The organism is Streptomyces sp. RLA012, from assembly GCF_056270325.1.
The window spans coordinates 11,279,479-11,337,149 of the sequence record NZ_JBWDPA010000002.1 but is presented as its reverse complement, the minus strand read 5'-3'; the positions used below and the strand labels follow the sequence as shown (position 1 = coordinate 11,337,149).

At 69.4% G+C, this 57,671-nt stretch carries 49 protein-coding genes and 2 pseudogenes (1 of these 51 running past the window's edge); 36 read left to right on the top strand and 15 right to left on the bottom strand.

Annotated features, from left to right (window positions below):
* Nucleotides 1-91: 91 nt before the first annotated feature.
* From RV986_RS51520 to RV986_RS51490, 7 genes are all read left to right on the top strand, one after another.
* Nucleotides 92-1,873 carry a vWA domain-containing protein gene (locus RV986_RS51520; RefSeq protein ID WP_475924020.1) on the top strand — a complete coding sequence of 594 codons (1,782 nt, stop codon included), beginning with the start codon at nt 92-94 and terminating at the stop codon, nt 1,871-1,873.
* 32 nt (nt 1,874-1,905) lie between these two features.
* On the top strand, nt 1,906-2,739 hold the full coding sequence (locus tag RV986_RS51515) for a hypothetical protein (protein ID WP_475924019.1): 834 nt from the start codon (nt 1,906-1,908) through the stop codon (nt 2,737-2,739).
* A 40-nt stretch (nt 2,740-2,779) separates the two neighbouring features.
* Nucleotides 2,780-3,175: a hypothetical protein gene (locus tag RV986_RS51510; RefSeq protein ID WP_475924018.1), complete on the top strand. Its 396-nt coding sequence runs from the start codon at nt 2,780-2,782 to the stop codon at nt 3,173-3,175.
* Nucleotides 3,176-3,731: 556 nt separating this feature from the next.
* Nucleotides 3,732-4,088 carry a PRC-barrel domain-containing protein gene (locus tag RV986_RS51505; RefSeq protein ID WP_475924017.1) on the top strand — a complete coding sequence of 119 codons (357 nt, stop codon included), beginning with the start codon at nt 3,732-3,734 and terminating at the stop codon, nt 4,086-4,088.
* Nucleotides 4,089-4,121: 33 nt separating this feature from the next.
* Nucleotides 4,122-4,292 carry a hypothetical protein gene (locus RV986_RS51500; protein WP_475924016.1) on the top strand — a complete coding sequence of 57 codons (171 nt, stop codon included), beginning with the start codon at nt 4,122-4,124 and terminating at the stop codon, nt 4,290-4,292.
* 152 nt (nt 4,293-4,444) lie between these two features.
* A complete protein-coding gene (locus RV986_RS51495; protein ID WP_475924015.1) occupies nt 4,445-5,050 on the top strand; it encodes a DUF5994 family protein in 606 nt (201 codons plus the stop codon).
* An 844-nt stretch (nt 5,051-5,894) separates the two neighbouring features.
* Entirely contained in the window at nt 5,895-6,602 is a 708-nt protein-coding gene (locus RV986_RS51490) for a restriction endonuclease (protein ID WP_475924014.1), read from the top strand.
* 476 nt (nt 6,603-7,078) lie between these two features.
* Here the strand turns inward: RV986_RS51490 and RV986_RS51485 are convergent, their stop codons facing one another.
* The 5 genes from RV986_RS51485 to RV986_RS51465 all read right to left on the bottom strand — a co-directional run bounded on the left by RV986_RS51485 (nt 7,079) and on the right by RV986_RS51465 (nt 9,591).
* A complete protein-coding gene (locus tag RV986_RS51485) occupies nt 7,079-7,432 on the bottom strand; it encodes an STAS domain-containing protein (protein ID WP_475924013.1) in 354 nt (117 codons plus the stop codon).
* Nucleotides 7,433-7,713: 281 nt separating this feature from the next.
* The gene (locus tag RV986_RS51480; RefSeq protein WP_475924012.1) at nt 7,714-8,001 is read right to left on the bottom strand and encodes a hypothetical protein; all 288 of its coding nucleotides are present in this window, start codon (nt 7,999-8,001) and stop codon (nt 7,714-7,716) included.
* A gap of 470 nt (nt 8,002-8,471) precedes the next feature.
* Complete coding sequence (locus tag RV986_RS51475) at nt 8,472-8,828, bottom strand: PRC-barrel domain-containing protein (protein WP_475924011.1); 357 nt, start codon at nt 8,826-8,828, stop codon at nt 8,472-8,474.
* Complete coding sequence (locus RV986_RS51470; RefSeq protein ID WP_475924010.1) at nt 8,825-9,229, bottom strand: ANTAR domain-containing protein; 405 nt, start codon at nt 9,227-9,229, stop codon at nt 8,825-8,827. Before RV986_RS51470 ends, RV986_RS51475 begins: the two co-directional genes overlap by 4 nt.
* Nucleotides 9,230-9,312: 83 nt before the next feature.
* Nucleotides 9,313-9,591: a hypothetical protein gene (locus RV986_RS51465; protein WP_475924009.1), complete on the bottom strand. Its 279-nt coding sequence runs from the start codon at nt 9,589-9,591 to the stop codon at nt 9,313-9,315.
* A 389-nt stretch (nt 9,592-9,980) separates the two neighbouring features.
* On the opposite strand from RV986_RS51465, the gene RV986_RS51460 reads away from it, so the two are divergent.
* From RV986_RS51460 to RV986_RS51445, 4 genes are all read left to right on the top strand, one after another.
* Nucleotides 9,981-10,187, top strand: a complete 207-nt coding sequence (locus RV986_RS51460; RefSeq protein WP_475924008.1) for a hypothetical protein — start codon at nt 9,981-9,983, stop codon at nt 10,185-10,187.
* Nucleotides 10,188-10,568: 381 nt separating this feature from the next.
* Entirely contained in the window at nt 10,569-10,742 is a 174-nt protein-coding gene (locus tag RV986_RS51455) for a CsbD family protein (protein WP_475924007.1), read from the top strand.
* Nucleotides 10,743-10,872: 130 nt separating this feature from the next.
* Nucleotides 10,873-11,496 (top strand): hypothetical protein, encoded by a 624-nt coding sequence (locus tag RV986_RS51450; protein WP_475924006.1) that lies wholly within the window; start codon nt 10,873-10,875, stop codon nt 11,494-11,496.
* Nucleotides 11,496-11,933, top strand: coding sequence for a hypothetical protein (locus tag RV986_RS51445; RefSeq protein ID WP_475924005.1), 438 nt, complete (start codon nt 11,496-11,498; stop codon nt 11,931-11,933). Before RV986_RS51450 ends, RV986_RS51445 begins: the two co-directional genes overlap by 1 nt.
* Before the next feature lie 467 nt (nt 11,934-12,400).
* On the opposite strand, the gene RV986_RS51440 is transcribed toward RV986_RS51445, so the two are convergent.
* Complete coding sequence (locus RV986_RS51440; protein ID WP_475924004.1) at nt 12,401-13,198, bottom strand: hypothetical protein; 798 nt, start codon at nt 13,196-13,198, stop codon at nt 12,401-12,403.
* Between the two features lie 535 nt (nt 13,199-13,733).
* On the opposite strand from RV986_RS51440, the gene RV986_RS51435 reads away from it, so the two are divergent.
* From RV986_RS51435 to RV986_RS51415, 5 genes are all read left to right on the top strand, one after another.
* Nucleotides 13,734-14,159 (top strand): STAS domain-containing protein, encoded by a 426-nt coding sequence (locus tag RV986_RS51435; protein ID WP_475924003.1) that lies wholly within the window; start codon nt 13,734-13,736, stop codon nt 14,157-14,159.
* A gap of 232 nt (nt 14,160-14,391) precedes the next feature.
* Nucleotides 14,392-14,838 carry a hypothetical protein gene (locus RV986_RS51430; RefSeq protein WP_475924002.1) on the top strand — a complete coding sequence of 149 codons (447 nt, stop codon included), beginning with the start codon at nt 14,392-14,394 and terminating at the stop codon, nt 14,836-14,838.
* A complete protein-coding gene (locus RV986_RS51425) occupies nt 14,835-15,683 on the top strand; it encodes a GAF and ANTAR domain-containing protein (protein WP_475924710.1) in 849 nt (282 codons plus the stop codon). The genes RV986_RS51430 and RV986_RS51425 overlap by 4 nt, the downstream gene beginning before the upstream one ends.
* A 31-nt stretch (nt 15,684-15,714) precedes the next feature.
* Entirely contained in the window at nt 15,715-16,440 is a 726-nt protein-coding gene (locus tag RV986_RS51420) for an ANTAR domain-containing protein (RefSeq protein ID WP_475924001.1), read from the top strand.
* Between the two features lie 26 nt (nt 16,441-16,466).
* Nucleotides 16,467-18,911, top strand: a complete 2,445-nt coding sequence (locus RV986_RS51415) for a phosphoketolase family protein (RefSeq protein WP_475924000.1) — start codon at nt 16,467-16,469, stop codon at nt 18,909-18,911.
* 710 nt (nt 18,912-19,621) lie between these two features.
* Here RV986_RS51415 and RV986_RS51410 read toward each other — a convergent pair.
* Nucleotides 19,622-20,170: a GNAT family N-acetyltransferase gene (locus RV986_RS51410; protein WP_475923999.1), complete on the bottom strand. Its 549-nt coding sequence runs from the start codon at nt 20,168-20,170 to the stop codon at nt 19,622-19,624.
* Between the two features lie 189 nt (nt 20,171-20,359).
* Here RV986_RS51410 and RV986_RS51405 point away from each other — a divergent pair, with 189 nt between their 5' ends.
* On the top strand, nt 20,360-20,560 hold the full coding sequence (locus RV986_RS51405) for a hypothetical protein (RefSeq protein ID WP_475923998.1): 201 nt from the start codon (nt 20,360-20,362) through the stop codon (nt 20,558-20,560).
* Nucleotides 20,530-22,668 (top strand): FxsB family cyclophane-forming radical SAM/SPASM peptide maturase, encoded by a 2,139-nt coding sequence (locus RV986_RS51400; protein ID WP_475923997.1) that lies wholly within the window; start codon nt 20,530-20,532, stop codon nt 22,666-22,668. The genes RV986_RS51405 and RV986_RS51400 overlap by 31 nt, the downstream gene beginning before the upstream one ends.
* Here the strand turns inward: RV986_RS51400 and RV986_RS51395 are convergent.
* Together RV986_RS51395 and RV986_RS51390 are read right to left on the bottom strand one after the other, a co-directional pair.
* Nucleotides 22,663-23,667 carry an IS3 family transposase gene (locus RV986_RS51395; protein WP_475916208.1) on the bottom strand — a complete coding sequence of 335 codons (1,005 nt, stop codon included), beginning with the start codon at nt 23,665-23,667 and terminating at the stop codon, nt 22,663-22,665. The genes RV986_RS51400 and RV986_RS51395 overlap by 6 nt on opposite strands.
* Before the next feature lie 20 nt (nt 23,668-23,687).
* Complete coding sequence (locus RV986_RS51390; protein WP_475916209.1) at nt 23,688-24,071, bottom strand: transposase; 384 nt, start codon at nt 24,069-24,071, stop codon at nt 23,688-23,690.
* Between the two features lie 529 nt (nt 24,072-24,600).
* Between RV986_RS51390 and RV986_RS51385 the strand changes: the two genes are divergently transcribed.
* From RV986_RS51385 to RV986_RS51345, 9 genes and pseudogenes are all read left to right on the top strand, one after another.
* Complete coding sequence (locus RV986_RS51385; protein ID WP_475923996.1) at nt 24,601-26,547, top strand: tetratricopeptide repeat protein; 1,947 nt, start codon at nt 24,601-24,603, stop codon at nt 26,545-26,547.
* 544 nt (nt 26,548-27,091) lie between these two features.
* A pseudogene (locus RV986_RS51380) lies at nt 27,092-27,445 on the top strand (histidine kinase); the annotation flags it as partial.
* A 99-nt stretch (nt 27,446-27,544) separates the two neighbouring features.
* Nucleotides 27,545-30,150, top strand: a pseudogene (locus tag RV986_RS51375) (glycosyl hydrolase family 65 domain-containing protein).
* A gap of 66 nt (nt 30,151-30,216) precedes the next feature.
* Entirely contained in the window at nt 30,217-31,917 is a 1,701-nt protein-coding gene (locus RV986_RS51370; RefSeq protein WP_475923995.1) for a trypsin-like peptidase domain-containing protein, read from the top strand.
* Between the two features lie 9 nt (nt 31,918-31,926).
* Nucleotides 31,927-34,071 (top strand): tetratricopeptide repeat protein, encoded by a 2,145-nt coding sequence (locus RV986_RS51365; RefSeq protein WP_475923994.1) that lies wholly within the window; start codon nt 31,927-31,929, stop codon nt 34,069-34,071.
* A 97-nt stretch (nt 34,072-34,168) separates the two neighbouring features.
* Nucleotides 34,169-35,605, top strand: a complete 1,437-nt coding sequence (locus RV986_RS51360) for a VWA domain-containing protein (protein WP_475923993.1) — start codon at nt 34,169-34,171, stop codon at nt 35,603-35,605.
* Nucleotides 35,602-36,450 carry a hypothetical protein gene (locus RV986_RS51355; RefSeq protein ID WP_475923992.1) on the top strand — a complete coding sequence of 283 codons (849 nt, stop codon included), beginning with the start codon at nt 35,602-35,604 and terminating at the stop codon, nt 36,448-36,450. Before RV986_RS51360 ends, RV986_RS51355 begins: the two co-directional genes overlap by 4 nt.
* Complete coding sequence (locus RV986_RS51350) at nt 36,447-37,664, top strand: ABC transporter substrate-binding protein (RefSeq protein ID WP_475923991.1); 1,218 nt, start codon at nt 36,447-36,449, stop codon at nt 37,662-37,664. The genes RV986_RS51355 and RV986_RS51350 overlap by 4 nt, the downstream gene beginning before the upstream one ends.
* Nucleotides 37,665-37,714: 50 nt before the next feature.
* On the top strand, nt 37,715-38,041 hold the full coding sequence (locus RV986_RS51345) for a CU044_2847 family protein (protein WP_475923990.1): 327 nt from the start codon (nt 37,715-37,717) through the stop codon (nt 38,039-38,041).
* Between the two features lie 114 nt (nt 38,042-38,155).
* Here RV986_RS51345 and RV986_RS51340 read toward each other — a convergent pair whose 3' ends face one another.
* Together RV986_RS51340 and RV986_RS51335 are read right to left on the bottom strand one after the other, a co-directional pair.
* Nucleotides 38,156-39,151, bottom strand: coding sequence for an NAD(P)-dependent alcohol dehydrogenase (locus RV986_RS51340; protein WP_475923989.1), 996 nt, complete (start codon nt 39,149-39,151; stop codon nt 38,156-38,158).
* A 227-nt stretch (nt 39,152-39,378) separates the two neighbouring features.
* Nucleotides 39,379-40,083, bottom strand: coding sequence for a TetR/AcrR family transcriptional regulator C-terminal domain-containing protein (locus RV986_RS51335; protein WP_475924709.1), 705 nt, complete (start codon nt 40,081-40,083; stop codon nt 39,379-39,381).
* Nucleotides 40,084-40,906: 823 nt separating this feature from the next.
* Here RV986_RS51335 and RV986_RS51330 point away from each other — a divergent pair.
* From RV986_RS51330 to RV986_RS51310, 5 genes are all read left to right on the top strand, one after another.
* Nucleotides 40,907-41,626 carry a hypothetical protein gene (locus RV986_RS51330; protein ID WP_475923988.1) on the top strand — a complete coding sequence of 240 codons (720 nt, stop codon included), beginning with the start codon at nt 40,907-40,909 and terminating at the stop codon, nt 41,624-41,626.
* A gap of 164 nt (nt 41,627-41,790) precedes the next feature.
* Complete coding sequence (locus tag RV986_RS51325) at nt 41,791-43,407, top strand: LodA/GoxA family CTQ-dependent oxidase (protein ID WP_475923987.1); 1,617 nt, start codon at nt 41,791-41,793, stop codon at nt 43,405-43,407.
* Nucleotides 43,408-43,432: 25 nt separating this feature from the next.
* Nucleotides 43,433-44,542, top strand: a complete 1,110-nt coding sequence (locus RV986_RS51320) for an NAD(P)/FAD-dependent oxidoreductase (protein WP_475923986.1) — start codon at nt 43,433-43,435, stop codon at nt 44,540-44,542.
* Between the two features lie 156 nt (nt 44,543-44,698).
* Nucleotides 44,699-46,534, top strand: coding sequence for a M6 family metalloprotease domain-containing protein (locus tag RV986_RS51315; RefSeq protein ID WP_475923985.1), 1,836 nt, complete (start codon nt 44,699-44,701; stop codon nt 46,532-46,534).
* A 9-nt stretch (nt 46,535-46,543) separates the two neighbouring features.
* The gene (locus RV986_RS51310) at nt 46,544-46,849 is read left to right on the top strand and encodes a hypothetical protein (protein ID WP_475923984.1); all 306 of its coding nucleotides are present in this window, start codon (nt 46,544-46,546) and stop codon (nt 46,847-46,849) included.
* Nucleotides 46,850-47,010: 161 nt separating this feature from the next.
* Here the strand turns inward: RV986_RS51310 and RV986_RS51305 are convergent, their stop codons facing one another.
* Nucleotides 47,011-47,670, bottom strand: coding sequence for a DUF1707 SHOCT-like domain-containing protein (locus RV986_RS51305; protein ID WP_475924708.1), 660 nt, complete (start codon nt 47,668-47,670; stop codon nt 47,011-47,013).
* Between the two features lie 100 nt (nt 47,671-47,770).
* Nucleotides 47,771-48,820, bottom strand: a complete 1,050-nt coding sequence (locus RV986_RS51300; protein ID WP_475923983.1) for a TIGR04222 domain-containing membrane protein — start codon at nt 48,818-48,820, stop codon at nt 47,771-47,773.
* Between the two features lie 746 nt (nt 48,821-49,566).
* On the opposite strand from RV986_RS51300, the gene RV986_RS51295 reads away from it, so the two are divergent.
* The 3 genes from RV986_RS51295 (at nt 49,567) to RV986_RS51285 (ending at nt 54,137) form a co-directional block, all read left to right on the top strand.
* Nucleotides 49,567-51,168, top strand: a complete 1,602-nt coding sequence (locus RV986_RS51295) for a DUF6345 domain-containing protein (protein WP_475923982.1) — start codon at nt 49,567-49,569, stop codon at nt 51,166-51,168.
* Nucleotides 51,169-52,201: 1,033 nt separating this feature from the next.
* A complete protein-coding gene (locus RV986_RS51290; RefSeq protein WP_475923981.1) occupies nt 52,202-53,755 on the top strand; it encodes a hypothetical protein in 1,554 nt (517 codons plus the stop codon).
* Between the two features lie 4 nt (nt 53,756-53,759).
* Nucleotides 53,760-54,137, top strand: a complete 378-nt coding sequence (locus tag RV986_RS51285; RefSeq protein ID WP_475923980.1) for a hypothetical protein — start codon at nt 53,760-53,762, stop codon at nt 54,135-54,137.
* Nucleotides 54,138-54,647: 510 nt separating this feature from the next.
* On the opposite strand, the gene RV986_RS51280 is transcribed toward RV986_RS51285, so the two are convergent.
* Nucleotides 54,648-55,394 carry an SDR family NAD(P)-dependent oxidoreductase gene (locus RV986_RS51280; RefSeq protein ID WP_475923979.1) on the bottom strand — a complete coding sequence of 249 codons (747 nt, stop codon included), beginning with the start codon at nt 55,392-55,394 and terminating at the stop codon, nt 54,648-54,650.
* A gap of 135 nt (nt 55,395-55,529) precedes the next feature.
* Here RV986_RS51280 and RV986_RS51275 point away from each other — a divergent pair, with 135 nt between their 5' ends.
* Nucleotides 55,530-56,123 (top strand): TetR/AcrR family transcriptional regulator, encoded by a 594-nt coding sequence (locus tag RV986_RS51275; RefSeq protein ID WP_475923978.1) that lies wholly within the window; start codon nt 55,530-55,532, stop codon nt 56,121-56,123.
* 801 nt (nt 56,124-56,924) lie between these two features.
* Here RV986_RS51275 and RV986_RS51270 read toward each other — a convergent pair.
* Nucleotides 56,925-57,671: the 3' portion of an NmrA family NAD(P)-binding protein gene (locus tag RV986_RS51270; protein WP_475923977.1), read on the bottom strand. It continues 186 nt past the right edge of the window; 747 of the gene's 933 nt are visible here — the last part of the coding sequence; its start codon lies beyond the right edge, outside the window — the gene reads right to left on this strand; the stop codon is at nt 56,925-56,927.

Genomic DNA, 57,671 nt, shown 5'->3' with positions numbered 1-57,671 from the left:
CCGTACATCACCCACCGCAACTGGCTGGACAGCCTCGATCCGGCGATCCGAGAAGAGCCCGCCTCGGGCGAGGCATGGACACGGGGGTGTCATGAGGAACGTACGCAGGTTGCCACTGGTGGTGGCGGTCGTGGTGGGGCTGGCGCTGCTCGCGGCCGTCGGCGTGGTGGTGAGCGCGTCCGTCGGCGGTTCGGGCGGCGACTGCAAGGTACGACTGGAGGTGAACTCCTCGACGGAGAAGGGCGATCTGCTCGCCGAACTGGCCGAGGAGTACAACGACTCCGGGCGGGAGCTCGCGGGCGGGGAGTGCGCCCGGGTGACGGTGTCGGAGACGAGTTCCGGCGTCGCCAAGGACGCCCTGGCCCAGGGGTGGGACGAGCGGCGCGACGGCGCGCCCGAACCGCAGGTGTGGACGCCGTCCTCCTCGCTGTGGCTGACACTGCTCCAGCGCGACGCGACCGCCGCCGACCGCACGCTGCTCACCGACGAGAAGCCGCAGTCGCTCGCCACCAGCCCGCTGGCGATCGCCATGCCCCGGCCCATGGCGGAGGCACTCGGCTGGCCGAAGAAACGGATCGGCTGGCGGGACGTGCTGTCGCTGACGCAGAAGGGCTGGGCGTCGGTCGGCCGGCCCGAGTGGGGCCGCTTCAACCTGGGCAAGGACAACCCGCACACCTCCACCTCGGGCCTGGCCGCGACCCTGGCCACCTTCTACGCCGCCACCGGCCGCTCCAGCGACCTGACCGTGGACGAGGTCAAGGACGCAAAGACCCGGCGGTTTGTGGCGGGGGTCGAGGCGGGCGTCCTGCACTACGCCTCCGACGCAACCGCGTACATGGCCAACCTCGCCAAGGCGGACGCCGACGGGCAGGCCTTGTCGTACGCCAGTGCCATCGCCGTACAGGAGCAGTTGATCTACCTGTACAACCAGGGCAGCCCCACCGGCGAGACCGACCGGATCGGCAAGGGGAAGAAGCCGCAGGTGCCTCTGGTGGCCGTGCACCCGGCCGACGGCACGCTGATGTTCGACCACCCCTTCGTGGTGCTGCCCACGGCCTCCAAGCAACAGCGGGCCGCGGCCGCCGACTTCCGCGCCTTCCTGTTGGAAGACGCCCAGCAGCGCCGTTTCCAGCAGACCGGATTCCGTGACCACGAGGGCAACGCCGGCAGCGAACTCGCCCGCTCGATCAGCCTGTCCGAGCAGAGCGAACGGAACCTGTCGCTGATCGACCCGCCCGCGCCCGAGGTGCTGGCAGCGGTTCTGGACAGCTGGGACGAACTGCGCAAGAAGGCCCGGGTGTTGCTCGTCATGGACGTCTCCGGGTCGATGAACCAGTCCGCGGGCGGCGGACAGAGCCGGCTGGAGGCGGCCAAGAAGGCCGCCGTCAACACACTCGGCCTCTACCACCCCGACGACGAGGTCGGCCTGTGGGCGTTCTCCACCGAGACCGACGACCACCCCGAGCCGTACCGGCAGATCGTGCCGCCGGCCCCTCTCCGCGACAACAAACAGCGGCTCGCCGAAGCCGTCAACGGGCTCAACGCCGAAGGCGGCACCGCCCTCTACGCGACCGTGCGCGCCGCCCACCAGAAGATGCTGGCCGACCTCGACACCGACCGCATCAACGCCGTCGTCGTACTGACCGATGGCAGGAACGAGTACCCGGCGGACAACGACCTCGACGCACTTCTGCGCGACCTCGACGCCAGCCACCTGGAGCGCTCCGTACGCGTCTTCACCGTCGCTTTCAGCGGCCAGGCCGACTTCGGCACGCTCACGAAGATCGCCACCGCCACCAAGGCCACCTCCTACGACGCCCGCGACCCGGCGGTCATCGACAAGGTGATGGTCTCCGTCATCAGCAACTTCTGACCCGCCGCCACCTGAGGACGGATTCGGACCCGATGGGCAGTGCCGACAGAGAGGACACGATGGGCAGCCGCCGCCATCCCGCCGCCGCGGTCACGCTGTTCGCCGTCGCAGGCGGCGTCACGGCCCTCCTCGCCGGCGCCCCGACCGCCACCGCGCTGCCCGTCGGCGCGGGCGTCGGCGGCCTCGTGTGGGCGGCGCACGCCATCACCGGCCGCCTCACCCGCCCCGCACCACCGGCATCCGCGAGGCCCGCGACCGGCCGGACCGACACCCCGGACGCGGACCGGCCGCCGGACGCACCGCCCGCCGACGCCGCCCGATGGCTCACCCGCGCGGCAGCGGCCGCCGACCGGCTGCAGCACCAGTGCCAACAGAGCCCCAACGCCTCGCTCCAGCCCGCGCTGGCGACAGCGGCGACATCCGTACGGGCCGCAGCCGACCGGCTGTCGGCAGCGGCCGAGGCGGTCCGCGTCATCGACACCAGCGGCGCATCCGCCGACCACCGCGTCCTGTACCGCGAGCAGGAACGCCTGGAGGAAGAGGCCCGAGCCCTCCCCGACGGCCCGCTGCGGCGGGCCAAACAGGACGCCGCCCGCGCCACGGGCGAACGCGCCGCGACCCTGAAGCGCCTGACCGAACTGCGCGAACTCCTGATCACCACCATGGAGGCCACCGCCCTGCGCCTGGAAGCCGCAGCGGAGCGTGGCGCCATGCTGCTGTCCCTCCAGGCCGCGACGGACGCCTCCGCCGTCCCGACGGATCTCACCGCCCTCGACCACGAGCTCGAGGCCGTACAGGCCGGACTCGACACTCTCGACGAGATCACCCGCTCACTGCACGGCACAGCCGACGAACGGCCGGAGTGAGGAGACGGCGCATGCTCGGAAGAGGCCGCCTCGCAGCCTCATGGTGCGGCAGGTCCGCCCGCCCTCGCTCTCTGGGCCCCTCAAGGAACCTGCGATATCCACAACTGCCGTACCAGTCACGCCCTTTGAGTCGCTCGAAGACCACACGGAACTGCTCGGCGGGGAGCTCGACCGGATCCGTGCCGAGCTCGTCGCGGCGCGCGGCGCGGAGGACGCCCGCTGCATCCGTACGGTGATCGCCGCGCAGCGCGGCCTGGAGACCGGCGGCCGCGCCGCCCTCGCCGTATCCCTCGTACCGCCCGCCTGGCCCGCGGGCACCGCGATGCCGGCCACCGCCAAGATCCTGGAGAACATGGAGCTGGGCCACCACATCCTGCACCACACACCCTCGTCGTCGGCCTCGACCGGAACCGCGGCCGCACGATCCTGCGCATGAGCCCGGACCAGCCCTGGCATCCGGTCCGCCTCCTCCAGCCGCTGTACACCGCGCTGCTCGCCCCCGTCTTCGAGTGGGGCATCGCGTGCGGGCCTTCCTCGGCAACCTGACCGGCCTGGCCTGCGAGGCCGCGCGCCAGGCGGCCAAGGACCATGTCCTCTTGGGCGCACACCGTGATCGATCTTCTGCGGCCACTCCCCGGGCGACGTCCAGACCTTCCCGTACGAGGAGGGACGGAATCACGTACATGAGCGGACCGCTGTGGCGCCAGTACGCGTCCATGTGGGGCCGTCCCGCGTCACTCGGCGCCGGACGGATCACGGAAGCCGTAGCAGAGCGTGGTTGATGCGACGCCCGGGAAAGCTGCGAGCCGCACCGGCCGCAGTACCATGGATCGTGGGTTGGCTCACTCTCACGTGCAGCCGCCCGGAAGGGCGACTCCGGCGTGTTTGCGCCGGAGTCGTTGTCACAGCCGCACTGACGGTTCCGGCCGGGCCGCGACCTTCCAAGGGACGCGGCCCGCATCGACGGGTGTCCCAGTCAGGAGGGACAGCGCATGATCCAGGCAGCCGACATCCGCGAGTGGCGCACCCATGACGTCGTCGACCCGAAGGGGCACAAGATCGGCGTGCTCGAAGCGGTCTATGTGGACACCACCACCGACGAACCAGCCGTGGTCACCGTACGGACCGGGCTCCCGACTCGCCGGCGCCTGGTCTTCGTTCCCCTCGACGACGCACTCGTGGGGCCGGGCTACGTAAAGGTCTCCTACACCGGGAGCCTGGTGAGGAAGGCTCCTTCGATCGGCACGGACGACATCCTGCCCGCCGAGCAGGAGGAAGCGATCTTCCAGCACTACGGCATGGCATACCGGCCGGGCGCGAACGGCGAACGAAAGCTCGCACGTCGCTGAGCGGCGGCACAGTCCAAGGGAGGTGTCCGAGTGGTGGCGTTCTTCCTCCTGCTCGTCCTCGTTGCCGTCGTCCTGGGAATCATCGGCGCGACAGCCGGAGGTCTGGGCTATCTGCTGATCATCGGCATCGTGGTTCTCGTGGCCGATGTCTCCGTAGCCGCCGTGCGGCTGTCCCGGCGCGCTCGGCGGCGTCCTCTCCGCTGACGACGACGGATGGCAGCGGAGTACCACGCCCCTGGCCGGGAGTACTCTGGAATTACCGAGAACACTCCGTACATGGGCTTTCCCGCTCGTGTCGCTCTCGGCGAGTCACAACGCTGGGCCGGTGCAGATCGGCCCGGAGCAGGGTCCGCGTCATGATCGCATCCATGTTCCACAAGCCTGCGGTCGAAGACCGGATCCCCTCTTCCGCTTCCCCGCTCCTGCGGCTCCGGCTGGCGCCGACCGGCAGTGCCCCTGCCTTGATCGACGGCGCATGGTGGCCACGCTCCCACGATCTGGCGGCTGAACTTCCGGCACTCGTCGCGGTGTTGGACCCGATGTGGGGGCGGATCACACATGTCACCGTGAACCCCACGTTCTGGCCGGTCATCCCCCGTAGGGTCACCGTCCACGGGCATGTGGTGAAGGTCGGCTGGTTCAGGGCCGAGCAGGACCCGCACAAACTGCTGCTCTTCTCCTACACCGTCGGCCGCTGGGACCTCCTGGTGATCCCGCCCGGGACCAGTGCCGTCACAGCCGCCCGGCTGATGACCACAGCCACGGATCCCTCGTGGAGTCTCACCGCGAGCGGCCTGATCCAGGAGGCGGAGTTCTTCCGGACCGCGGCCGAGGCCGACTGGGACTCGGCCCGGGAGCGGGTCTGGGACTCCGAAGGCGGGCAGGGCACCCGTCGTACGGCCTCTCGCAGTCCCGCGGCGGTCGGCCTCGGCCGCGTGCCGATTCCGGCGGAGGGAATGTGACAGGCATGGAGACCTTCGTGACCGTCATCATGCTCCTGGCGATGATCTCTGTGGGCGCACTCGCGATTCAGCTGTTCGCCACGAGCCACAGCGTTCGCCTCACGACTCCGCCGTCCGGCCGGTCCAGGTCGCCGGGAAGGGGTTCGGGGCGGACCGCAGCAGGCACGGCGAGGAGCGGACTGCGACGGTTCCGGCCGTGGCGTCGTACCGGAAAAGAGTGACGGCTCCGGCCGGCGCCGGGCATCGTTGGTCCGCCCGGAATGCACGGTCACGCGCGCTTCTCGGCCGACTTCGGCTGTCTCCTCGCGGGCGGAGTTTCCGACTCCCCCCGATCAGCACAACTGCATCAACAGCATCTCGCTGGGGCTGACGTCCGACGAGAGCTGCGGCGGAACGTCATCCGACCGCCGTCCGAGTCCCGCTTGGATTCACACCCCCCGTCGAGGGCCCACCCGATGGGAACGCGTGTGCCCTGGGGGCACGCGACGGGCGGGGTGCGAGTGTTCGGCGCGGCCGAAAAGGGCGCTCGCTCTCAGCGGGCCGGGAAATTTGACCTAGTGTCAAGAATGTCCGCGACGATGCCTGTTGTCCGGTCGCAGCGGCCGCGCAGGAGCGCCGAGGAGGACACGGTGCCTTGGACCGATCCGTACGTGAGGAACGACGGAACACAAGTCCGGGGGGCCGGTCGCTGTGCTCCGGGAGCGTGGCACGAGCTGACGATTTTGCCGTCGGCGGGCCTGGTGATCCGAGGCTTCGGCAGCGGACGGGTCACTTCTGACACGGGTGGCGGGCGCACGACTCCGATGCCGGGCGTCTCGGGACCTGTCGCCGTCCGGGGGCAGCGGTGAGCCGCCGGCCGCCGGTGCGCCGGACTCGCAAGTCTCCGAAGCGTGTCTCGACCCCCACGAAGCCCAGAGGGCCCCGGCCGTTGGTGCTCGCCACAGCGGCTGCCGCGGGCGTCGGGCTCAGCGTCGCCGTCGGCCAGTGGCTGCTGGGCAACTGGTGGCTCTTCGCCGTTCTCGCCGCCGTCGTGGGTGGGGCCGGCGGTCTCTGGCTCACACAGTGGGCGGTGAGTGCCCGCTGGGAGCGGGTGCACGTGCGGGGGTTGCGGTACAAGCTCCCCCAGCTCGACGGGCTCCACCACGAGGACTTCGAGTTCGCGGTACGCGACCTGATGCGCCGTGACGGCTGCGGGGACGCCGTACAGGTGGGCGGGGCCGGAGACAACGGCGCGGATGTGACAGCGACCGACCCGCTCGGCAGGCGCTGGGTGATCCAGTGCAAGCACCGGCAGGACGGGGCCTCGGGATCGCCGGTGGGTACCCCGGATCTGCATGTGCTCAACGGCACCGGCCGACAACTGCACGGCGGGGACGTGGTGGTTCTGGTGACGAACGGACGCTTCACCGCGGGGTGTGAGCCGCTGGCGAAGTCCCAGAAGCTGCATCTGGTCGACCGCGGAACACTGGGCGAGTGGGCGGGAGGCTCACAGCCGCTCTGGGAGCTGCTCCAGAAGCTGCCCCCGCCGGGGAAGCGGTCGGCGTTGTCCTGAGAACCCGCTGTCGTACTGATCACGGGTGCGGCGTCCGCCTCGGTGGAACGGGTGGGGGGTTCGGCGGGAGCAGTCGGCCTGGACCGGACACGGGGCGAGCGGTTGATGGAGCGGGCCCGTGTACCGGCGTGCCTTGCACGAGCGCGGTCTCTGTGCCGAGCGAGTCAGGGCGATGCGAAGCCTTCGCAGAGCCGTGCTGACGGAGTGGCCTCGTATGCCCCTCCCCGAACCGACCACCCTCCCTGTCCAGCCGGTCGCGGCCGCCGCCCCTGAGCGGAGAACGGGTCGGCTCCGGCGGAGAGCGGATCCGCAGCCGTACGACAGTGGCGGAGGAACGGCGGGACAACCGGTCGGCACAGGCGGACTCCGACTCCGACACGTCACGTGCCCACGGCTGATCCCCGCCCGGTCCCGGGCAGTCGTCGGACAAGCGCGAAGCTCCATGGCGGCGAGTCGTCCACCGGTCGTCCGTGTGTCTACGCCGCTGTCCGGAGCCCCGGGGCGGGCGCCTCTGCAGCCGTGATCCCGGCGGCCGTGCCGGCATCGGGAAGGACCCGTAGGAGCCGGATCAGCCCGCTGTCGCTCAGCGCCTCGGCGACGGCGCGGCTCGGGGCGGCAAGACACAGGTCGCCGCCGGAGAGGCGGACCCTGCGAGCCGTGGCGATGAGCAGCCCGAGGCCCAGGGTGTCGCAGGAGGTGACGCCCGACAGGTCGAGGGTCAGCTGCCTTCCGGGACTGTGACATGCGCCCAGAAGACGTTCGCGCAGTCCCGGAACGGTGGCGAGAGTGAGACCGCCGCTGACGACGACCGTCTCGCAGTGCTCCGGCATACCGGCGAGCACAGGCCGCCGGCCCGGAGCTCGGCGGACTCCTCCACGGATGAGGGGAGCTGCGGTACCTGCAGGCACTATGGGTCTCCTCGCGGTGGAATGTCACGCTGCCGGGGGCTGGGAATGGATACCGTGCTGTGCCTGGCAGTTCCGTGCCGCGCGCCTCGTGGACAGTCAATGCCACGTTCAGGCTCTCCGGCACGTGGGTATCGAGGGCGACGGGCCATGCGCGGCCCGTGCCATCCCGATGTTGTACGCGCGGCTGCGCGTCGGCGGAGGGGTTAGGTCCGGTTGGCCCGGCCGGCCACCGCGTGACCGATCAGCAGGTAGACGACAGCGGGCAGACCATAGTTGACCACGGTGCGCCAGTTGTCCGAGTGGATGGTGAACAGGTTGTGCGACCAGCCCGAGAGCCAGTTCGCCGCGTCGTGGATCCAGGAGACCGTATCGTTGGCGGTGTTGGCGTCGAACAGGTAGAGGGCGATCCACAGGATCAGGATCAGTGCCGCGATGTCCGCGATGATGGAGATGACCGTCCCCACGGGGCTTCCGCCGTAGCGTCTGGACATGTCCAACGACTGCTCCCGAAAGCACAGTTGAAACCTGATCGACCCCACCGTCCGTGGCCTGGCGAGGGGGACCAGGCCGGTATGTGAGTTCCACGAGGTGGGCTGCGCAAGGGGCGTCCGACAGCGGTCCTGGACGAAGGCACCGGAGGGTTGAGCTCACCACTCCCGGTGCCGTCCGACGGGCGCGCACTCCGTCACCGCCGCTCCGCCGGATGAAAAGGCGCCGCAACGCCCGGCGCGGCTCCCGCCGTAGCCGTTCCGGGAGCGCCTCGTCCTTCGTCGTGGCGACCGGGGCAGCGGCCATGTCCCGGAGCTTGACCTCAATTCTGGCCCGCAGTTCGAGGATCTCGACGGCCAACGCCGCATCTCCGGTCGGAGTGACAGCCGTCAACGGGCACTGTTCTTCACGGTGCATGGTCACCTGGTGCAGGGTGCGTACCTCACCACGCGGTCATCCTGCCCAGGAGCGGTCAGCGGCGCGCCAGTTGCCGTTCGCCGGCTGCACCGGGCTGGTAGGCAAGTCCGTAGTGCTTGAAGATCGCTTCCTCCTGCTCGGCGGGCAGCACGTCGTCGGTGCCGATCGAAGGAGCCTGCCTCACCAGTGCTTTGGCATAGCCGACCCTGAGATAGTCCGGCCCGGCGATCGCGTCCGCCAAGGGGACGAAGACCAGCCGGTGCCGCGTGGGAAGCCCGGTGCGAACCGTGGCCATGGCCGGCTCATCTGTGGTGGTGTCCACATACACCGCCTCCAGGACACCGATCTTGTGCGACTGCGCATCCACGACGTCGCGGTCACGCCACTCTCGGACATCGGCTGCGTGAATCATGACCTTCCCCTTCCGGACCGCTCATCCACCGGTGGTGAGTCGCATCCTCGGTCTTCCGCGTAGAGCCGCCGCAGGGCACGCCGCAGCCCCCGCTGGATCAGCCGCGAGAGCGGCTCACCCTCCCAGGTCGCGACCAGAGCCGCGGCCACGTCCGGAAGTTCGGTGTTGCACTGCCGCGAGATGTCCACCAGCAGGCTCCTGGCCGCCCCACGGCGACAGGGGGCCAGGACCATCACCATGCCGCAGGCCTGGTCGACGACCGCACGGGCGGCCAGCGCCCGCCGCAGCTGATCGATCTCGGCGCGCAGCGCCACGACGTCCTGACCCGCCGGGCCCTCCTCCACCGAGGTCTCGGCCCTCAGCCCCCACCAGTCCTCCGGAAGCATGGCTGTGCGATGCACGGCATCCACCTCTCCACGATCTTCGAGCGCCTGGTGTGACTGAAGCCGCCCCGGAACCTCCGGATGTCGGGCCGGTTCACGGGTCACCCGCGGCGTTCATGGTCCCGACGGTCCTCGCGCCTCCAGCGCGCCCGGTTCCGACGGCTGTAGCGGCGGTCCCAGCGGTCCTGACGGTCCCGGCGGTCCTGGTAGTCCCGGTAGCCCCCGAGATCGGAACCGTCGCCACGGATCCAGCCTCCCCCGCGATCGCGGCCGTAGCGGGTGGCCCCGAAGAGCAACACGGCCGCGGCCACCCACCAGAGAGGGTGGAGAAAGCCGAGGCCGAACAGGACCACGATCAGGACGAGAAGCAGAACGAACACGGCGGGCCTCCCCGGAGCGGAACAACGCATCACTGCCGGGGGCCAGGGCCTGTGGGAACAGACTAGCCCTTCCCAGAGACTGCGGATAGCGACCCATGTCCGCGGCTCCCGATGAACCGGTCGGAACCGGATGGCCACTTGACACCTGTCCGGGGAGGGCGGCGAGGGCTAGCGTGCGCGGTACGGCCCGAGCCCCCGGCAGCGTCGATCACCTCTCGCGCTCCTTCGGGGGCGCACCTCGCGCATCAGTGCCGGAACCCGTCCCGTCATCAACGGGCGACTCCCGCACCCGCCATCGCCACTCGATCCCGGCGCGGCATCGATGCGCCCCGTGCGGGCACCCTTCCGCTGCCCGCCGCGTCGCACGCATTACACAACAGGCGGCACACATGTACGCGCTGATCGTTCCGGCTTCGACCCCCTTCGTCCTGCTCGCCACCGTGATGGGCCTGTCCTGGTGGGAGGACCGCATCCTGCCGACGGCCGAGCCGGCCGAAGCCCCCGCCGAGGCTCCGCTTACCCCGATGGCCCCTGCCCCGCTCACGGAACTCCTCAGCGTCGACACCCCGTTGACAAGGGAAGTCCCCCGGCGTTGACTGACAGCACGGTGTAGGGCCATGCCACTCCGGATCACCCGGGCGACGCATTCCGCCTCCCCGCTTCGCCCGGACCCCGCGGAAGTCAGGAAATTCCCGCGTTCCGGAGGCCCGGCAATGATCCTGTGGATGCTTCTCCCTCTGCTGATCCTGGTGGTGTTCGGGTTCGGCTTCACCGTGCAGGCCCTTTGGTGGGTCGCCGCCGTACTCGTGATCGTCTGGATCGCCGGCTTCGCGATGCGTGGGGCGCGGGGCGCGGCGGGGGCAGCCGCCGGTACAGCCGCAGGTAGTCCGTTCAGGCTCGATCCCGCCCGCGGGAACAGCGGGCCGTACGGCGATCACACGCGGGGGCCCGCTCGGCAAACCAGTAGGAGGCCGACCATGAGCGTCGGACGGACGATCAAGCGCAAGACGCAGGCGCTGAAGGGCCTGGTCACCGAACGCACCGGCCGGACCGCCCGCAACAGGCGACTGCGGCGGCACGGCAGGACCGACCAGGTCTCCGGAAACCTGAAGCAGTCCGGCGACAACGCCAAGGACGGCTTCAAGCCGTGACAGAAAGCGCCCCGGGCCGTTCCCACACCGTGTGGACAACACCCGGCAGGCCTCAACGCTCAATGAGCCGACAGGATGTGACGGCAATGAAGCAGGCCGAAGTGCGAACCGAGAGTCAGAGAAGGCGGCCATGTTCACCGTCGTGATCATCACTGTGATCGTCATCGGTCTGGCCACCCTCCTCTACCTCGGACGTGGACGAACGCAAGGCGGTGGCGGGCACGGGCTGAAGCGGCGCTTCGGCCCCGAGTACGACCGTGCCGTCGCCGACCACGACGGCGACACCAAGGCTGCCGAGCAGGAACTCGGAAAGCGCGTGAAGGAGCACGGCTCCCTCACGGAGCTGCCGTTGTCGCCCGAGGTCCGCGAGCACTACGTGACCCAATGGGCCGCCGCCCAGGAACTGTTCGTCGAATCACCGCAGAAGGCCGCCGTCGAGGCGGATGCGCTGCTGGCGCGCCTGGCAGGGGACCGCGGCTTCCCCGCCGTCGAGCGGTTCGGCGACCGGATCGCCGCCCTCTCCGTCCACCACTCCCACCATGTCCAGGGCTACCGCGGCATGCACGCGGCGGCCCGTGACCAGAGCGGCACCGAGGAGATGCGGGAGGCCATGGTCGAAGCCCGAGGCCTCTTCGAGGCGCTGGTCAGCGAGCAGCCGGCCGACCCGGACCGGCGCCGCCCGCCGTCCCCCGACGGCCAGGGGCACGCGCCATGGCCACTGACCCGACGCCACGCGAAGGGAAGCAGCACCTGATGCCGCACAACGCCGAACACCCGCGGCAGCCCCAGGCCGAAAGCCCGGACTCCGCGACGCAGCGCGCCCCGCACACGCCCCCCACCGAACCCGCTCACGCACCACGCGAGCCCGGCGCCGGCGCCGGCGGCCCCGATCGCAAACTCGGCCCGGAACTGGTCCCGCAGGGCGACCGGGACAAGCTCGCCCTGCGCCTCCAGCAGTCCCTCAGCACCTTCGTCGACAGTCCGCGCCAGGCGGTGGAAGAGGCCGACGCCGTCCTCGACCAGGTCGCCACCCGGTTCACCGACACCCTCGCAGAACGACGGCGCGTCCTGCGCTCAGGCTGGCAGGGCCCGGACACCAACGCGCAGACCGAGGAACTACGGCTCGCGCTCAGGCAGTACCGGGAGATCACAGAACGGCTGCTGCACCTGGCAGCGCCCGCCAGTCAGTGACGCCGTCCTCCCCTCAGGAAGCACAGCCGCCGCAGAAAACCGGTGCGTATGCCACACCGGTCGGACTGCGGCGGCTGTGCTCTGGAATCAGGGGGATCCGGAGTGGGGGGCGCGGTCCATGGACGTGACTCACCAACACCCTTCTCGCCAGACCGAGTTCGCTTCCCGTCACGCCAGGCAGGTGGACTCCGGCAGAGGGCCCAGGGAGCCCCAGAGGATCACCACGCGTGCGGCGAACATCGATCCCACCGTCAGACAACGCCGCCTGGGAGCCGGGCTCCGCCGGCTCCCCGAAGCCGGTGGTCGGACGAGTACACACGTGGCGGAGCGACTCCGGGTCTCCCAGCCCAGGATCAGTCGCTCTGCCGGGCACGGTGACGGTGAGGCCGTCGGTGAGCTGTCGGGGCCTTCCGCGCTCCGCTCGCCGACGAGATCGTCCACCGCGGCCCGGACCGGCTGGTCACCGCTCAATGAGCGGTGGCGTCGGAACTGCTCACGGCACCGCTGCTGGACGGCCCGGACGACGCCGAAGCCGTGGGAGTGGAGCTGCGAGTGGCGCTGGGACTGTGACTCGGGCTGGGATCAGAACTGGTGTCCGGCGCCGCGCTCGCGTCCGGCGAGGCGGAGCTGCCCGGCTGCGGCGCCGTGCCACTGGACGTGCCCGGGGTGGGTGTCGGGCTGTCTGCGGGACCAGGGGTACCGGCCGAGCCACCGCCCACCGAGGTTCCCCTGCCCGGCTCGTCCCTGACCACGGCCGCCACCGGCTTGCCCGCGATCAGCTCCACCGCGGTCACCGTGACCATCGCCAGGGCGAACACCAGGCCCGTCGCCAGGGCGTACTTCTTCCAGCCGATGGACCTCCGGAGGGAGCCACCCCGATAGGTGGTGACCGACTCGCCCTCGGAGGGCGCGAAGGGCGGTACCGCGTCGACAACCGAGGCGTCGGCCGGTAACCCGAACGCCGCCCGGGCGTCCGCGCGGTGTTCCGCCCGCTCCTCGCCCGGCGTCCTCGGCACCCCCACCGGCGGCATCCGGCCACGGATGCCCTCACCCGTCCGCCGGAAAGCATGCGAGAAGACCGCTGCGCCGGTGGTCGCGCTGGTACTGACCACGGCGGCGCCGATGATCGTCCCGGTCACCCCCAACAGGGACGCCAGCACCGCGCCCACCACCGTCGCGAGCGCGCTCGCCACCACCTGCACAGCAGTCAGATCGAGCACCTTGCGCTTCGGCGCCCGTCCCTCTTCTTCCCTGCGGTTCTCCATCAACATCCCCTTGATAGTTCCGGAGCCCGACGGTCATCGACGCCCGTGACCATCGGTGTGATGGCGGACAGCGAAGACCAAAGCGGCCGCGAAAAGGTCGATACGGGTTGGCCCAGCCGCGAGTTGTGCCGTTTGTGGCGTGTTCGCTGAGCGCAGGGGCCTGTGAGGCTCCTTCAGCGGTGCGGACGGTACAACGGGACGACTGCCCGGCTGACGGTGCTTCACCCCGCGATCATCGGAGCCGCCCGATCACCGCCGTGTAAACATCGTGGTGCCCCTCGCCGGAGCAACCGTGGGACCGGCCTCGGGACTATGCTGCGTACGGACGTCCCAGACCTCGGCGGGCCAACGCTGCTTGGCACACGTGCCTGCGGAGAGCGGATCACTCGTCCGCTCGCCCCGTGCATCCCCGAGGGAACCGGCTGGGTCCTACGCCCCGGAACATCGGCTGCTGGATCGGTCACTCACCTGCCTGCATGACAGTACGACCGTTCCGGGAGCCCGGCACGGTCTCGTGAACCGAGGCACCCTGCCCATGAGTGTCCCACCCATCCCGAACGTCTACCGGCACGACACCGGCAACCGGGCGCTGGACACCCCGACCGGCGAGATCGACCTGAGTTCGGCGCCTCTGGCGCACGCGTCACCGGAGCGGTGCCTCCAGGACGGCATCCGCGCCATCGACGGCGATGTCACCGCCGTGACCTTCTGCGACTGCGGCGGCGTCAACTCCTTCCTCCACGCCTTGCTGCACACCGCCGCGGCCGCAGGGTCCCTGCAACTGCACCACCCCAGCCCGGCGCTGGAACGTCTCGGCGCCCTCACCGGCTCCGGCTCCCTCTTCCTCGCTCTCCCGGATGCCTTCGCCGGGAGCCGACCACCCCCGAGGACCTCTCTCGTGCACCAGGCCGCGCACCGGCTCGCCCCGGCGCCGACTGCTCTCCCGGGCAGTGTGCTGTGACGGCCCTGCCCTGGCCGATCCGACCGCGGAGACACGCAGACCACCAGCCGCTCGGGACGCGCACGACGCCCCTGAGCCCCCGTCGGCTCAACCGCCGGCAGGCCGAGGAACTGCGGGAAGACCCGACGGACCCGTACGTGGAGTCCTGCGCCACGCCACCCGGTGGGGAGCACCGTGGCCGGAAGGACTTCCTGCGCCCGGTCGCGCATGACACCTGGCAACCGGGTTCGCGATGCTGACCGCTGAGGCATCGAACTTGGTGGGCTGCGCGTTCGGATTCCCTGCACGCCACGACGGCTCCGGGCGGCTGGGATTCGACGGAGCTCTCCCGCTCGCCGTCGGCCGGCTCACCGACCCCGCCCGTGCCTTCGCCTTCACCGGGAACCTGGTCCACCCGCACGCGGGGTGCCGGGACGTGGCCCGGCGGCTGCAGGAACGGCTGCTTTCCGAGCACCAGGCTTCACTCGGTGTCGCCTCGGCGGATCGGGCCGACCAGCCGGTCCTGGCCGCTCTCCGCTCCTGGGCCCGGGCCCGGGCCCAGGCCCGGAAGGATGTCGGAGACGTCCGCAGGGTGGCCGACGGCGCCGTGTTCCTGTCGCTGCTTCTCCCCTTGGGGGTGCGAACGGCGGCGAGGCCGAAGGGGCTTGATCACCACGCCTGGACCCGGTGGTCGTCGTGATCCCCGGCGGCCGGTCGGCGCGGATCCAGGCTCTCGTGGCCGAGCAGGCGGCCCTGCGCGGCGCCCGGGTCGGCGTCCTCGATGTGTGTACGGCGGCGGTGGCGGCGCTACCGGTCGGCGGAGCCGGGATGTCCGCGATGTCCCGCGGGCGGGCGAGTCATCCGCTGTGCAGCACCGACTCCGTCAGTCAGCATCTGGAAGAACTCCAGCTCACACTGGGCGAGGGACCGTGCGTGGACGCCTACGTCCTCGGCTCGACGGTCCTCTGCCCCGACCTGTTGGCCGGTGAACTCCAGCGGCATTGGACGGCGTTCACCGACGCGGCCCTGAAAGCCGGGGCAAGAGCGGTCTTCGCCTTCCCCCTGCAGATCGGGGCCATCAGCCCCGGCGTACTCGACCTGTACTCCAGCAGTTCGGTCGCGCTGGACGCGGACGAGGTGGCCGACGCGATGGCCTTCGCCGACACTGCCACGTTGCTTCTGCTCGATGCCCGGATCAGTGAGACGGGTGTCCCGTTCGACACCGACGCGGCAGGCACCGGCACGTCCGGCACCGACGCGGCCGGCCCAAACACGTCCGGCAACGACCGGCCGGGCACCGCGCCCTTCGACGACCTGGGCGGTTACCGCGCCGAGATCGACCAGGCCACCGGCATCCTCATGGTGCAGCTCGGCGTCGGCTTCGAGGAAGCCTTCATCCGGCTGCGCGCCCACGCGTACGCCCGGGGGGCACGGATCTCGGTGGTCGCCGCCGACGTGATCGCCCACCGGCTCCGCCTCCCCCCAGGCACGACTCCGTCCGACATACAACCACCGGATGCGCGACCGCCCGACGAGGAGCCCTGATGCTCACGCCCCACGGACAGAGGTGTGCACGATGAAGGAACAGTTGATGGCCCGGACGTTCGTCGAGCTGGCGGACAGTCTCGTCGCCGACTTCGACCTCACGGACTTCCTACGCCTGCTCACCGACCGCTGCGTCGATCTGCTCGACGCGAGCGCGGCGGGCGTCCTGCTCGCCGACCGGGACGGAGTGCTGCGCGTCATTGCCGCCTCCGACGAACGGGGGCACCTCCTGGAACTCTTCCAGCTCCAGAACCACGAAGGTCCCTGTCTGGACTGCTTCCACACCGGAAATGCGGTCTCCGTTCACGACCTGCGCGACGTGGCCGCCCGCTGGCCCCTGTTCACCGCCCAGGCCCAGCGCAGCGGCTTCACCGCCGTCCAGGCGCTGCCCATGCGTCTGCGCGACGAGGTCGTCGGCGCCCTCAACCTCTTCCACACCACCCCGGCGCCCCTCAGTCCCGCCGCCACCCCCTTCGCCCAGGCTCTCGCCGACGTCGCGACCATCAGCCTGCTGCAACAACGCACCACCGAGCGCAGCACGCTCCTCAACGAGCAACTGCAGACAGCCCTCAGCAGCCGCGTCCTGATCGAACAGGCCAAGGGAAAACTCGCCGAGCGCCGCCACACGGACATGGAACAGGCCTTCACCACCCTGAGGGCCTACGCCCGCTCCCACAACCGCCGCCTCTCGGACGTCGCCCGCGCCTTCATCGACGAAGCCGAATTCCTCCCCGGCCTCAGTTCCCGAAGTTCCTGAGCAGCCCTCTTCAAGAAGGGTTCGTCATGCCACTCGGCCCCCCTCGCGAGACCTCCCGCGACGCGCTCGACACCTCCGCCGATCCCGACCGCCCCGACCGCCCCGACCCCCTCGACGAGGAAGAACTGAGCGCGCTGGACGCCCACTGGCGGGCGGCGAACTACCTGGCCGTCGGGCAGATCTACCTCATGTCCAACCCCCTGCTGACCGAGCCCCTGGCACCCGAGCACGTCAAACCGCGTCTGCTGGGGCACTGGGGCACCTCACCGGGACTGAACCTGGTCCACACCCACCTCAACAGGGTCGTGAAAGCAAGGGACCTGGACGCGATCTGTGTCTGGGGGCCCGGTCACGGCGGCCCCGCCGTGGTGGCGAACTCCTGGCTGGAGGGCAGCTACACCGAGACCTACCCGGACATCACCCGGGACGCGGCCGGCATGGCTCGCCTCTTCCGGCAGTTCTCCTTCCCAGGCGGCATCCCCAGTCATGTCGCCCCCGAGACCCCCGGATCGATCCACGAGGGCGGCGAGTTGGGCTACTCCCTCGCGCACGCCTACGGGGCCGCGTTCGACAACCCGGGGCTCCTGGTGGCCTGCGTGATCGGCGACGGCGAGGCCGAGACGGGCCCGCTGGCCGCCTCCTGGCACTCCGACAAGTTCCTCGACCCGGTACGGGACGGCGCCGTCCTGCCGATCCTGCACCTCAACGGCTACAAGATCGCCAACCCGACGGTCCTGGCCCGGATACCGGAGCCCGAACTCGACTCCCTGCTCAGGGGATACGGCCACGAGCCCCTCCATGTCACCGGCGACGACCCGCACGCCGTCCACCAGGCGATGGCCGGCGCCATGGACGAGGCCCTGGACCGTATCGCCGCCTTCCAGCACGCCGCCCGTACGGAAGGCACTGCCGAGCGCCCTCGCTGGCCGGTGATCGTGCTGCGCACGCCCAAGGGCTGGACCGGACCCGCCGAGGTCGACGGCGTCCCTGTGGAGGGCACCTGGCGAGCGCACCAGGTGCCGCTGCCTGCCGTACGCGAAAACCCGGACCACCTGCGGCAGTTGGAGCGATGGCTGCGCTCCTACCGGCCCGAGGAGCTCTTCGACGAACACGGACGCCCCCGGGAACAGGTCCTGGCCTGCGTCCCCGACGGCACACACCGCCTGGGCGCCAACCCGCACACCAATGGCGGCCTGCTGCTGCAGGACCTGCCCCTCCCGCCCCTGGAGCGGTTCGCCGTCACGGTCGACAAGCCCGGCGCGACGGCGCACGAGCCGACCCGCGTCCTGGGCGACCTGCTGGCGCAGGTGATGGCCGACACGGGCGAGCGGCGCGACTTCCGGCTGGTCGGCCCGGACGAGACGGCCTCCAACCGCCTCCAGGCCGTCTACGAGGCGAGCGGCAAGGCGTGGGAGGCCCAGGTACTGTCCACGGACGAACACCTGGAGCGCGGCGGCCGGGTGCTGGAGATCCTCTCCGAACACACCTGCCAGGGCTGGCTGGAGGGCTACCTCCTCACCGGGCGGCATGGCCTGTTCTCCTGCTACGAGGCCTTCGTCCACATCGTCGACTCCATGGCGAACCAGCACATCAAGTGGCTGCGCGTCGCCCGCCGGCTCCCCTGGCGCCGCCCGATCGCCTCCCTCAACTACCTGCTCACCTCGCACGTGTGGCGCCAGGACAACAACGGCTTCTCGCACCAGGACCCCGGTTTCGTCGACCACGTACTCAACAAGTCGCCGGAGGTCGTGCGGGTCTACTATCCCCCGGACGCCAACACCCTGCTGTCCGTGGCGGATCACGTGCTGCGCAGCCGCGACTACGTCAACGTCGTCGTCGCGGGCAAGCAGCCCTGCTTCGACTGGCTCGACCTCGACGCCGCCCGCGCGCACTGCGCCCGCGGCGCCGGGATCTGGGCCTGGGCCGGCACCGAGTCCGACCCGGGCGAGCCCGGCGAGCCCGACGTGGTGCTCGCCTGCGCGGGCGACGTACCCACCCTCGAAGTGCTGGCCGCGGCCTCGCTGCTCCGCCACCACCTGCCCGAACTCGTGGTACGGGTGGTCAACGTCGTCGACATCGCCCGGCTGCTGCCCGCGGAGGAACACCCGCACGGCATGCCCGACAGCGAGTACGACGCGCTGTTCACCCCCGACAGACCCGTCGTCTTCGCCTACCACGGCTATCCGTGGCTGATCCACCGGCTCGCCTACCGCCGCGCCAACCACTCGCACCTGCACGTGCGCGGCTACAAGGAGGAGGGCACCACCACGACCCCGTTCGACATGGTCGTACGCAACGACCTCGACCGGTACCGGCTGGTCATGGACGTCATCGACCGGGTGCCCGGTCTCACGGTCCGCGCGGCGGCGCTGCGGCAGCGGATGGTCGACGTCCGTTACCGCCATCACGACTGGATCCGTGCCCATGGGACGGACCTGCCCGAGGTCGCCGAATGGACCTGGAGTCAGTGACGGCCCGTGTGACAGAGCTGTGGGTTGGGGGGACGCCGCCGCCGAAGACGCGAAGGCCGTACTGGCCGCGCTCGCGAGCAGTCCCGATGGCCCGTCGGGAGGCGCGACGGGTGAGGCGGGTGAGGCCTCCAAGCGGCTCGCGGCCGTCGACCCGAACGCCGTACACACGCACCACGTCCGCGTCCTGGCGGTCCTCGGGCGGCAGCTGCGCAGCGCCCTGCCACCACGGCGATCGAAACGTCGCAACGGGCCCCCGAGTTGCAGCCCCCTGTTCCCCACGCCCTGCGGGTGTCCCGAGCCCGACAGCCGGCCACTCTCACACAGCTACGGCTTCGCGGGCCGCTGGTCTCCGCGAGAGAGAGGCACGATCCGATGCGCATTCCCGCGCCTGCATGATGGACGGGGCCTACTGACAGAGCGGAGAACACCTTGGATCCCTTACCCCTTACCCCTTACCCCTTACCATCGCCGGAGCCCTCGCCGTCGGCGTAGCGACCGGAGCGGGCGAATCCGCAGGTGCCGCTCTCTCCGCACTCTTCCGACGATTCAGAGAACGATTCGCGAGTCGCCCCGAGGTACCGCAGTCCCAGGCACAACTTGCGACGGCGCTGGACGAGGAGTTCACCCGCGCCCCGGGATTCCATCAGGAATGTCAGAACCTGTGGAACCAGGTAATGCCCGGGCTCAATGTCACCACCTCGCCGAGAACCTCATTCCCGGTGAACGACAGGAAGCTCCATGTCCCGGGTGATCGCCCAGCGTTCGTGGTCGCGCCAGAGATCCGCGATCTTGATGAAGCCGGGTGAGAAGCCCTCTTTACGGAAGCCGAGCCGCCGAACAAGTCTCAGGGAGGCCTCGTTCCCAGGCTGAATGTCAGCCTCCACACGGTTCAGGTCGAGGTACTCAAAGGCATGATGCACCGCCAGCGCGACACCCACCGACATGTAGCCCTGGCCCGCATAGGGAAGGAACGCGGCATACCCGAGTACGCCCTTCTGGTACGGGCCACGCGCAATGTCGTTTATGTTGATCATGCCCACCAGATCGCCCTGGTCCTTGAGACAGAGAACCATGCAGGCGGCGGTGCCCTGATCCGATCTCGACAGGTAGGACGAGAAGCCGCTGGGCGTGCGGGGCAGTCGTACCCACGGATGGTGGAGATCGGTGCTGACGCGCGCCAGTTCGAGAAATCTTTCCTCGTCATCAGCGGCAACCGGCCGGAGTACGACCTGTGATATCCGATCAGGTTCAAAACTCACCGGGGGAGTCTACGCCACCAGGCAGGTAGACAATCCCAAAGTGCCACAGACAGAAAGACGGCCCGCTGCTATCTTGTCACTACTGGAGGGCATTCGATTACTGTCCGCGCTCATACCACCCTCCTCCCACCTGAGAACTGTGCACTCTCGATCGGCCCCCGCCTCGCTCGCGATGCAGAAGAGGTGACCATGAGCGATACGGATCTTCCCGGGCATCCGCTTCCCGACATCACACACATCTCCTTGGCAAGCCTTTTCACCGACTCCACCGTTCTGGCCGCCGCATTGCGGGTACGCGTTCTCACCCCGGACGCGCCAGCGCGGATGGCTGCCTTCGACTCCGAAATCGGCGGGGACGAGTGCGTTCCTTCATCGACCAATTCGTGCTGAAGGTTCACGGCGGCTGCAACCTGGCTTGCGATCACTGCTACGTCTACGAACACGCTGATCAGAGCTGGCGGGACAAGCCACGAACCATGACTCCGGCCATCGCGGCCCACGTGGGACGACGCATCGCGGAACACGCGCGAATCCATCAGCTGCCAGGAGTGCGCATCACCCTCCACGGCGGCGAGCCCCTCCTTCTGGGCATCTCGCGTCTGCGGGACATCATCGAGACGTTACGCGGAGTTCTGGACGACACGGTCCGGGTCAGCCTGCACGTCCAGACCAACGGTGTCACATTGAACGACCAGTTCTGCAGGCTCTTCGACGAACACGGCGTACAGGTCGGTGTCTCACTCGACGGCGACAGGTCGTCGAACGACCGGCACCGCCGTTACGCGAACGGCCGCAGCAGCCACGCGCAGGTACTGCGCGCACTCGCTCTGCTGAGGCGGCCGGAGTTCCACCATCTCTACGGCGGCATTCTCTGTACCGTGGACATCGCAAACGATCCGATCGCGGTCTACGAAGCGTTACTTGAAGAGTCCCCACCGCATCTGGACTTTCTGTTGCCACACGCCACCTGGGCCAACCCGCCGCCCGGCCACGGGTCAACTCCTGCACCCTACGGCGCGTGGTTGCGCCGCATTCACTCCCGGTGGCTCACAGACGGCAGACCGGTACCGATCCGTCTGTTCGACGCTCTGACCGCCGCATCGCGCGGGGAATCCAGCGGCAGCGAGGCCGTGGGACTCCGTCCCGTCGCTCTCGCCGTGGTGGACACCGACGGATCGTGGGAGCAGGCCGACTCCCTGAAGACGGCGCACGCAGGTGCGCCGGCAACGGGTATGACCGTCTTCACCCACAGTCTGGACCAACTGATGGGGCATCCGGGCATGGCGGCGAGGAACGAGCGCCACGCGGACCTCTGCATGACCTGCCTCGCATGTCCGGTGGTTCATATCTGCGGCGGCGGTCTGTACGCCCATCGCTACCGGCGGGAGAACGGATTCGACAACCCGTCGGTCTACTGCGCCGACCTGGGTCTCCTGGCGTCCGAGGTTACGGCGGTTCGGTCAGGGACCGGCAGCGGTTCGCCCGGCGATGACCACCCTCCGGCCATCCACCACCTGCCGAAGGGGGCCTTCGACGCCTTCGCCGCCGGAGCCGGGACGGTGGAGGGGACAAGGGCTCTGCAGCACGCACAACTCTCCATGACGCGGGCACTCATCGCCGGAGGGGCCCAGCCGAAAGGCTGTTCGGACCTGGCGGTCGCGGCGACACTCGGCCGAGATCTGCTGATCGAACTGGACGGCCGCCATCCGGCCGCCACAGCGGAAGTCCTCCGTCACCCTTTTGTGCAGACGTGGGCGGTCCGTTGTCTTGGTGCCGACGGCAGTAGCTGCCGAGAACAGGACCTGGCGCACATCGCCGGCCTCGCAGCCGCTGTCGCCTGGCGGGCCGGCGTCACCACCAGGCTGCGGCTGCCCGTACGAGCCGGACTGGTGCATCTGCCTGGCCTGGGGGCGTCACGCGTCGCGGGCGACGGCGCCACCGCGGTCCTGTCCATCGACGGAGCCGGTCGACCGCCGTCCGGGTGGATCGAGATCAGACAACTGACCGCCGCATCGCTGTCCGTCACGATCGACGACCTCGACCCCTATCGCCTCGGCCACGGCCGGACAGCGTGGAACCGTCTTTCCCCTCGTCAGTGGGAGACCTGGGAGCTCGCCCTCAGCCAGGCGGGGGACGAGTTGTCCCGGCTGGTTCCCGAGTACGCGGGCCCACTGCGCGTGGGGCTGCGGACGTTAGTACCGCTCCGGACTACGCCGGTTGATCACGGAACCGAGGCGTACGGCACACAGCGCGCCTTCGGTGGGATAGGCGTGGCGATGCCTGAGGGAGCCGCCGACACCGATATCGCGGCTACCCTGCTTCGCGAGTTCCAGCGCACCAAACTGACCGCTCTGATGGACATGTACGAGTTCTTCACGGTGGCTGGATCTTCCCCCGTGAGGGTGCCGCACCACGTCGGCCCCCTGCCTGTGCGGGAGGCCTTCCACCACCTCTACGCGGAAGATTTCAAGTCCAGTGAGACGGTCGTGACGCTATGAGGTTTGTGGTGCGGGTTTCCTGCGCTTGGCCGGGTCGTTGATCCAGGCCGTCTGGGGTATCTCGGGTGGTCGGGGGCGGCGGCCGAAGCGTTCGGGGTGGTGGGTGTATGCCTCGGCGAGGGTGACCGCGCGCTGGTCGCGGACCTCCTCGGCGGTTCCGAAGTGGACGGAGGCGGGGGTGTGCCAGCCGATGCCCGAGTGCCGGTGCTCGTGGTTGTAATACGCGATGAACGCGTCGAACCACTCGCGGGCGTGGGCCAGCGAATCGAACCGTTCGGGGTAGTCCGACATGTACTTCGTGGTCTTGAACTGGGCCTCGCTGTAGGGGTTGTCGTTGGAGACCTTCGGCCGCGAGTGCGACCGCGTCACGCCCAGATCGATCAGCAGCTGGGAGACCTTCTTCGACGTCATCGAGGTGCCGCGGTCGGCGTGCACGGTCTGAGGCACGATGCCGTTGCGGGCGATGGTCTCGCGGATCAACTCCTCGGCCCGCACCGCCGATTCGGCCCGCTCGACGGTGTGCCCGACGATGTATCGACTGAAGATGTCGATGATCACGTAGGCGTGATACCAGACGCCCTTGACCGGTCCGGCTGCCTTGGTGATGTCCCAGGTGAACACCTGCGAGGGCCCTGTGGCGACCAGCTCGGGCACCGCCTTGGCGGGATGGGTGGCCTGCCGTCGGCGCTCCCCGGACTGATCCTGCTCGCGCAGGATCCGGTACATCGTCGAGACGGAGCAGTGATAGCGCCCGGCATCCAGCTCGCGGGCCCAGATCTGTGCGGGCGCCAGCTCGGCGTACTCGTCGCCGTTCATCAACTCCAGGACCGCAGCCCGCTCTTCGGCCGTCAGGGCCGACGGCTGCACCTGCGGGGCACGTGCTCTGCGTGGCGGCGGGGGCCGGAGCCGGCGGTAGTGCGTGGCGCGGGAGCGGCCGGTCAGCCGGCAGGCGGCTGTGACGCCCAGCTGAGCCTCGACGCTGGTGAACGCTTCGTCCACGACAGGGGCGGCGGCAGGCTTCAGTCCGCGCTCTCGGAGATCATGTCCAAGAGCGCGGAAGCTTTTCCCATCACCTCGAGCGCGGCCTTGTTCCGGGCCAGGTCCTTCTGCAACCGCTCCACCTGCTGCCGCAGCTTCTCGTTCTCCACCTCCGCGGCAGACTTCTTCGCGCGGGCCGGGCTGGTCCGGCGGTCGACCAGGTTTTCCATGGCCCCGGCATCCCGGGCGGTCCGCCACTCCTTGACATGCGAGTGGTAGAGCCGTTCCCGGCGCAGGACCGCACCCTTCTCGTTCCTGGGCGCGGCGTCGTACTCGGCGACGATCCGCAGTTTGTACTCCGAGGTGAAAGTGCGGCGCTTCGGCCTCGGCGCCGGGTCGGACCCGACGGGCTCTGTGCTGGGCATAAGGGACGGTTCTCCTGTCGTGCCCTCTCAGGCTAACCCCGCAGAACGGGATGTCTCACCCAAGGCTGACAGAGAGGGACGCCCATGTGTCTCTGGCGGAGCTGTGGCAAGCGCGTTCCGTCGCCCTCCCCCATGCCGGTCACGGGCGGATGATCAACGCCGCGACGGCGTTCCGGCACCATCTCGAGCAGGCGGACCTCACCGTGGATGCCCTCACGGACGCGGCGGCTCTGGCCCCGGCCGGAGTCCGTTTCGCCACCGGTCTGCGCGCCACGATCGACCGCTTGGCCGACCGGTCACCGCTCCCCGCGGTTCCCTGTCCCGATTCCACCCCCCTGGTCGGCGTTCCACGAACGGCGGAAACACGCACATGAACGCAGACAACAAGAGCAACGTTTTCGGGGGACAGGCCACGCATGTCGTGCAGGCCGGGACAATCTACGGCGGCGTGAACGGTGTCCAGAACGGCCTCCCGGTACCGAGGCAGCTCCCGAGGGCCGCGACCTGTTTCACGGACCGGGCCGACGCCATGACCCGGCTGAGCGAGCTCGCCACGGCCGAGAACGAGGTCGTGCTGATTTCGGGCCCGGCCGGCGTGGGCAAGAGCGCTCTCGCCGTCTTCTGGGCTCATTCGGTCAAACAGCAATTCCCTGACGGCCAGTTGTACGTGAACCTCCGTGGCTACGATCGCCTTGCTCCGTTGCCGCCCGAGGAGGTACTCCACGGATTCCTTTCGGCGCTGGGCGCCCCGGTCGACCGTATGCCCGGTGATCTGAACGCCATGTCGGCGCTCTTCAGAACTTTGCTCGACGGAAAACGGCTGCTGCTGGTAGCGGACAACGCAGCCTCCTCGGAGCAGGTGCGGCCACTGCTCCCCTCGTCACCCGTCTGCTTCACGATCGTCACGAGCAGGAACCAGCTGGGAAGTCTGACCGCGGTGGACGGGGCGACACACCTGCCCGTCAGGCCGCTCGACACACCCGCGGCGGTGGAACTGTTCTCGCGCCTGTCCGGTCACCGGGACACGGACGGCGCGTCACAACTCGTGCTGCGCTGCGGCCGCCTGCCTCTCACCGTCAGGATGGCGGCCCGGCAGGCGAGTTCCGACACCAGTCTCACGGCGCTCCTTGAGGAGGTGACGGACGACAACCATCGACTCGAAGCACTTTCCGCACTGGACGAGGAAATGGAGGTTCGCGCGGTGTTCTCGTGGTCGTACCAACAACTGCCTCCAGCGACCGCCAAGGCTTTCAGGCTGCTGTCGCTCCATGCGGGGCCAGATTTCTCTGTACCGGCCGCTGCCGCCTTGACGGCCCTTCCCGAGGCCGAGACACGACGCGTCCTGCGCAGGCTGACAGCCGTCAACATGCTTGAGGAAACCGGAGAAAGGCGGTACGCATATCACGACCTGCTCCGAGACTACGCCCGGGAGCGGGTGGCGGAAGAGGAATCACAGGAGGAACGAACCGACGCACTGCGCCGCGAGCTTTCGTTCTATCTGCGCATGGCAGACGCCGTCGATCACGTCCTTGTCCCCGAACGGCAGCACGTTCCTCTCGACCGTGCGGAGCACCAGGGAAACGCGTCGTTCTCCGATCCCGCCACGGCCCTCCGGTGGTGCGACGCCGAACTGTCCAGCCTGGTCCCTGCCGTGCAGCAGGCCGTGGAACTCGGTCTGGACGAGGTGGCGTGGAAGCTTCCCGTGGCGCTGGTCTACTTCCTGCGTCTACGCAGGCACAACGTCTACCGACTCGAACTGTCGACGACCGCGGTCGAAGCCTCGCGGCGGTTGCGTGATCGGTGGGCAGAAGCTTGGAGCCTGATCTGTCTCGGTGGGGCGGAATCGGATCTGGAGCGCCACGAAGACGCCCTTTTGCATTTCACCGAAGCGCTGCGAGTCAGCCAGGACATCAGCGACCGATGGTGGGAGGCCACGAGCGCCTACAACATCGCTTGGACGCTGCGTCTCATGGGACGATACGAGGAAGCTCTGCACCGCCAGCGCGAAGCACTGGCCATCCGTCAGGGAAACGGTGATCGTCGCGGCGAGTCGATCACCCTGAGCGAGATCGGCGCGCTCGAATTGAGCCTCGGTCGCCCCGCTGAGGCGTTCGAGGAGTACGAGCGGGCTCTCGCCGGCGCACGCGAGACCGCGGATCTGCCCGCAGAGGCCAAATCCCTGCACGGCCTCGGTGCCGTCTGCAAAGTCCAGGGACGAACGAGTGAAGCGATCAGCTGGTACGAGCAGGCCGTCACAGTACGGCGCCGGGTCGGCGACCTGCTGGGCCTGGGCCGCTCACTCGTGGAGCTGGGCAGGCAACTCGCCGCTGTCGGCAGGGCAGCCGTCGCCCAGGAGGCACTGGTCGAGGCGGTCGCGGTTCTCGACACTCTCCGTGACCCGATGGCCGAGGATGCCAGGCGGTGTCTCGCGGAGCACTACGGCGAGGTGCATGAGGATCCCCCGGCCGCGGGGTAAGACCGCCGACCGAAGTTCCAGCACCAAGCGCACTGCCGGGCCGGCTGGGGCGAGGACGGCGACACCTCCTTCAACCCAGCCATTCCTGCAGCCACGCCAACCCGCCCCCACGGCTTCAGTCCGGCCCCAACAACCTTCCCTGCAGGTCGCAGCGTTGGCTGCTTGTCCCGGCGGAGAACCCAGGGACAATGCTTCACCGAAGTGAGCAGCGGATTCCATCCGTTGGACGCAAGTCGGTGTTCCGACACCCTAGAAGGGACGTCTCCGCAGGTCACGGCCCTGCACTGGTGGGAGCGTCCTTGAGGGGGCGCTTACAACCGCAGCAGTCCGGGTTGGCACAGTTCGGCCAAGGAGAGAGCGCCTTCGCACAGCGGATTTCCCTTCCACCGCGCGCCCCCGCCGCCGGCGCTGACGGCATCTGGGCGGATCCCCTTCGTCATCGCCGGTATGGCGGTGCCCCACCTCGACCTGACCGCCACCGTCGTCCGTACACGCCTCGCGATCACCGGCGTCTCGCTCGCCGTCCTCGGCCACGGCAGCTCCTGCCACCGCCGCCACCCCCGTGCTCCCCTGGCCAACTCGTCCAGGCCCGCCGGGATCCGGCCCGCCGGCTCGTCGAGATCGAGGAAGCGCGCGAGCACGAACGCCTGCTGCACTCCCAGGCCGTCCTCGCCCGCGAACGCGCCCGGTTCGCCCGCGAGATGCACGACGTGGTCTCCCACGAGGTCAGCCTGATCGCCGTACAGGCCGGTGCCCTCCAGGTCGCCGCCACCGACCCGGCCAACGTCCGCGAACACGCGCCCGGCGCCTCCGCGACCGTACGGCTCTGGCACGCCGACTACCGTGCCCCTTCGGCGTGACCGTCACGAACACACCACCCACCCACCCACGCCGACCGTCCGACCGACCGTAGAGGGACAACCCGTTCGCGCCTCGTACGTGGTAATACCCGGCGTATCTCCCCCCTTCAGCCCCTTCCGCCTTGCATCGTCGACCCGTGAAGAACCCCCATCTCATCGCCCCCCTCCTGGCCTCCGCCCTGCTCCTGCCCCTCCCCCCGGCCCACTCCGCGCCCCGCTCCCCCGGCGACGGGTGCACGGCACCGGGCTGGGCCCCGAGCGCCACCCGGATCGACCCGAAGGACCCCCACCACCCGTACGTCGGCAACGGCTACCTCGCCACCCGGGTCCCGCCCACCGGCACCGGATACGCGGCCGGCGGGGAGAAGACCGGCTGGCCGCTGTACACCCCGCGCTACGACGGCGCCTTCGTCTCCGGGCTCTACGCCCGCGGTCCCGAGAACACCGCGGGCCGCGACGCGCTCGCCGCGCTCCCCAACTGGACCGGGCTCGATGTGACGGCCGGCGGCGAGACCTACGGCGCCCACAGCCGGGTCGGCCGGTACCGGCAGACGCTCTCCCTGCGCTGCGGCCACCTCCGTACCAGCCTCACCTGGACCGGCTCCGACGGCCGCCGGACGGACCTCACGTACGACGTCCTCACCTCCCGGGACGACCCGCACACCGGAGCCGTACGGCTGCGCGTCACCCCGCGCTGGAGCGGCCGGCTGACCCTCACCGACCGCATCGACGGCCGGGGCGCCCGCCGGGTCGCGCAGACCGACGCGGGGTCCGTCGACGCGCGCACGATCGGTGTGGCGTTCCGCACCGACGGCACCAGGACCGACGGCGCGGTCGCGTCCACGTTCGAGGCGCCCGGCGGACACCCCCGGCAACACGTCCGTGCTGAAAGCAAACTGAGTGCCCGTCAGGACGTCACCCTGTCCGTCCGCTCCGGGCGCACCTACACCGCCACGAAGTACGTCGGCGTCGACACCGCCCTCACCTCCCGCGACCCCCGCGCCGCCGCCCGCACCGCCGCGCACCGGGCCGCCGGGCGCGGATGGGCGGCGTTGCTCCGCTCGCACCAGGACGCCTGGCGTGCTCTGTGGGACGCCGACATCGAGGTGCCCGGCCACCCCGACCTGCAGCTCTGGGTGCGCTCGGCGCAGTACGGTCTGCTGTCGTCGCTGCGTGCGGGCGCCCGGGACAGCATCGCGCCGACGGGGCTGACCAGCGACAACTACGCGGGCATGATCTTCTGGGACGCGGAGACGTGGATGTTCCCGTCGCTGCTGGCCACCCGCCCCGAGCTGGCCCGCCCGGTGCTGGAGTACCGGTACCGCACCCGCGCGGCCGCCGCCGAGAACGCCGCGAAGACCGCCGTGAAGGGGCTGTTCTACCCCTGGACGAGCGCGAGCCGCGGCCGGCTGTGGAGCGAGTGCCAGAGCTGGCAGCCGCCGCACTGCGTCACCCAGAACCACCTCCAGGGCGACATCGCGCTGGCCGCCTGGCAGTACTACCTGTCCACCGGCGATCGGACATGGCTGCGGGAACGGGGGTGGCCCCTGCTCGAAGGGCTCGCCCGCTACTGGGTCTCGCGCGTCACCCCGAACACCGACGGCTCCTACTCCATCAAGGAGGTGGCCGGTCCCGACGAGTACAGCAACGGCGTCACCGACGGCGCCTACACCAACGCCGTCGCCGCGACCGCGCTGCGCGCCGCGGCCGATGCCGCCCGCGTGCTGGGCAGCCCCGCCCCGGCCGACTGGCTGCGCATCGCCGGACGGCTGCGCATCCCGTACGACGCCCGGCGCAAGGTCTTCCTCCAGTACGACGGCTACGACGGCTCCCCGATCAAGCAGGCCGACACCGTGCTGCTCGTCTATCCGCTGGAGTGGCCCATGCCGGACGGCGCCGCGGCCGCCACGCTCGACTACTACACCGCGCGCACCGATCCGGACGGCCCAGCCATGACCGACTCCGTGCACGCGATCGACGCGGCCGCGATCGGCGAGCCGGGCTGTACCGCGTACACCTTCCTGCGGCGCGCCTACCAGCCCTTCGCGCGGGGCCCGTTCGCGCTGTTCTCGGAATCGCGCGGCGAGAAGGCGGGCGCCGCCGACCCCCTCTCCGGCTCCCCGCCCAGGACTTCCTCACCGGCAAGGGCGGCTTCCTGCAGGTCTTCACCCACGGCCTGACAGGTCTACGGCTGCGCGCCGACGCCCTGCACCTCGACCCGACGCTCCCGCCCCAGCTCACGGACGGCGTGCGCCTGTCGGGACTGCGGTGGCGCGGGCGGACGTACGACATCGGGATCGGGCCGGAGACCACCACGGTCCGGCTGCGCTCGGGTGACCCGATCCCCCTGGACACCCCCGAGGGCCGCTACACGCTCTCCGGCACGGTCACCCTCAAGACCCGCCGCCCCGACCTCACCCCCACCCCCGACCTGGCCCGCTGCCGGCCGGTGACGGCGACCTCGGCCGAGCCGGGGCTGTACCCGGAGGCGGCCGTGGACGGCAGCCCGGCCACCGTCTGGTCCCCCGCCGCCGAGCGCGCCGCCCTCACCGTCGACCTGGGACGCGGGATGAACGTCGGCACGGTCCTGCCGACCTGGCAGAAGCGGCCGACGTCGTCCACCGTCGAGGTCTCCGCGGACGGCCGGGCCTGGCACCGGGCGGACGGAAGCGCGGTCCGGTACGTGCGGGTGAGCGTACGCGGTGAGGCGGTGGCACTGGCCGAACTGAACGTACAGAGGTGACGGCCGGAACCGACCCCGTCTCGCCAATCCGGGTCAATGTGGCGCTCGTTGCCATACCGTGGGCATATGGCGCTGCATCACCACAGTGACCGTCCGTGGCGCGTGAGGGTGGACGACGAGGAAGGCATACCCTGTGGCGCCGGAGTGCTGCTCGACGACCGGCATGTGCTCACCTGCGCACACGTGGTCCGGTACGCCGGGGCGGCACCCGGGGGCACCACGTCTCATGTGCGGATCAGCAGTGTGGCGTGCCGCCCGGAGTGGACCCGCACCGCGCACGTGGTCCCGGGCACGTGGGTGCACGACCACGGCACGCAGCGCGGCGACGTGGCGCTGCTCGAACTCGACGAGCCGGCCGGCTGCGGCACCCGGACCACGCTGTGGAAAGCACCCATCTCCGGCGGCACGGTCCAGGTGTACGGCTTTCCCCACGACGAACCGTTCGGCATGGGGGCGGACGCGCAGCTGGCGGGATCCGGCCACCGGCAGGGCGAGTGGGGCCTGCTGAAGCGGATGCGCGAGGGCGACCCGTGGATCGAGCGGGGATACTCGGGCGCCGGGGCGATGGCGGTGGGCGGCGAGTTCGACGGCCGCGTCATCGGCATCGTGGTGGCCGACTACGTCAACGGCGACGCGAAGGCGGCCTGGATGCTGCCGACCGAGACGATTCTGATGTATCTGCCCCGGATCAAGGAGTTCACCGGCGGCGACAGCAATAACGAACTGGGGCCCTCGGACGGTGAGTTACCCGGGGACGTGCTGGGCGACCCGCTGCGGCTCGCGCTGACGCAGGAGCTCACCCGGCTGCTCGACAGCGACTGGTCCGGCACCGTCGTCGTCGGCACCGGCGGCACGACCGCCGTGGGCGACTCCTGGCTCGTCCGTCTGGTGCGGACGGCCGATCCGGCGGCCCGGGCCACCGTCACCGACGCCGAACTCACCGGCGCCCCCGGGGACACCGTCCTCGGGCTCGGAACCTTCGACGCGGCCTACGACGCGCGCGGCAGGTCGGTCGCCGACGTCAGCAACTACCTCACGGGCCGGTTCGGACTCCCCGGCGGGGACGCCCACGAGGTGCGGCAACAGCTGCTGCGCCGCAGACCGCCCGCCTGCCTGGTGGTGGGCCGCGTCGACCGGGCCCAGGACCCGGAGGCCCTCGTACGGGAGCTGCTGGGGCAGTTGGCCGCCCGCGCCCGGTCGCGCGGCGTCCGCCTCGTCCTCGGCTTCGAGGGCGTGCCACCGGCCGACCTCGCCCACGACGTCTGTCTGGACCCCGAACCGCTGCGCGGGGACGCCGGCCGGAGCATGACCGCCGCCGAGGTCCACACGGTCGTCGGACAGCTCGCAGCGGAGGAGGCCGCCGCGTCCTCGCTGCAACAGAGGCGGGGCGTACGGTTCTTCGCCGCGCCCCGGCTGCCGCCCCGCGCCGCGCCCCGGCTACGGGTCCGGCTGGCCGTGGCCCGGGCGACGGAACCCAACCCCGAACTCACCGCGATCCACGACCGGGCCGACGACGCCCGCGCCGCCCTGGCCCGGTTCGATCACGACCTGCGCCGGCTGATCGCGGCTCACGAGGACCTCACCGCCGCCCTGGAACTGCACCGCCTCCGGGCCGCGCGGTACTTCGGCGACGAGGACCGACGGCTCGCCGAGCGGCACGCCCCCGCCGCCCGCGCGCTGCAGACCGAGCCGATCGACCTCGGGGCCGCCCGCACGCTGGTCAGGCGCTACATCGACGAGGTCAACCGACGGTTCGAGGAAAGGTGACACATGGGAATGAGCCGTCAGATGTGCAACCGCCCCGACTGCGGGCGCGGCGCGATCGACGAACAGGGCTTCTGCGAGGTGTGCGACCGGCAGCCGCTGCCACAGGACGACACCGCGGCGGCGGACCACACCCCGGAACCGGAGCCGCCGGCGCGGGGCGGCGCGGGCGTCGGCGTGGCGCACGTACGCCCGGACCCCTGGTACGGCCTCGGCCTGGTCGACTCCGATCAGGCCCTGGAGGCCCCGGACGTACAGCTGAGCTCGCCGGACCCGGTCGCCGAGGCGCACCGCTTCTGCCCCAACCCCTCCTGCAGGCAGCCGGTCGGCCGCGGCCACGACGGCGAGCCGGGCCGGACCGCCGGCTTCTGCCCGCACTGCGGCACCCGTTTCGACTTCGCCCAGCCAGGCGGCCTCACCATCGCCGGTCGCTACGACGTCACACGCGTCGTCGGCTCGGGGGCGTACGGCGCCGCCTACCTCGCCCACGACCGCAATCTCGCGACCCACGTCGTCCTCAAGGCTCTGCACAAGTCGGTCGCCAAGACCGCCCGGCACGAACGGGACGTCCTGGTCGGGCTCCGGCACGACAGCATCGTCCGCATCCTGGGCTACGAGCACGAAGGGCCGCACCTCGTCCTCGAATACGTACCGGGCGAACCCCTCTCGGCCAGCGACGGCGACCGCCTCGAAACCCTCCTCGCACACGGCGTCCGCGTCCTCCAGGCGCTCGACTACCTGCACGCCCGGGGCCTGCTGCACTGCGACGTCAAGCCCCTCAACATCATCCGCTTCCGGGAGGAGAGCCCGGCGGGCGCACTCGACCGGGTGCGGCTCATCGACTTCGGCGCGGTGCGCAGCCACACGAAGGACACCGGTCCTGTCGTGGCGTACACGAGGGCGTACGCGCCGCCGGAGACCGATCCGGAGCATCTGCACCCCACCCCCGGCTTCGACCTCTACGGACTGGGCATGACCCTGCGCGAGGTCTGCCGCTCCCGCTGGACGGACCGCTCCGCACCGGGCGTCGACTCGCTCCATCTGCTGCTGGACCGTGCCACGGACCCCGAGCGGCCGTGGTGGCGGTTCGTGTCGGCACGGCAGTTCGCGGAACAGCTCAGCGGTGTCATCCGGCAGGTCGTGGCGGCCCCGCCGACGCATCGTCAGGTGGCCCGTCCCTCCGCCCTGTTCGGCTCGGTGCCCGAACCGCTGCACGGCGGGCTGGGCGCGGCCCGGCCCCTCGCCCACTGGGTAGAGGCGCAGCCGGACGAGAAAGCGCTGCTGAAGATGCCCGCGCCGTTCTCCTCACCGGAACCCGGCGACGTCGCGGCCGCCCTCCCGGCCCCCCTGTCCGATCCCGACGACCCGGACGTCACAAGCTCGGCCGGCGGCGCGCTGGCCGAGAGCCGGCTCGCCCTGCGCAGAAAGGACGCCGCTTCGGCGGCAGGACAGCTCGCGGCGGCGGGCCTGCCCGACTGGCACTGGCTGTCCGACTGGTACTGCGGTCTGATCGCGCTGGCCGACGGGTGCCCGAAGCGGGCCGCCGTCGTGCTCACGCAGGTGCGCAGGGCACTTCCCGGTGAGCTGATACCGCACCTCGCCCTCGGCCTGTGCGCCGAGCTCCGCGGGGACCGCACGGTCGCCCGGTCGCACTACGGCACGGTCTTCGACACCACCCCCGCGCTCGGTGCGGCCGGCTTCGGCCTGGCCCGCGTCCTGCTGCTGGCCGGCGAGCGCGCGAAGGCGGTGGACGTCGCCGAGCAGCTGGCCAAGGAGTTCCGTTACGAGCGCGAGGCGCGCGTGGCGGCCGTACGCCTGCGTGTCATGGTCCTCTCCGAGCCGGGCCACCCGGTGCCGACCGAGGACGACGTGGCCCGGGCCAGGGCGGCCCTGCCCGGCCTCGACGTGGACGAGGCGGCGGCCGCCGCACTGAGTGCCGAGATCCAGTACGCGGAGTTCCTGCGCACCCACGACCGGCTGAAGCTGTCCGACGCGATCCGCGCCCTCGGCCCGCACGCGCCGACCGAGCGCGAGTATGTCGCACTGGTGGACCTGGCGAACCGGCTGCGTCCGGCGCTGAGATGGAGATGGCCGGGAAAGCCTGGCAGAACGGGTCATTCCCGTTTCGGAGCAACGCCCAGCGGGCTAAGCTCCTAATACGTTCCGTCGAGGAAACGATCACGCTCCGTAGGGGAATCCGTAGGGGAACACGCAACGACGCGATCGGGTGGTGCCGGTGGGGGACAGGTCACCCTTGGGGCTCAGCTTTGCCCTGGAAGTGGACGCGCCCTCGGATCTGCCCTACGACGAGCGCCGCGCGGACGCCCTGATCACCGTCACGGCACGCTCCGCCGCGGGCTCGGCCGCGCAGACTCCGAGTGCCGAAATCCTCATCATGGACCGCTCGTTGTCCATGTCCGGCCACAAGCTGGACGAGGCGAAACGCGCGATGTGCGCGGCCATCGACACCCTGCGGGACGGCACCCTCCTGGGGATCGTCGCGGGCAATCACAAGGCCGATGTGATCTTCCCGACGACGGGCGACCTGGCCCGCGTCGACGCCCGGACCCGGGAGGACGCCAAGCTCCGGGTCGTCGGCCAACTCCCGGAGGGCGGCACGGCGATCGGCCAGTGGCTGGCCCGCGCCCGCGACCTCTTCGCCTCGGTGGAATCCCCCGGCACGGTGCGCCACGCGGTGCTCTACACGGACGGCAAGGACGAGCACGAGACACCCGAACAACTCGGCGAGATCCTCACGACGTGCACCGACCAGTTCGTCTGCCACGCAAGGGGATTGGGCGACGACTGGCACTACACCGAACTCCTCCGCGTCACCGAGGCCCTGCACGGCACCGCCGAGGCCGTCGTCACCATCTCCGACCTCACGGAGGACTTCACCCGCCTGATGCGCGAGGCGCAGCGGATCGTCGTGCCCCGGGTGTATCTGGGCCTGCGCCTCAACAGCCGGTTCCAGCTCGCGTTCGTACGGCAGACCCGCCCCGTCGAGGCCGAACTGACGGCGCGTCAACAGCGGGGCGACGAGACGCACATCCCCCTTGGCTCCTGGCCCCCGGAGACCCGCCAGTACCAGATCTCCCTCCGCGTCGACCCCAACAGCCTGACCGTCGACGAGACCCAGCGCGCCGCCCGTATCACGCTGCACGCCGAGTTCTCCGACGGAACCCGCCAGTCCTGCTCCGAGACCGCGGCCATGGTCGTACGCCGCCGCTCGACACCCGGCTTCGGCATCGTCCACTCCCCCGACCTCACCCGCGTCGAGAACGAACGCGAACTCGGCATGGCCATGCGCGCCTGTGCCGACGCCCACCTGCGCGGAGACCTCGACCGCGCGGACCGCGAACTGCGCCTCGCGATCGGGCTCGCGGAGTCCCTCCGGGACACCACGCGCCTGCAGCAGTTGCGCGCGGTGGCGGCCGGCGGCCCCGACGGCCGGCTGCGGGTGCGGCAGGACGTCTCCCGAGGCCAGATACTGGGAATCGGCGTCGACTCGACCAAGACCGCGAGACCACCGGTCGACCCGCACGACCTCCCGCCCCACGACTCCGGGTTGCCGCGCGTGTGCCCACGGTGCGGTACGACGTCGACGTCGCCCACGGCCAAGTTCTGCGAGGAGTGCGGGCATCGGTTCGGGGACGCGGGTGTGGCCGGTGAGCCGGTGGACGCGTTGTGACCGGCGTGCGGCTGCGCGTGCCCCATCCGATCGTGGTGCTGCGATGGCTCAGGGCGGGCGTGCTGGGCATGGTGGCGGTGACGGCGCTGCTGTATGTGGTGGTGGCGAACCGGGCCGGAGAGCAGATCGCCGCCGCTCGCCGCACGACGACGGCCATCGAGCACATCAACAAAGCGTACGACCAGGCCGGGAAGGCGGACGAGGCGCTCAAGGCCGTCTCCGGGACCGGGGCGCTCGACCTGATCGGCACCGGCGCCGACTTCGCCAACGCCACCGCCCGCGTGAGCTCCCACCTCACCTCGGCGACGGAGGGCAACGCGGCCGGGGAGCAGGGACTGAGCCATATCCAGTTCGTCCAGGGCCAGTTGGCCACGTGCGTGCAGATGGCCAACACGGCGGTGCTCGACGGGCCACCGGCCCTGAAGAAGGCGGGCGGCGCACTGAACACGAAGCGGGAGTACGACGGCGGGCGCCCGGTCCCCTTCACGGGCGGCCTCAGGCAGTCGCTCAAGGATCTTGAGGTGCTGGAGGACAAAGCCCGCCATGACCAGCGCCGATCGGGCTGGCGCGACCCCGATCTCCTCTGGCCCCTGTTCATCGGACCGGTGGCGGTCATGCTGCTGCTGGTCTGTGCGACCGGCTATATCGTCGCCCTCCGCTTCCGGCGGTACCCCAGCCCGGCGCTCGTCGTGGCCCTGCTGGCCACCGCGTCGATCGGCGTCACCATGTGCACGACCGGCCCACTCATCATCTGGATCGCACTGCTCGTGCTCGTCGCCGCCGGTGCGCTCGCGTATCTGGCCTATCGTCCCCGTCTCGCCGAGTACAGGTTCCCTCGCTCATGAGAAGACTCACGGCACCCCTCGTACGCTGCGCCCTGGTCCTCGGGCTGCTCCTGGCGCCGGTCGCGTGCGGCGAACCGGGGAAGGACAAGGTGACGATCATGGTCCCCTGGTCCGGCACCGAGTTCAAGGCGTTCTACGCGGTCGTCAAGAACTTCGAGCACGACCACCCCGACATCGACGTCGAACCACAGGTCACCCGCGCCCTGACCCAGCAGCTCGACGCCGCGGTGGCCGCGGACGCGGAGCCCGACCTGGCCGTGCTGCCCAGTGTGGGAGCGATCGCCAAGTACCGGACGGAAGGGACGCTGCTGAAACTCGACGTCGACACGGACGCGTACGTGCAGCCCTTCCGCGGGCTCGGCATGGACGGCAAGGACGTCTACGCCGTCCCCGTCAAGGCCGACATCAAGAGCCTCATCTGGTACGACACCAGGGTCACCGCACGGCCCCCCGAGAGCTGGACCGCTCCGCGGTCCCGTTCCGCCAGCTGGTGCCTGGGGCTGGAGTCCGGTCCGACCTCCGGCTGGCCCGGCGCCGACTGGATAGCGGACATCCTGCTCGCCGACGAGGGTGTCGGCCCGTACACCACCTGGGCCTCGGGGGACGCCGAGTGGGACAAGGGGCCCGTCAAGGACGCGTGGACCGCGTGGGGGAACCTCGTGGCAGGTGCCCGCAAGGACGCGGCCACGCTCAACTTCCGCGATGCCGCCGAGAAAATGACCAAGAAGGGGTGTTCCCTGAGCCACGGCGCCCTGTCCGCGATGTCTTTCGAGTCGGACCAGGTGAAGGACGACGGGTATACGTTCGTACCGTCCTCCCGTGAAGCCCTGGAGGTCTCGGCGGACTTCGTCGGAAAGTTCACCGGGAACAAGAGCGCCGACGAGTTCATCGAGTACCTGGCGAGTGCGCGGGCCCAGCAGACCTGGGTGAACGAACCCGGCTTCGCGCTCTCCGCCGACAGCAGGGTGACGAAGTACGACAACACCACTCAGGGCCGGGTGGCCGGGATGCTCCGCTCCCCCCGTTACACGCTCTGCTTCGGCGCCGCCGACGCGATGGATCCCGATGTGTCCGCCGCCTTCTACCGAGCGGTCCTGGAGTACGCGAACGGCAAGGAGCCGACCCCACTGCTGGCGGCACTCAACAAGGTCCAAAAGGAACTCGGATACTCACCCCCCAAATCCCCGCCACCCACACCACTCTGCAGCCCCTGAAGCACCTCTGAACCACCTCTGAACCGTCCCTGATCCATCCAGGAGCCTTCATGCCCGACGCCATCCAGTTCGCCCTCGACGACGGCACTGTCGTCCTCGTAGCCCCACCGGCCCGCACCGGCACCGGAGCCGTGGGCCTGGGAACCCGTCTGGAGAGCGCGGGAAGCAGCCTGCGCGAGGCACTGACGCCGATCACCTCCGCCGCCTCCGAGGTGATCGGCCAGTTCCGCAGCGTGGCCCAACGGCCCGACGAGGTGGAGGTCACCTTCGGCGTCGCCCTGGACGCCAAACTGGGCGCGGTCCTGACGAGCGCCAGCGCCAGCGCCCATCTCGACGTCACACTCCGCTGGAGCGGCACAGAACCGACACCCGAATGACGGGCTGCGCCGGAACCAAACTCGCGAGCAGCGGATTCCGTGCGTTGGGCCAACGTTCCGTATCCGCGCCCCTGTTGAACGGCCTCCAGGGGCTCGAATGGCCGCCACGGGTGCTCACGGCACGATGACCACGGCCTTGCCGCGGGCATGGCCCTGCTCCACATGGCGCACGCCCTTGGCCGTGTCGGCCAGGGGGTAGGTCCGGTCGACCACCGGGGTGAGCCGGCCGGCCTCGATGAGCGCGGTGACGGCGAGCAGGTCCTCGTGGGTCGGCCCGGCCGGGGCCGACGGGAGGATCGGGCGGAGCTGCTGCCGGACGAACGCGTTGACCGCGCTCAGCTGCAGCATGGAGCCCATCGCCCCGAAGACGTGGCCGGGCGAGCCGCCGCCGTTGGCCACCAGGGTCCCCGTCGGGGTGAGCGCCTGGCGCAGCCGACTCAGCGGGCGGTTGCCCACGTTGTCCAGGATCACGTCGTAGTGCACGCGCCGGTCGGTGAAATCCTCCCGGGTGTAGTCGACGGCGTGCGCGGCGCCCAGTGAGCGCACCAGCTCGACGTTGCGGGCACTGCACACCCCGGTGACCTCCGCGCCCGAGGCCGCGGCGATCTGTACGGCGAACGTGCCCACGCCGCCGCCCGCCCCGTTGACCAGCACACGTTGCCCGGCCTGCACCCGCCCCACGGTCCGGATGCCACGCAGGGCGGTCACCGCACCCATCGGTACGGCCGCGGCCTGCTCGAACGTCAGGCTCGCGGGCTTGGGCACCAGCAGATCCGGGGTGGTGCGCGCGTACTCGGCGAAGGAGCCCGGGCAGAAGCCCAGTACCTCGTCACCGGGCTGGAGCCCTCTTACGTCGGCGCCGACCGCCTCCACCTGCCCGGCCGCGTCGATTCCGGCCACCCGGAACTTCGGCCGGGTCAGCCCCACGCCTCCCATCAGCCGCGCCACGAACGGGTCGCCGCGCAGCATGTGCCAGTCGTACGGGTTGAGCGCGGCGGCGCGCACCCGCACCAGCACCAGCACCTGATCGGCCCCGACCTCGGGCCGGTCGGTGTCCGCCAGCCGCAGGATGTCCGGCGGGCCGAACCGCTCCTGAACGATCGCCTTCATCGGGTCTCCCCCATCACCTCGTGATCGATTGCTGCTCGCAGCGTTCGCCGGTTACAGCACCGGGCCGACCAGTGGCGGACCTTGGGGGTGTACGGCGTACACCCCACTGATGGCAAAGTAGGTGTACGCCGTACACCCGTCAAGGGGTGAATGAGGATGGGAGCAGAGAAGGGGAGCGTTCTGGGCGACGGTGACGGCGATGACGACGACTGAAGAACGCCGATGGGTCAGGTCGTACCCAGGAGCCGCTCAAGCCCGTCCAGCGTCAGGTCCAGAGCGAACTCGAACTCGAACTGGTCGTCGCAGCCCGAGCCGACGACAGAATCCTGGTCGTGAGCGACCGCCATGGCCAGTGCGGTGATGTTGGGATAGCGCGCGGCCATCTCCTCGGGCGGCATCGCGTCCGGATCCGGCTCACGGTCAGAGGCGTTGTCCTCGAACAGCTCCTGGGAGAAGCCCAGCAGACGGCTGCCCATGACATGCATCGCGTGATGGATCAAGTCGATCGAGAATCCTCCGGCCCGGAAGATCCCGATCATCGAGTCCAGGTACTCCATGACCGCAGGCGTCGGGGTGGCCCGCGCCTTGATCCGCGACTCGATGACCTCGGGGCCCCACGGGTGGCGCAGCAGCATACGGCGGGCCGACAGCACCCGCCTGCGCATGGCGGTCTTCCAGTCGGTGTCGCCGGCCGGCGGGTCGATCTCACCGACGAGGACGTCGATCATGCCGTCCAGCAACTCATTCTTGTTGGCCACGTGCTTGTACAGCGCCATGGGCACGACGCCGAGCGCCTGCGCGATCTTGCGCATGCTCAGCGCGTCGACCCCACCTTCGTCGGCCAGGACGACGGCAGCGCCCAGAACCCGCTCCTTGCTCAAGGGAGCGCGGGGCTGCGCGGCGGAGCCGGCCTGCGTGCTTGTCTCCACAATCCCCTCTCATATGGGCAAGGCCCAGAGCCGACCGTCCTTCCCCTTGATGAAGGTACAGCGTCTACCCAACGCGCTCCCCCAGCATGCATACGCCGTACACCAACAACGCAAGGGAAGTGGTCCACGTGGGTCAACTACCGCGGGGCTGGAGCGGGCGAGGGCAGTCCACTCCGGGACGTTTCTCAATACAGGCCGTTTCCCCGCGCTCGGCTCGGCCGCGGCGGCAGCCTGTGAGCCAGACGTTTGCGCAGCACCCCGGTGACCCGCCGCCATACCGCCCCCCGCCCCCACAGCCAGAGCGACGTGGGCGAAGGTCCCAGACAGTCACTTCCGATTACCTGTGTCCTGCCGACGTCCCGAATTCAGCGTCCAGCCACTCGTACAGACCACCTTCAGCGGCTTGCCCCGGCGGTGGCCAAACACGTCTGCGCAGGTCAGAACAGTTCGAACCAACGCCGTTGGTAACGGCGTTGAACAAGTCCGCGAGCGCGTTGTCCGTGCCGCTTCCCACTGCGCCCATACGGGGCTTGCCCCAAGGCCCGGTGCACGTGCAGGGCGTCGCGCCGCCAGGCCTTTCCACCCGAATCCTGCGACCCCAACTCTCTGATGTCGCCGAGGAGTTTATTCATCGGTAGATCTCTGGGCCGACACCCGCCGCTGTGTCGGCCCTTCCGGACGGCTCCCGAGCAGCGCGTACATCGCTCCAACGCGCTTGGCCCGACCCTGAATGGCGATCTTCCAGACCACGTGCAAGCCTGATAAAGGCTGAGGAGAAATGCCACCGCGGGAACGACAGATAAGCTTCGCAACGGAGATGATCCCGATGCCGAACGTCGAGCCAAAGGCTACCCACGGAATGGTGGTGGTGGGAGAGGAGACGATCTATCTGTCCCACATGCCCATGTTCATGGATCCCCACGCCGTTCAGTACCTTCTTGAAGTCACCTTGCAGAGCGAGACAGTTGACGCGCGGCAACTCTATGCCGATGACCGCCGAACGACGGGGACAGCTGTCTACACACTGGCCCCCGAACCGTTCCGCATCTCCGATCTCGTCGCCCCGGAGGGGCAAGAGCCCAAGCTCGCCTCGTTCACCGGAACGCTGTTTCGAGGCCATTTCGAGCGGGGCGGCACTGAAATTCTCGACCCGGTGACCGTCAAGGTGCAACGCGTCATCAATTTCCGGCATTTCGACCATCACGCCTCGCGGCCCGCGGCCCTGAATTACCTGGCCTTCGGGAAGGGCAGTGAGCTTTTCCTCACACATTGGATCACCAAGGCCCCAGACTTCGATCATCACATCGCGGTTCGGCAAGTCTCAGGTATCGCGGGCACTGTGCTCACCGATGACATCCTCCGGAAGGGGCCGCGCCTTGAGATCGCCGGAAGGGCAGATCGTCCGGCAGACAGACTGCACGAGAGCAACCAGGTGACCGCGAGGTTTGTGGACGGCGGACCGGTTGACGTCGATCTGCAGCTCGCGATAGGGCGGGAGTTCTACGAAGAAGAAGGAGATCTGGCCACCGAGATGCAGTTCCACTGATTCTCCTACGGCCGCTACGGCCCCCGCGCTGGGCAGGACACTGCCGATACGGCACGCGGTGCTGCCTTGAGTGGATCGAGCCGATGAATTCCACGGCTGGTCATCGTCCTCAGCGGACAGCCCACACCACCTGCTGACGCCCGGCCCTCTCACCGGGAGCGGACATGAACGTCGATGACATCTCCCACTGCGAGATCCACCCCACGGTCGGCATCGCCAGGTTGGGCGACAGCCCCGACGGCTTCTTCATCGGTCCGGAGGCCCCCGGCATGGCACCGCGGCCCGACGGCGGCTTCAAGGACACCGCCGGGCGGATCAAGCGCCAGGCCGCCCGTTTCCGCCTGTACGCCTATGACCAGGCCGGTACTGTCCTGGGCGAGCTCACCTCGGCCGACGCTCAAGTCACCTGGACCGTCGAGCCGGCCAACGCCAAGGGCGAGTGGTTCAAGTTCGCCGGGCGCTTCCACGAGTCCGCCGCAGACACCAACCGCCGTAACCGGCATATCGATCCCGCTGATCCCTCCGCTCGAGCGCGGCTGGTCATCCGGCCCGGCCCCCGCAGCGTGACCGGTCCGTCCCAGGACGGCACGGGTGCCCGGTTCGACACCGGAACCTTCCTGGGCACTCCGGTACCGCTGGGTGAACTGCGCACGGACGAGGCCGGCCGGCTCATCGTCCTCGGCGGCTTCGGAAAGTCCGCCTCGGTCAAGCCCGCCAACCCGATCAGACACTTCGCCAACAACGAATTCTGGTTCGACGACATCTCTGACGGTCCGGTCAGCGCGACCGTACGCCTGGGCCCGCAGGGTCGCCCGGTGCCGGTGACTCCCGCTTGGGTCCTGGCGGCCCCGCCCGATTACGCCCCCCACACAGCAAGCCTGATCACTCTGTACGACGTCGCCTTGGAGGCCGCCCGCGCGTTGGGCAGGCTGCCCATACCGCCGGAGGTCTCCTTCACCCGGGACATCTACCCATTGCTCGCCCGGCCGGTCGGATTCTCCTGGGTCAACGCGGTCGCGCGCATCAAGCACGGCGCCGGACGGAACTTCCTTGCGTCCGACCGCCTCGCCCAGCTGTCCTCGAACGCCGACGTCAACGCCAAGCACCGCCAAGCCGTCTTCGACCGCTTGCGTACGCCGAAGCCTGGACTCATGGACATCAGCCAGGCCGGCGTCGGATTCATGCCCGTCCTCGCCGGCGACGGCGGCGATCAAGACCGCGAGCATCCGCAAACCTGGCTGACGCTCCTGCCCGGCCAGTACGAACAGATGCGGCGCTGGGCCATCGGCGACTTCCTGGCCGACTGGCGAGACGCGCCTGCCCCCGCGGTCCCGCTCAAGGCCCTCGCGCCTGCGGACCAGCCGCACGCCCTGGTGCGGGCCGCGTTGGAGGCGTGCAGCGGTGGGGGATTCTTCCCGGGTATCGAGATGACGTACATCGCTGACAATCCGGCCACCTGGGCCGCGCCCTTCCGGCTGCGCGAAGACCTGTTCGCCGGAGACATCACCAAGTACATGGCCCTGCCCTGGCAGGCCGACTTCCATGCGTGCCACACCCACTGGTGGCCTGCTTCCCGCCCCGACGAAGTCCTTCCCGAACCAGAGCACGACGCGCTCGTTCAGGTCGCGGCCGAGGCGTTCAGGGAGTGGGACCGCGGCGTCGGCGACGCTGACGAGATGGTCGCGAAGTGGAGCACTCTCGGGTTCGTCGTCGCCCGGCCCGGTCCGGACGGCCGCGAGATCCTGGTCGAGACAGAGCGAACCGCTCCCGAGCCCGAGTAGGCCGGGCAGCGGCCGGAGCGGTGCGTTGAGCGGCAGCGGGTCGAACAGCGGCGCGAGGATGCGGCACTGCGACGTTCTGGTAGCCGGTGGCGGCCCCGCCGGGTGCGTGGCCGCGCTGAGCCTCGTCCGGGCCGGGGCACGGGTCGTCATCGTCGCCCCGGTGGTCTCATCCGGCTGGAAGGTCGGGGAGAGTCTTGCTCCCACTGCCCGCCCGCTGCTGGAACGACTGGGAGTACTCGACCGTGTCGCCGCCGATGGGCACGCGCCCTGCTACGGCAACCTGGCCGCTTGGGGCGAGGATGCGCTCAGTGTTGCGGGGTATCAGTTCGGGCCGTACGGCGATGGCTGGCACCTGGACCGAGCCCGTTTCGATGCCGCTCTCCTGCAGGCAGCCCGGGCCGGTGGTGTCTACAGGCACGCCGGGCGCGTCCGCAGCGTCCGACGGGAGCACGACCATTGGCAGGTCATCACGGGTGACGGCACCGGAATGTCGGCCGACCATCTCGTCGACGCCACTGGCCGGGCGGCGAGGCCGGCCCGCCGGGTCGGAGCGACGCTGATCCGCTCCGACCATCTGGTCGCGATCGCCGGGCTGTTGGGTACGCCGATGACGGCGACAGCGGAACTGGAGCGCACTTCGCTGGTGGAGTCCACTCCCTGGGGCTGGTGGTACACCGCCCCCCTGCCCGGTGGTAGGCGGACGGTGATGGCCATGACCGATGCTGACCTCGTCGCCGGCCTTCGTCTGCTCGATCCGGATGTGTGGTGGGCCCAAGTACAGCTCGCCGGTCACATCCGGGACCGCACCGCCCGTTGGAAGGAGCCACCCCAACGGCTGCGGGTGCTGGCCGCCGGCTCCGCCTGCGCCAGCCCGGCAGCCGGACCGGGCTGGGCAGCTGTCGGTGACGCCGCCACCGCGACCGACCCCCTGGCCGCCCGGGGAATCGTCACCGCACTGGCCACCGGTCTGGTCGCGGCACGGGCCATTCTGGCCGACCGGGCCGGTGAGACCGGCGCTCTGGATGCCTACGCCCGGCGCATCGCAGCCGTACATGCCGAGTACCTCACAGCACAGGCCGCCCAGTACCGACGCGAGCAACGCTGGGACACTCCGTTCTGGCGCCGCCGACACTGAAGCCCCTGCGCGCAGCCGTATCTCAGCCATATCCCCCAGCCGCCGGGGGATCCTTCGGGGCTCGAAGCGCGTTTGGGACGCGTGGCCCGTGGTGTGCCGCGCCGGTAGCGGCTACCGGCGTCCTCGGCGTTCGTTCACGGGCATGCGAACGCCTCGATGGAGCTCGCCACCCCGCACCTCGCGGTCGATGCCCGGCACGAAACCGGGCTGGGCCGGCCGCGGCTCCTCACCGCCACGCACGCCGGCCGAATTCGGGGCGGTGTGATCGGCATTGCGGACGCCGTACAGACGTGGGTAACTAGCCGTGAGAGACAACCAGAACATCCCTATTTGGGAGAGATTTCAATGGTTCATTCTCGTACTATCCAGAATTCCGCGGCCGCGGTCTGGTCGGAGTTCTGCGCCATCGCCCCCAGCCCGGAACTGCGCGAGAGGATCCGGCAAGAACTGGAGCGGGTCCGAGGGGAATCGGACCTGACGAGCACCTTCAGCCCCGGTGGTGCTCCCCGCATTCTCGGATTCGACGACGGGACCATCATCCCGCCCAACGAGTTCCCCCCTGGCACACCGCACGAGGCCATCCGTACCGCGGCCGCCGCCCGCTCGCCGCTGAGCGGGGTGGTACGTGTCGTCGTCGTCCTCGCGGACTTCCAGGACAAGCCGATGACCGCGGACAAGGAACACTTCGAAAAGCTGTTCTTCTCTCTCGGTGAACTCCCGCACGGCAGCGTCCGGGACTACTACCGCGAAGTGACACACGGTCTGGTGGACATCGTCGGCGAGGTCATCGGTCCCGTCCGGATGCCGCAGAAGCTCTCCTGGTACGCCAACAACAACTTCGGCATCGGCCGCCCGACGGGGCAGGCGCGCGCACAGATCATGGCCCGGGATGCCGCCGTCACCGCCGACCCCCTCATCAACTACGCGCCGTACGACAACGACGGCAATGGCCTCGTCGACGCCTTCATGGTTCTGCACGCCGGCCCGGGCGGCGAAGCCACCGGCGATCCGGGGGACATCTGGTCGCACAAGTGGGTTCTGCCGAGCCCGTACAACGCCGACGGCGCCCGGATCTTCGGCTACCTCACGATCCCCGAGGACGCCAAAATCGGCGTCTGCGCTCACGAGTTGGGGCACCTGTTGTTCGGGTTCCCCGACCTGTACGACATCGACGGCTCGTCGGAGGGGGTCGGCGACTGGTGCCTGATGGGCAGCGGTTCATGGGGCGGGGGCGGTGACATTCCGACGCACCCATCGGCGTGGTGCAAGATCCAGCAGGGATGGGCCAAGGCTGTCAACGTCACGAGCGGCGGGACCCTGTCCATCCCCGACGTCAAGAACAGCTTCGAGGTGCACCGGCTGTGGACGGACGGCCTGCCAGGGAACGAATACTTCCTGCTGGAGAACCGCCAACGCACCGGGTTCGACGCTTCGTTGTCCGCTCCCGGGTTTTTGCTCTGGCACGTCGACAGCAGCCAATCGGACAACACGAACGAGAGCCACTACATGGTGGGCCTGGTCCAGGCCGACAACCAGCGCGACCTGGAGTGGGCGATGAACCGCGGTGACGACGGCGACCCCTACCCCGGGAGCACCGGCAATACCTCGTTCAGCCCCTTGAGCAACCCCAGCTCCCAGTCGTACGCCGGAGCCCCGACCGGTGTGTCCATCACGGACATCTCGGCGCCGGCAGCAACGATGACCGCCACGGTGTCAGTCTCGGCAGCGGGCACCGTGCGCGCGCCCCTCCATGCCGCGGCCCGGCCGGAAACGGAGGCTGTACCCGAGCTTGTCGAGACCATCCACGATCTCCAAGAGCGGCTCGTCTCCCTGGAACGCGCCGTGTCGAGCTACCCATGGGCAGGGGCCGAGGCCTTGCTCGAGCAGGACCTGCGACCCGAGTCGAGGGATACGACGAGTGGCTCGCGGCCCCTCGCCAAGGCGAGCAACGCACAGGGCAGGTACCGGCACGACGGCCCGCCCTACCTGTGACCGTCAGCCATGGTGCAGGCGATCGACAACCGTACCGATCTGACCGCACGGCTGGTCGGAACGGAGCCGCATCCGCGGCTGGCGGCCTGGGACCAAGCGGAAGTGACGGTACTCGACGCCGAGCCGGTGGCCGGCTACGCCGACCTGCTGTCGAGGAACGTCGGGCAGCGCCTGCTGCTCGCCGTACCCAGCCGACTCCTGGCGAACGCGGTACCTGGGTCCACCATCCGTGTCAGGGCCAGACTGACCGCAGGTGAGGCAATGGCCGAGAGCAGGCCGTCTCCGGGTACCTTCGCCGTCGAGCCGCCGCTGTGAGGAGCCCACGTCGACGAAGGGGCCGAACGCTGTTCGGCCCCTTCCCTCCGGGCACGCCCACCACACGAAGCAGGCGACACATCCGGCCTCGGCGCTCGTCGAGGCTGGGACTGGCCGGCCGCGGCGAGGAAAGCCCTCGGCGACAGTTCACAACGATGGAGTCAAGCGCCTGCAGAAAAGGACGTGGGCCTGCGCAGCAGCCACTGCCCGAACGTCCGACGCGGGGGCCGCACCACCACACGGCCGTGGGCCTTCAGACCGACCAGCTCCACTCGCAATGTGACCGGCGTATCAGGATTCGTCGGAGTCTGGCGGTACTTGACCCCGCTGTGTACCAACTGCAGACCATCGGTGTCGACCACGATGCCCGGCCTCGTGACCAGCGTCAGGGTCTTCCCCGTCATGCCCACGTCGATCCGCAAGGTGTCGTGCGTGATCACTGCGTCAGTGAAGTCAAGCGTCACCTCGCAGTACGTCACCGCGAGCTCCAGCCTCCGCGGTACCACCCAGCGCCCCACGCGCTCGACCGCGCCGCTGTGGACCTGTTCGATCCGGACCAGGTCCTTGGCCTCTGCTCCAGGCGCGCCGACCGCAGCCGATACGGGCGGCAGGTCAGCGGTGAGCACGGTCAGTTCGCTCAGAGTCCGCGCCGACAGGGCGGCTTCCAGGCGCTCGTCCAGCTCGTCCGCGGTCAGCAGGCCGTCCCCCGCCGCGATACGCAGCACATCCACCACTCGGTCCCGGTCCGCATGAGAGGCTCGCAGCTCGGGCGACGAGCCGGGGCCGGAGCGCTTCCCGGTGGGTGAAATCTCTCCCGACATGCTTCCGTCCTGGTTCTGTCGAACGTCTCCGCGCGACGCAGGCAGCGGCGCGAGTAGAAGACTAACGCTATATCGCGACATGACTCCCGGCCGGGCCCCCTCACGGAGAGGCGACGGTCAGCGGCGATTCACGGCATGCGGCATCCATCATGCCGAGGCCCGGTCGCGACAACAACCGCATCCCAGGGGCCAGTTCACACCGTCTCGGACCGCTGAGGCAGTTCGCCATCGCCAACTCCCACCACCCCAACCACACCGTGCCGTCCAGGTACATCTGGCCCGGGTCGGGCTTCGTCCGCATCTCGTCCATCAGATGGCGGTCGGCCCGTTTGAATGCCTCGTCACCGAAGAGGGCCACGGCCAGACCGACATCGTCCGGGACGTACGCAGGCCGGCCCTGGACGCGGGCGGCTTCGGTCCGTTCCACCGTCGGGTCCAGACGCTCATGCCCCTCTCGCGCCTGCCGGATCGCCATCTCGCCCTCGCCGGTGGTGGCCGGCAAGGGGACCACGGCCGCGCCCCCGGAAGTGAACCATGCGAGCAGGCCCAGGACGATGGCGGACGCGACAGGCCCCCACCCGCTGCCGGTGAACACCAGGGTCACGGCGAGCGGTACGGACAGGGCCGCGGCAGCCCACCCCCAAGGGCGGCGCCGGCGGAAGGCTGGGGGCGCGGTGGGATACAGGTATCCCTCGTCGACCAGGCGCCGGGCGATCGCGTCCAGGTCCATGAAGCGCAGCACGTAGGGGTAGATGCCGCCCGCGGGCAGACCCGCGTCGCCGACAGCCGCCAGGATTCCCGCCTCCACCTCCGTGGGGTTCTCCGGCGCGGGCCCGTCGGCCCTCAGTCGGGGCGAGGGGGAACTCACCCAGCTGCCGGTGTTCTCCTCCGGGCGGCGGACAAGCGTTCCCCGCGCCACCAGGGAGACCGTCCCCGCCTCCACAGCCCGGTAGGAGCCGCCGGTCAGCAAGGCGAGGGCGACCGGTCCCCGCCTCTCATCGGCGTCCGGTTCAGCGACGGCGTCGAGCACGGCCTTCGCCAGTAGTTGCTCGCGGGTCTCGCGAGCGGCCGCGTATGAGGCCCGGTACTCCACACACACCGCGCCGACAACCACAGCCAAGTACCCCACAAGCAGGAGCCACTCAGTCATGCGGACGAGTGTGCCGGTGCGGGACCGTCGAGCGACAGCGGTTCCACGGCGTCCCCGAAGTCACGTCAGACCGCGGAAGTGCCGGAGACAAGGCCCCTGACCCGCGGCCACGTCGCAACGACTTGCACGCGCGGAGAGCGGTAGATCCCACCCGAGTCGGCGTGGATCTGCTTGATCTGCTCGGCGAGTTCCGCATCGCGGCGGCGCCGTTCGCACGGCTCGCGCTCGGCGCGGCGCCACCGGTAAGCACTTCAACAGCTGGTCGGGGGTTCGGGGCAGCCGGAAGGCGGGCGCGGGATGGCGTCGGCGGCTCGTTCCCGGATGCCTCCTCGCTCACTCGGACCGGCGGTGCGGCCCGGCGACCAGTCTTCGCTCCCGCCGGGCGCATCCTCGCGACGAGCTCGAAGTCACCTTTTGGGCTAAATGTGGCATATGATAGTGAAGTAGCCGTAATCTGTTACCCGTAGCTCGTGACCCGCGGCACTCGTTCAGCGACACCGAGGGCGGGGACCGTAGCAGCGACCGCGAGAGGCCCGAACGGCGATCATGGAGGCCGGTCCGCTCCGCCTTCTCCCTCACCGGCACATCACGCTTCCTCCGCTCACCGGGTGCCCCGTCGCAAGCCCGATCATCCCTGTCCCGATCATCCCCGCATCGGTACAGCATTTCGGGGTGGCTGTTCACCGGACGGCAGGTCCGGATGAGCGCGCCCGCCGTGACCTCAAACCTCCAACGAAGGGACAGCCATGCCCATCACCTACGCAGATCGCGGCCCGTCGCCGTTCGGCGTCGTACAGCCCGGCGCCGGGGTCCGTGATTCCACGGACGGGCGCTGGGGCGCGTTCAGCATCGAGACCTTCGCGAATGTCAACCCGCTGCGCTTCACCCATGAGGACGCCTCCGGCTGGCTGGAGTACCTGACCCAGTTCGGGGACCGGAACTTCTGGTTCGCCGACGAGGGTGTCAAGGTGTGGGCGTACGAGGAGACGTTCGACAACTGGCAGGACCGCTACGGGATGGACGCGGTGATGGCCGTGTACCACTCAGGGCACGGCACGATGCTCCCCGATGGGACGTTCGTCGCCCCTATGGGCGGGGTCTGGAACAACCGCTCAGAGGCCCGCTCGTCAAGCATGCAACTCGGCAACGAGAAGGCCAACTACGTCTTCTTCTCCACCTGCCTGTCCTTGCGCGTACTCGACGGCCACAGCCCGAACCGCACCTGGGCCGCCTCCAATCTCGGCTTCCGGATGCTCTTCGGCTTCGAGACCGTGAGCATCGACGACCCCAACTACGGAAAATACTTCTGGGAAGAGTGGCGCAAGGGCAAGACACTCACGCAGGCCTGGCTGGACGCCAGTTGGCGCATCAGCACCCGCCAGGCACCGTCCGTCGCCGCCTGTGGCGCCACCCGTGAAGAAGCCGTCAACCGCCTCAACAGCGAGCGGTTGTTCTCCGCCGACCACGTCTCGGACGAGTGGTGGGCGTGGCGCTGGTACAACGTGGCCCGCACCGAGCGGCGGCGCACACTACAGATCCCACTCCACCCGGAGGCGGTGCAGCTCGCGCCGCGCGCACTGAGCGACGAACTGGCGACACTCGAACAGCAGGCACAATTCGACGGAGCGGCGCCCGACGAGGTGCAGGTGGATCGGCAAGGGGTGCTGAGCGTTTCCGCCCGCAACCGCACCATCGGCACCGGGCCGCAGGCCAACCGCTGGCTCCAGTTCGCCGAACCCAACCGGGACAACACCGTGCCCATCAGCGAGGACGCCGCAGTGGAGGCCGCCCGCGACTTCGCGGACCAGAACGGCTACGCGGACCTGCTGCTGGAGAGCGTGCACGAGGTGATGGAGTGCTGCGGCACCCGTTCGGGAGAGGTCGAGCAGCCCTGTCTGGTGGAGACCCTGGTGACGTTCCGCCAGGCATTCGGCGGCCTTCCCGTCATCACGCCCGGCCGGGGCGAGGTTCGGGTTTCGGTGGACAACGACGGACGCGTGGTCTCGGCCAACATCTCCACCCGCGAATTCGTCCGCTCCACCGCCCACCTCACCTCCAGCATCGCGGACCCGGTTACCGCCGACGCACACGGGGCCGAGCAGACGCAGCCCGCTGTCCGGGATCCGCAGGAAGCACTCGACGCGGCCCAGGCTCGGGTACTCGCCGAGTTGTCCCTGCGCAGCGACCATGGGCCGGAGCTGCAGGTACGCGACGTGCCGGGCAGCACCGAAGTGGGTTACGAGATCGAAGCCAATGAGGCGTATCTCGTTGCCCGCAAGCAGATCGAGATCGGGCCTGAGGGCGGGTTCGTGACCCGGCGCTGGGTCGTGGCTCCGCTGGCGAGGTAACCAGGCGACAGGGACATTTCGAGGGAGAAACAGTAGCCCCGTCCGGAAGCGCACCCGGCCGGGGCTACCGGTGGCCGGGACGGACGGCCAGCGGAACGGTTGCGGTTCGGCTGCGACAGCGTAAACGTGCACGCCGGCACGGGTGGATGCCCGCGCTGAACAAGCTCAGGCCGCAGGCCGCCTCGCAGGCACTCCCCCGGTACCTCCGGCCTCAGGATGACCTCAACACATAGCCCTGTCGCAGCAGAGCCGAGCAGAACACGTCTCAGCGGCTGCGCATACGCACGCATCCATGCAGGTCAGAAGGGCATCAGCCGACGCAGACGAACCTGGCGCCACACTCGCGAGCAGCAGATTCGGTCCGTTGAGCGAAAGTTGACGCCCCAACACCCCACAAGGAACGTTTCCGCAGGTCAGAGACCCTACGCAGATGGGGCGGGTGGGACTCGAACCCACGGCCGACGGATTATGGAGCCCTTTGAGGATCTTGGCGCGCCTTGCCGATCTACGCTCACCCATGACGTTTTTGCTGGTCAGAGCGGGTAACTCGCGTCGGCTTCCCTTCGTCTTTGTCGGTCTGGTCCTATTCTTGCGTCCCGAACGCTTCCCGAATCTACGCCTGAGGGGGGAGCCCCGATCGGCCTGGGCTGGAACGGCCTCCCTGAGGCACGAGATCCCGCGTCCGCCCCTTCGAGGTAAAATGGGTACCGAAGTGGGCAATCTGATTAAGTAACGTCATCCATGACGCGTCCCACGAGGTTGCCACGAAGCTTCTTTCCTGGCCGAGACAGACCAGGGCGCGGCACTGTTGCAGGCTTTGCACGCCCCGCTCAACTCTCTCGCCCCCTCTTTCATGGACGGGAGGGATGCCAATCCCTGACAGCGCGTTCGTTCATCAGACAACCAGATCGCCCCATCGGCTCACGACCACCACTGTGTCGGCGGCAGCAGCCGAAGCCGTCCAGGACCGTCTCCGGAACCACTCCGCCGCACATCCACCGGCGGCCGTCCGGAAGACGCAGAGGCAGTGACGATGAACCAGTCCGCCGACCCGCGCGGCAGCCCACCTGCTGCCGGCCCACCCGTTCCCCCGCAGACCCCGCAGCCTGTCCGGCCCGCGTCCGAGTACGTACGGCCGCCGGCGCCCTTCCCGCCCACCGTGCCGCCGCGGGCACCGACTGCGGGCCCGTCCCGCTGGTTCGCCTACGACGTCACCCGGTACCTGTGCGCCGCGATGCACACCGATATCCAGCTCGCTCGGCAGGCCGTGGCTCAGATCATGAACGAGCCGCGCCGCGCCGCGGCCTCCTCGCCCGGCGTGGACCTCCGTTGCGTGCTGCTGCACGCCCTGGCGGCCCGCACGCGACAACAGCACCGGGACGTCATACTCACGCTCATTCTGCTCGGCGTACTGATCACGCTGCCGCTCACTTTCGGCGTGTCCGTGATCCTGGGCCTTCTCGTGGCCTGGGTGATCGTGGCCGCCGAACTGCTCTCGGTGCACTATGGAGTCGTCTCCCAGCAGCTGAAGCGGGAGAACTTCGACCCGAAGCACGCGCCCCGACCACCAAACACCAAGGATCGTGCGCGCCTCGACGCGATCGAACTCCGGGACCGCGGCAACGTGGTGGTCTCCTCGCTCTTCGAGCCCTTCGTCGGGCACGGCAATCCGTACAGCATTTGGTCGTTCGCGCTGAACACGGCACGTCCCGAGACGGGTAAACAAGTCATCCCGTTCACCGTCCACGAGCTCAACGACCATATCGCCGCCCGGGTCGGGGCCCTCCATCTGCCTGGCATGGACCTGGCCGACATGCTCCTGGTCAACGGGGCGGACCTGCTGCTCGCAGTGGAAGACCGTACGCGTGCCGAAGTGCTCCGCAACCTGGCTGGACCGCCCGCGGCGCACGTCTCGCAGGAGCTTCTGCGCGCGTTGCGCGAGGACGGCAAAGGCCGGGCGCGACCCTATCTGGCGATCCGTGTCGCCGGATGGAGCGGCGAACTGGTCAGCACCCTGTTCCTGAGGTGTGCGCTGCTGCCCGACCGCCAAATGGTGTTCATCGAGGGCAGCAACTATCTGCTCGCGCCCGTACGTGAGCAGTACCGCGCCGTGGACTCACTGCTGGATGCTCCCACCTTTCGGCAATGGAGCAAGCTGGTGGGCCAAGCGGGCCTGCGCACCCCGATACTGCTGTTCCGCGCCCCCTTCTCGGTCATCGAGGATCTCTTCGCACCACTCTTCGAGAGGCGCAAGCAGCGCCGCCAGGAGCGTTGGATCCGCTCGCGCTCCTTCAACTACGGGGCTGCGTTCAGTCTCAGGGAGGCAGCGAGCGATCGGCTCTACTACCGCTACTTCCAGATGCTGGACCGGGAGCTGTACGCCAAGACGATCGAACACCGTGTTCTGGACGCGCTCGTGGAGTTCATGGAGGACCACAACATCGACTCCAGCGACCTGATTCAGCGGCAGACGACCATTTACAACTCCGGCATGTTCGCGGGGCGCGACATCTCGGTGTCCCGTTCCAGCATTCGAGCCGGAGGCGGCCCTCAGTGGAACAACCCTCAGCCGGTGAAACGAGGATGACGTAATGTCAGATCGCGGGGCAAGTCACGTCAGCGGTATCCAGGCGGGCCGGGACCTGCGGATCGAGCAGAGCACGGTCGCCGTGGGACACTCCGCGGTAACCGGCATTCCGACGCCGTCCGAACGCGAGGCGGCCGTCGAGGAACTGCGCGCCGCGGTGGGCATGTTGCTGGAGCAACTCCGCCGGAACCAGGAGCAGTACGAGGACGGGGCGGAGCTTGTCGACGCCGCGGAGCAGGTCGATGCGGAACTCGCCCGAGACGAGCCCCGCCGGAACATCATCCTGCGCTGGCTCGGCTTCATCGCCCCCGGCGTCCACTCGACGGCCGCGGTCGCTGCCGATGTGGCGGCCATCCAACAGGGCGTCACAGCCCTGTTTTAGGGACCCCAGCGCCGAAGGAACCAGGCTCGGCGGGATTGAGCCGTCTCTGAAGAATTTTGCAATGCCGCTCCTGCCGGTCAGCAGAAGACCAACCTGACATCGACTCAGCAGATTTGAACTGCTCTGCCCACCCGAGCTCCTCGACGCCTCATCGCCACCCGTGACAAGTTCGTCAGGGACTCGGCGCACGAGGCTCAGGGCCCCCTTGGCTTGGTGGTCGCTGGAGCGTGGGGGTCATCTGGCGACGAGGTCGAACTCGTCGCCCTCGGGGTCGGCGAACGTCGTCCAGCGGGCGGATCCCTGGCTGGTGCAGCCGGTTCTTCACCGACGTGGGCTCGGGACCTGGTGGAAGCTCAGCCCAGGGGTGGCCCCGTCCGGGGCGACGGTGGCGAATTCGGGGCTCGCCCCCGAGGCGACTCCCTCCCATCGGCGTCGGCGGGGGCGTCGGCGTCGATGCTCAGTCCGTACACGGTGTTACTCATGAGCCTTGCCCGCTCAGAGCAGGCAGGTTCAGATGGCGGTGCGGCCGCCGTCGACGGCGACGGTCGCGCCGGTGACGTAGCCGGCCTTGGGCGAGACGAGGAATGCGACGACCTCGGCGACCTCGGCAGGGTCGGCCGCGCGCTTCATCGCGGTGGTCTCGGCGAGCGCGTCGAACAGGTCGCGGGCCTCGGGCCGGGTGTAGACCGGACCGGGGGCAACGGTGTTGAAGCGAACGCCACGGCCGCTGTACTCGGCCGTCCAGCCTCGCGTCAGGGACGCCAGCGCGGCCTTGGTCGCGCCGTACGCCGCACCGGTGGCCAGGCCGAGGCTGCCGGCCATGCTGCCAATGTTGATCACGCTGCCCGATCCCTTCGCCGCCATCGCCGGGGCGAACGCCGCCACGAGGAAGAACGGCGCGCGGACGTTGCCGGCGAACATCGCGTCGTAGTCGGAGACCTTCATCTCCTCGGTCGGCGCCCAGACGGCTTGCCCGGCGTTGTTGACCAGAACGTCGATCTCACCGACCTCTGCGGCGAGCCGGTCGACGCCGGCCGGGTCCTCAAGGTCCGCCTCGACGAATCGGGCATGGCCGCCGTCCGCGGCGATCTCATCGACGGTCTCCGCGCCACGCTGGGCGTTGCGGCCGGTCACGACGACAGACATGCCGTCGGCGGCGAGCCGCTTGGCGATCGCCCGGCCGATCCCGGACGTGGCACCGGTGACCAGGGCAGTAAGGGGATGCAGGTCGAGGTTGTCTTCGTGCTCCACAGACATGGGACGCGCCTTCCAGAATTTTCAGCCAGACCTGTCTGTCTGGCAACCCTTCAACCTAGACAGATCTGTCTGCATGCGTCAAGGCGATGATGCGGACAATTGAATACAGACAGACCTGTCCGCTAAATTGTGGGCATGTCGAAGAAGGGGCTCTCTCCCCAGGAACGCAGCGCGGCCGCACGGGCGCGGCTGCTGGCCGCCGCCAACGAGCTGTTCTACGCCGAGGGTGTCCAGTCGGTCGGGATCGACCGGGTCATCGAGCAGGCCGGAGTCGCCAAGGCAACGCTGTACAGCGCATTCGGCAGCAAGGACGGCCTGGTCCGTGCCTATCTCCAGGCACGGCACGCCGCGACCGCCGAGCGCATGGCACGCGAACTCGAAGCCCGCTACGACACCCCGAAAGAGCGCCTGGTCGGCGCGTTCGAGGTACAGGGCCTGTCGTTCACCGAGCCGGGGTTCCGTGGCTGCGCGTTCGTCAGTGCGAGTGCGGATGCCCCAGCCGGCGGTGTCGTCGAACAGGCCGCGCAGGACTACCGCACCTGGCTGCACGAGCTGTTCTTCGACCTCGCCCAGCAGGCAGGTGCCAAGGACGCGAAGTCACTCGCCCACCAACTGGTGATCCTCTACGACGGCGCCGGTATCAGCGCCTGGCTGGACCGCGATCCCGGCGCCGAAACAGCGGCCCGCACCGTAGCCGCCGCCCTGGTCGACGCCACCATCCCGGACTGAGACAGACATACGCCGTTTACTTCTTCCGTCGAAGGGATCCGGCCTCGAATGCCCCGGAGCCCCGGCCGCCGGGTCCGGGGCGATGCCGAGTGCTCACCTGACCTGTTTGGACACGCGTGCCGGAGCTGGAACCGGTGTGCTGGTACAGGGGCAGTCATTGGGCAGTCGTTCCCGTTCCCGGAGAGATCCCGATGAGTACGTGTCGAGCCGCGCAGGTGGCCGCCGCGGACAGCACGGCACCGGACAGCCGACCCCGAAGCCCTCGCCGACGCCCTGCCGGCCGACCTGCACCCGCCAGGCGGCGCCACCGACGACACAGCCCTGGTCATCGTCCGCCTATGACAGACCCACTGCGCAGCGGTTGCCTGTAACGGCTGGAATCCCTGTCCAGGGGCCCAATTTGTTGATCAAGGTCGACAGGCGCGCCGTACGAGGCCCTGCCGGCCCTGCGCGATCCGCTCCGCGGTCCGAGGGGCGTCTTCGGTGAGGTCGAACGCCGACAAGTACAGCAGGAGGGGGTCATCCCTGACAGCGGTGAGCTGGACGGCCGGCATGTCGAGGTCGGCGATACCGAGGTGGCTCCATCAGGAAGCAGCCGAGGGCCCGACCGTAGGCGACCAGACGGTCCGCCGACGCAGCGCCCGGACCAAGCGGCGCAGTGGGTCCGCCGTAAAGCACCGACTCCCCAGTGCGCCGGTCCCCCATCCCGCTGGACGCCGTCGCCGCGCCCCGGGCATCATCTCAACGCCGGTGACAGCCGAGTCGACGGCAACCGACGAGGGCCGCGCGCCGCGGCGACTGTCAGGAGAGCTGGTCGAGCAGTTCCTGACGGTGCGCGGCGGCCCACGAGCCGAGGTGGACGGGCTCTCGGCCGAGCAGTTCCCGGACCGTGCCGGTGGTGACCGCGGAGTAGTCCATGCGGCCCTCGTAGGTCTGTCGCGCCCAGACCAGCGTGCTGGCCGCGTACGCGGCGTCCATGTTGTCGGGCGCGACGTCCAGCCCGGCATCGATCATGCGCTGCAGATCGTCCGGGGTCAGGACCAGCGCGGGGATCTCCTGCCCGAGGGCGGCGCTGAGCGCCTCGGCCACCTCTGCGCCGTTGAGGAGATCGGCGGACAGGTAGTAGTCCTTGCCCGCATGTATGTCGGGGCCGTCGGCCAGGATCTTGGCCACGACCGCAGCGATGTCGTCGCCGGCGATCCAGCCGACCTGCTTGTCGCCCATCGGCCACACCATGTGGCCGTCGCGCAGCCGGTTGATGCCCAGCAGGTTTTCCATGAACACGTGCGGATGCACATTCGCCCAGGCCACCTTGGACCCTGCGATGTAGCGCTCCACCAGTTCGTGCCAGGCGAAGTGCGGGTCGGTGGAGCGTTTGTCGCTGAACACGCCCAGGTGCACCAGGAAGCTGACGCCGGCGTCCTCGGCGGCGTCCACCAGCGTCTTGGTCTGGTGGTTCATCGCCGACGTGTAGCCGGTCATCAGGAATACCCGGTCGATGCCCTCCAGCGCGCCGGGGAAGGTGTCGGGATCATCGAGATCGATACG

Excerpts from the sequence above, each read along its gene's own strand:
- RV986_RS51495 (WP_475924015.1), top strand. The coding sequence starts at position 4,445 with ATGATCGCATCCATGTTCCACAAGCCTGCGGTCGAAGACCGGATCCCC.
- RV986_RS51300 (WP_475923983.1), bottom strand. The coding sequence starts at position 48,820 with ATGACTGAGTGGCTCCTGCTTGTGGGGTACTTGGCTGTGGTTGTCGGC.
- RV986_RS51455 (WP_475924007.1), top strand. The coding sequence starts at position 10,569 with ATGAGCGTCGGACGGACGATCAAGCGCAAGACGCAGGCGCTGAAGGGC.
- RV986_RS51435 (WP_475924003.1), top strand. The coding sequence starts at position 13,734 with ATGAGTGTCCCACCCATCCCGAACGTCTACCGGCACGACACCGGCAAC.
- RV986_RS51430 (WP_475924002.1), top strand. The coding sequence starts at position 14,392 with ATGCTGACCGCTGAGGCATCGAACTTGGTGGGCTGCGCGTTCGGATTC.
- RV986_RS51515 (WP_475924019.1), top strand. The coding sequence starts at position 1,906 with ATGGGCAGTGCCGACAGAGAGGACACGATGGGCAGCCGCCGCCATCCC.
- RV986_RS51520 (WP_475924020.1), top strand. The coding sequence starts at position 92 with ATGAGGAACGTACGCAGGTTGCCACTGGTGGTGGCGGTCGTGGTGGGG.
- RV986_RS51275 (WP_475923978.1), top strand. The coding sequence starts at position 55,530 with ATGTCGAAGAAGGGGCTCTCTCCCCAGGAACGCAGCGCGGCCGCACGG.
- RV986_RS51290 (WP_475923981.1), top strand. The coding sequence starts at position 52,202 with ATGAACCAGTCCGCCGACCCGCGCGGCAGCCCACCTGCTGCCGGCCCA.
- RV986_RS51415 (WP_475924000.1), top strand. The coding sequence starts at position 16,467 with ATGCCACTCGGCCCCCCTCGCGAGACCTCCCGCGACGCGCTCGACACC.
- RV986_RS51315 (WP_475923985.1), top strand. The coding sequence starts at position 44,699 with ATGGAGCTCGCCACCCCGCACCTCGCGGTCGATGCCCGGCACGAAACC.
- RV986_RS51485 (WP_475924013.1), bottom strand. The coding sequence starts at position 7,432 with ATGCCGGAGCACTGCGAGACGGTCGTCGTCAGCGGCGGTCTCACTCTC.
- RV986_RS51450 (WP_475924006.1), top strand. The coding sequence starts at position 10,873 with ATGTTCACCGTCGTGATCATCACTGTGATCGTCATCGGTCTGGCCACC.
- RV986_RS51390 (WP_475916209.1), bottom strand. The coding sequence starts at position 24,071 with ATGCCCAGCACAGAGCCCGTCGGGTCCGACCCGGCGCCGAGGCCGAAG.
- RV986_RS51475 (WP_475924011.1), bottom strand. The coding sequence starts at position 8,828 with ATGATTCACGCAGCCGATGTCCGAGAGTGGCGTGACCGCGACGTCGTG.
- RV986_RS51285 (WP_475923980.1), top strand. The coding sequence starts at position 53,760 with ATGTCAGATCGCGGGGCAAGTCACGTCAGCGGTATCCAGGCGGGCCGG.
- RV986_RS51510 (WP_475924018.1), top strand. The coding sequence starts at position 2,780 with ATGGTGCGGCAGGTCCGCCCGCCCTCGCTCTCTGGGCCCCTCAAGGAA.
- RV986_RS51295 (WP_475923982.1), top strand. The coding sequence starts at position 49,567 with ATGCCCATCACCTACGCAGATCGCGGCCCGTCGCCGTTCGGCGTCGTA.
- RV986_RS51505 (WP_475924017.1), top strand. The coding sequence starts at position 3,732 with ATGATCCAGGCAGCCGACATCCGCGAGTGGCGCACCCATGACGTCGTC.
- RV986_RS51385 (WP_475923996.1), top strand. The coding sequence starts at position 24,601 with ATGACCCGGCTGAGCGAGCTCGCCACGGCCGAGAACGAGGTCGTGCTG.
- RV986_RS51350 (WP_475923991.1), top strand. The coding sequence starts at position 36,447 with ATGAGAAGACTCACGGCACCCCTCGTACGCTGCGCCCTGGTCCTCGGG.
- RV986_RS51445 (WP_475924005.1), top strand. The coding sequence starts at position 11,496 with ATGCCGCACAACGCCGAACACCCGCGGCAGCCCCAGGCCGAAAGCCCG.
- RV986_RS51480 (WP_475924012.1), bottom strand. The coding sequence starts at position 8,001 with ATGTCCAGACGCTACGGCGGAAGCCCCGTGGGGACGGTCATCTCCATC.
- RV986_RS51280 (WP_475923979.1), bottom strand. The coding sequence starts at position 55,394 with ATGTCTGTGGAGCACGAAGACAACCTCGACCTGCATCCCCTTACTGCC.
- RV986_RS51345 (WP_475923990.1), top strand. The coding sequence starts at position 37,715 with ATGCCCGACGCCATCCAGTTCGCCCTCGACGACGGCACTGTCGTCCTC.
- RV986_RS51325 (WP_475923987.1), top strand. The coding sequence starts at position 41,791 with ATGAACGTCGATGACATCTCCCACTGCGAGATCCACCCCACGGTCGGC.
- RV986_RS51340 (WP_475923989.1), bottom strand. The coding sequence starts at position 39,151 with ATGAAGGCGATCGTTCAGGAGCGGTTCGGCCCGCCGGACATCCTGCGG.
- RV986_RS51370 (WP_475923995.1), top strand. The coding sequence starts at position 30,217 with ATGGCGCTGCATCACCACAGTGACCGTCCGTGGCGCGTGAGGGTGGAC.
- RV986_RS51305 (WP_475924708.1), bottom strand. The coding sequence starts at position 47,670 with ATGTCGGGAGAGATTTCACCCACCGGGAAGCGCTCCGGCCCCGGCTCG.
- RV986_RS51440 (WP_475924004.1), bottom strand. The coding sequence starts at position 13,198 with ATGGAGAACCGCAGGGAAGAAGAGGGACGGGCGCCGAAGCGCAAGGTG.
- RV986_RS51460 (WP_475924008.1), top strand. The coding sequence starts at position 9,981 with ATGTACGCGCTGATCGTTCCGGCTTCGACCCCCTTCGTCCTGCTCGCC.
- RV986_RS51420 (WP_475924001.1), top strand. The coding sequence starts at position 15,715 with ATGAAGGAACAGTTGATGGCCCGGACGTTCGTCGAGCTGGCGGACAGT.
- RV986_RS51365 (WP_475923994.1), top strand. The coding sequence starts at position 31,927 with ATGAGCCGTCAGATGTGCAACCGCCCCGACTGCGGGCGCGGCGCGATC.
- RV986_RS51310 (WP_475923984.1), top strand. The coding sequence starts at position 46,544 with ATGGTGCAGGCGATCGACAACCGTACCGATCTGACCGCACGGCTGGTC.
- RV986_RS51405 (WP_475923998.1), top strand. The coding sequence starts at position 20,360 with ATGAGCGATACGGATCTTCCCGGGCATCCGCTTCCCGACATCACACAC.
- RV986_RS51330 (WP_475923988.1), top strand. The coding sequence starts at position 40,907 with ATGCCGAACGTCGAGCCAAAGGCTACCCACGGAATGGTGGTGGTGGGA.